This window comes from Streptomyces sp. NPDC021012, assembly GCF_044333355.1.
Taxonomy (GTDB): Bacteria; Actinomycetota; Actinomycetes; order Streptomycetales; family Streptomycetaceae; genus Streptomyces.
In genome coordinates, this window is sequence record NZ_JBIRQU010000019.1 from 1 (window position 1) to 55,484 (window position 55,484).

The following is a 55,484-nucleotide window of genomic DNA, read 5'->3' on the forward strand; positions in this document are numbered from 1 at the left end:
CGGGCCCTTCCGGCGGTTCCGACTCTATCAGATCCTTTCGGCGTCTGATTCCCAGTCAGGGGGGTTTGTCTTTCCGGCTGTTGGGCCGTTCCGACTGGTGAGACTTTAGCGGATTCCCTGCCCCCGAAGCGAATCGGGCGGCTGCCCTCAGAGCTTCGAACGCGAATTCCTCATTTCGCAAAAACGCACGGAAAGCATGACGGCACGACAAAGCGTCGTCAGCTTCTGTGGATCTTGCGGAATGGCTGTCCGGGGCCGACCGGGGTCGGTGCTCACGTCGGACAACTCGGAGAACACTACGGACGGGGAGGGGGCGTGTCAACCCTGGTCCGCGGACGTTCCTCTGCTCGGGTGACGGAAGGCGTGGCGGTAGTCGCGGGGGCTGGTGCCCAGGTGGGAGGCGAAGTGCTGGCGCATCGTGACCTCGCTGCCGAAGCCGGCGCGGCGGGCGACCTCGGGGAGGGGGTGGTCGGTTCGTTCGAGGAGCTTCTGGGCTGCGGCGACGCGCTGGGTGATGAGCCAGTGGAGGGGGGTGGTGCCCGTGGTGGCCTGGAAGTGGCGGGCGAAGGAGCGGGGGGACATGCCGGCGACCGCGGCCAGGCTCGCGACGGTGTGGGGTTCGTCGAGGTGGGCCAGGGCGTGGGCGCGTACGGCGGCGAGGGCGTCGGCGTCGCGGTCGGCGCGGGGGGTGGGGTGCTCGATGAACTGGGCCTGGGTCCCCGTACGGAAGGGGGCGGTGACCATCGAGCGGGCGACGGTGGCTGCCGCCTCCGCTCCGTGGGCGGTGCGGACCAGGTGGAGGCAGAGGTCGATGCCGGCGGCGGTGCCGGCCGAGGTCCAGATGCCGGTGTCCTCGACGAAGAGGGCGTCCGGCTCGACCTGGACGGCCGGATGGAGGGCGGCCAGGGTGCTCGCGAGGTGCCAGTGGGTGACGGCGCGGCGGCCGTCGAGGAGGCCCGCGCGGGCGAGGACGAAGGCGCCCGCGCAGAGCGAGGCGACCGGGATGCCGGCGGTGTGGGCGCGGCGGAGGGCGTCGAGGACGGCGGCCGGGAGGTCGGCGTAGGGGTCTTCGATGCCGGGGACGACGACGAGGTCGGTGGGGGTGAGGTCGTCGAGCCAGGTGAGGGGGCGGTCAGGGGTGAGGGTGAGGCCGCCGCGCAGGGGGATGGGGGAGCCGGGGTCGGTGGCGGTGCGGCGGAGTTCGAAGGGCGGGACGCCGCGGAGGGTGCGGTCGCTGTCCCAGACCTCGGTGATGACGGAGACGTCGAAGGCGCGGACGCCGGGGAAGGCGACGAGCGCGATGCGCTGGGGGCGGGGTGCGGGTGTCGGGAGCACGTCTGGCAGTAAAGCATCGATCGCTGGCATTCGTACCCCTGGGAGGCGGAGGCCGTCGGCGGGAGGATCGTGGTCATGGAGATCAACGAGAACGCGGCGCTGGTGGTCATCGACGTGCAGAAGGGCTTCGAGCAGGAGTTCTGGGGGCGGCGGAACAACCCGGAGGCCGAGGAGAACATCGCGGCCCTGATCGATGCCTGGCAGGAGACGGGGCGGCCGGTCGTCTTCGTGCGGCACGACTCGCCGCGGGCGGGGTCGCCGCTGGAGCCGGGGACGGAGGGGAACGCCTTCAAGGACTTCGTCGAGGAGCGGCGGGGGAAGGGGGCCGGGCCCGAGCTGTTCGTGACGAAGTCCGTGAACTCCGCCTTCTACGGGGAGCCGGACCTGGACGCCTGGCTGAAGGGGGCCGGGGTCGAGCAGTTCGTGGTCGTGGGGATCCAGACGAACATGTGCAACGAGACGACCGCGCGGATGGGCGGGAACCTCGGGTACGACGTGCTGTTCGCGCTGGACGCGATGCACACCTTCGACCTGGCGGGGCCGTTCGGCTGGACGCAGACGGCGGAGGAGCTGACCCGGGCGACGGCGGTGTCGCTGCACGGCGGGCGGTTCGCCCGGGTCGTGTCCACGGAGGACGTGCTGAAGGGTGCGGCCGCGAAGTAGGGGCTCAGCTGTTGCCGGAGGCCAGTTCGCGGCTGCGGTCGCGGGCCGCTTCGAGGGCGGCGATCAGGGCGGCCCGTACGCCGTGGTTCTCCAGCTCGCGGATGGCGCTGATGGTGGTGCCGGCCGGGGAGGTGACGGCCTCGCGGAGCTTGACCGGGTGCTCGCCGCTGTCGCGGAGCATCACGGCGGCGCCGATGGCGGCCTGGACGATGAGGTCGTGGGCCTGGGCGCGGGGCAGGCCGAGGAGGATGCCGGCGTCGGTCATGGCCTCGACGAGGAAGTAGAAGTACGCCGGTCCCGAGCCGGAGAGGGCGGTGGCGGCGTCCTGCTGGGACTCGGGGACGCGGAGGGTCTTGCCGACGCCGCCGAAGATCTCCTCCGTGTGGGCGAGGTGGTCGGGGGTGGCGTGGCTGCCGGCCGAGATGACGGACATGCCCTCGTCGACGAGGACGGGGGTGTTCGGCATGACGCGGACGACGGGGGTGCCTGCGGTGAGGCGGTCCTCGATGAAGGACGTGGGGATGCCGGCGGCCGCGCTGATGACCAGGCGGTCGGTGGTGACGTGCGGGCCGAGCTCGTCGAGGAGGCGGCCCATGTCCTGCGGCTTGACGGCCAGGATGAGGGTGTCGGCGCGCTTGGCGGCCTCGGCGTTGGTGACGGTCTCGACGCCGTAGCGGGTGCGGAGCTCCTCGGCGCGTTCGGCGCGGCGGGTGGTGACCAGGAGGTTCGCGGGGCGCCAGCCGGCGCGGATCATGCCGCTGAGGAGCGCTTCACCGATCTTGCCGGTGCCGAGGACTGCGACGGTCTGGGTCATGGGTCTTTCACCTCGCCGGAAGGGGGCTCCACGTGCAGGGCCATCCTTGCACCGGTGGGGGCCGGGGTGCGTGGGGTGTCCGAGGGGCGGTCAGGGCCGGGGCGGGAGCGGTCAGGCGGTGCGGCGGCGGAGGGTGGCCGCGCCGAGGCCGAGGACCAGGACGGCGCAGCCGGCGACGACGAGGACGTCGCGGACGAAGGCCGTGGTCATGGCGGGGTGGCGGAGGACCTCGTTCATGCCGTCGACGGCGTACGACATGGGCAGGACGTCGGAGACCGCTTCGAGGGCGGGGGCCATGCGGTCGCGCGGGGTGAACAGGCCGCAGAGCAGGATCTGCGGGAAGATCACGGCCGGCATGAACTGGACGGCCTGGAACTCGGACGCGGCGAACGCGGAGACGAAGAGGCCCAGGGCGGTGCCGAGGAGGGCGTCGAGGAGGGCCACCAGGAGGAGCAGCCAGGGGGAGCCGATGACGTCGAGGCCGAGGAACCAGACGGCGAGGCCGGTGGCCAGGACGGACTGGAGGACGGCGACGAGCCCGAAGGCGAGGGCGTAGCCGGCGATGAGGTCGGCCTTGCCGAGGGGCATGGCGAGGAGGCGTTCCAGGGTGCCGGAGGTGCGTTCCCTGAGGGTGGCGATGGAGGTCACCAGGAACATCGTGATGAGCGGGAAGATGCCGAGGAGCGAGGCGCCGATGTCGTCGAAGGTGGCCGGGCTTCCGTCGAAGACGTAGCGGAGCAGGAAGAGCATCAGGCAGGGGACGAGGAGCATCAGGGCGATCGAGCGCGGGTCGTGGCGCAGCTGGCGCAGGACGCGGGCGGTGGTGGCGAGGGTGCGGTTCGCGTTCACGGTCGCTCCTGGTCGGCGGCTCGGGCTGCGGCGTGGGTCGCGCGGGTGTTCGCCGCGTCCACGAGGTGGAGGAAGGCCTCTTCGACGGTGGCGGTGCCGCCCAGGCGGCGGAGGGCCTCGGGGGTGTCCTCGGCGAGGATCTCGCCCTCGCGCATGAGGAGGAGCCGGTGGCAGCGCTCGGCCTCGTCCATCACGTGGGAGGAGACGAGGAGGGTGGTGCCCCGGTCGGCGGCGATGCGGTGGAAGAGGTTCCAGAGGTCGCGGCGGAGGACGGGGTCGAGGCCGACGGTGGGTTCGTCGAGGACGAGGAGCTCCGGGGTGCCGAGGAGGGCGACGGCGAGGGAGACCCGGCTGCGCTGGCCGCCGGAGAGCCGGCCCGCGAGGGAGTCGGCGTGGCCGGCGAGGTCGACGTCCTCGATGGCCCGGTCGACGGCGGTGCGGCGGTCGTGGCGGTGGGCGCGGCCGGGGAGCAGGACGGCGGCGAAGTAGTCGAGGTTCTGCCGGACGGTGAGGTCGTCGTAGACGGACGGGTCCTGGGTGACGTAGCCGATGCGGGTACGGAGGGCGGGGTCGCCGGCGGGGCGGCCGAGGACCTGGAGGGTGCCGGTGACCTTGGCCTGGGTGCCGACGATCGCGCGCATCAGAGTGGTCTTGCCGCAGCCGGAGGGGCCGAGGAGGCCGGTGATGCGGGCGGTGGGGATGGTGAAGTCGAGGCCTCGGAGGACGGTGCGGTCGCCTCGGACGGCGGTGAGGCCGTGGGCGGTGACGGCTGCGTCTCCGGGCCCGCCCGCCGGGTTATTCATCATGTGATGAATAGTGGGGCTGGGGGTGCCGGGCGTCAAGGATCCGGACGGGCCGGGGTGGGTGGGCGGTGCGGTGCGGTGCGGTGAGTGGGCGCGTGAGGGCCGGTGGGCCTACTTGCGCTTGCGCTTCTTGTTGGCGCGGCGCTTCTCGTACTGGGCGACGGCCTTCTCGTACTCCGTGCGGTGGAGCCCCTCGCCGGGGGCCTCGACGAAGCAGCGGGCCGCGTAGGCGAGGAGGGAGCCGATGAAGCCGATCGCCTTCAGGCTGCGGAGCGACTCCTCGCGGGCCGGGTCGGCCGGGCGGCGGACGAAGCCCTCCCAGGTCTTGGCGAAGGCGATGGCGCTGCAGACGCCGAACATGATGACGACCAGCGTGTTGACGAGGCCGCCGACGTCGGCGATCTGCAGGCCCTCGTAGGCGAAGCGCAGCACGAAACAGGCCGCCACGGCGGCGGCGAGCGCGCCGGCGGCCAGGCCGACGCGGCGCAGCCCGTAGTTGCCGCTGTGGTCGACCCACGTCGTACCGAAGAAGCGGATCTCCTCCGGCTGCGGCCCGGAGGAGTCGCCGGTCTTGCTGGGGGTCTGCTCTTCGTCGCTCACAGGGTCGATTATCCCTGGAGCGTCGTCTTCCCCGCCCTTGTCAGCTGCCGCAGCGGGGGGCGACGTAGCCGTCGCTGCCCGTGTGCACGTACGCGTCCGAGACGAACTCGTCGCTCGCGATGTTGTCCCAGAGGTTCGTGGTGCCGTAGGGACCGGTGATGGTCTCGCCCGGCATCTGGCAGTAGATCGGCACGCTCGCACCCAGCGGGAGCAGGCGCACGCTCTCGTACTTCGTGCCCGGGCCGGAGCGCACGTTGACGCGGTAGCCGGGTGCGATCGGGTAACGCGCGACGCCGAGCGCAGCCGCCGGAGCCGTACGGTAGGCCGCGAGCTCGGCCGCCGAGGAACCGCCTGCGGTGACGAGCACCAGGCCCAGGGCGGCGGCCGCGCCGCCGATGGTGGTGAGCGTTCTTCTGCGAAGCATCGTCTTCTTCCCCCGTCAGCCGCAGTGGCGGGCGACGTAGCCGTCGCTGCCCGTGTGCACGTAGGCGTCCGAGACGAACTCGTCGCTCGCGATGTTGTCCCAGAGGTTCGTCGTGCCGTACGGACCGGTGATGGTCTCGCCGGCTGTCTGGCAGTAGATCGGCACGCTCACGCCGGCCAACAGTGTCCGCACGATCGGGTACTTGGTGCCCGGGCCGGAGCGCACGTTGACGCGGCAGTTGGGTGCGATCGGGTAACGCGCTACGCCCATGGTGACCACCTCATCCAGTTCCGCCGCTGCGCTCGTCTCTTCGACAGTCATGACGGCCTCCCCCGTTGGGAGCGAGATCGCTCCGCTGGAATTCACTCTCTGCGACGCGCAGGCTAGCAAGCCGCTCCGACATCCGGTGCGCCATGGACTAGGCTCCGTCCGTCGCGCACGCGCGCGCGAAATCAACGGGGAATCACACGGGGGTGGGCGATGCCGCCGTTGCGCAGTGCCGGTTCCGACCGGGAAGCAGAAGGACCTGAATACGCGGGCGAGTACCGCCTTCAGGCCTGTCTCGGCGCGGGCGGCATGGGGGTGGTCCATCTGGCCACCTCCCCCTCCGGACTGCGCCTCGCCGTCAAGGTCGTGCACGGGCAGTACGCGGAGGACCCGGAGTTCAGGGCCCGGTTCCGCCAGGAGGTCGCGGCCGCGCGCCGGGTGAGCGGTGCCTTCACCGCGCCCGTCGTGGACGCCGACCCCGACGCCGTACGCCCCTGGATGGCGACGCTGTACGTCCCCGGCCCCACCCTCTCCGACCAGGTGAAGCGGAACGGGCCCCTCTCCCCCGCCGAACTGCGCCGACTGACGGCGGGGCTCGCGGAGGCCCTGCGCGACATCCACCGGGCCGGTGTCGTCCACCGGGACCTCAAGCCGAGCAACGTCCTGCTCACCGACACCGGCCCCAAGGTCATCGACTTCGGCATCTCCCGGCCGGTGGACAGCGATCTGCACACGGAGACGGGCAAGTTGATCGGCTCGCCGCCCTTCATGGCGCCCGAGCAGTTCCAGCGCCCGCGTGAGGTCGGACCGGCGGCGGACGTGTTCGCCCTCGGGTCCGTCCTCGTGCACGCCGCGACCGGGCACGGCCCGTTCGACTCCGAGAGCCCCTACATCGTCGCGTACCAAGTCGTGCACGACGAGCCCGATCTGACGGGCGTTCCGGCCGACCTCGCCCCGCTCGTCGCACGCTGCCTCGCCAAGGAACCGGCGGAACGTCCGACTCCGGGCGAGATCATGACCGCGCTGCTGCCGCCCTCGTACGAGGCGGCGGCCTTCATACCGGCACAGCGGCGGTCCTCTCCCCTGCCCGCCCCCGAGCCCCGGTCACCGGCCTCCTGGGACGCGGACACTCCCGTACGGGTACCGGTCGAGCGTCCCCGGCGGCGGCTGCCCCGCTGGCCCGTCACGGCCACCGCGCTCCTCGTCCTGGCCGGGGTCGTGACCTTCGCGGCCGTCACGTTCGGCGGCGGGGGGAGTCCCGCGAAGGACGCGCGCAAAGCCCCGGTCGCCGAGGCGTTCACCGGGTGGCAGACCCCGCTGCAGAAGGACGGCGACTCCGTCGCGCCCGCCTGCGCCTATGCCGCTGACGCGCTCTTCTGCTCGGGCCGGGGCATCGGCATCGCGCGGATCGACCCCGCGACCGGCCAGGCAATGTGGTCACACCTGGTCGCCGGCAGCGAGAACTTCTCCGCGCCCGCGCCGATGTCCGGCGGCCTCGTCGGCGTCAGCTCCGCCGACAGCGGGATACGGACGTACGAAGCCGATGGCACTCCTGGCTGGTACATGAACGACTCCGACGTGCGGTTCGCCGACGAAACCGTCCTGTTCGCCGGAAGGTCGGGAAGGCCGAAGGCAGTCGCGGCCGCTACGGGGAAGCAGCGTTGGAGCCACGGTCTGCGGGGGCACTCGGAGCCGCACTTCGGTCCGTACGACCCCGTCTCCGGTCTGTTGCCGGTCTTCGAGGCGTCTGCCGGAGCGACCGGTCGAGCACACACCCTGCTCAGCGCTCTCCGGCCGAAGAGCGGCGAGATCGCCTGGCAGAAGCGTCTGGACGGTGATCTCGTCCCGGTCGGCACAGGAGCCGACGGTGTACTCGTCCTGCAGTCCGTGAACCTCGACTCGCGCACCGACGCCGTCGTCCTCTACGACCCCGCCAAGGGGGCCGCCCGCCGGATCCCCGTGCCCTCTCTGATGGACGAACCCAAGTTCGCCGTCCAGGGCACGACCGTTTATCTGCTGACCCCGACGGGGCAGCTCATCGCCCTGGACGCCAACGCACCCGGCGATCACGTCCTCTGGGAGCTGGAGACCGCCGCCAGCAACGCGTCCGTCCCCGTCGTCGGTGCCGGTGACCGGCTCTACCTCTCCGCCTCCGACGGACGGCTTCTCGCCGTCGACACCGCGCGCGGTGCACTCCTCGGGCAGACGGGGCCCCGGCTGCGGGACGGGCGGCTCGGGTACGCGACGAGCATTCCCGCGCCCGTCGTCGCCGGGAACCGGGTGTTCGGGACGGCGCCGGACGGGTCCGTCTTCGCGGTGGACGCGGGTGATCCGGCGGCCTGGTGACAGCCGTCTGACACGTACGCACGAAGAAAGGGGAGCGGGCCTGAAGAGCCCGCTCCCCTCACTCGTACGTCTCCTACCGGGCTCAGCCCAACTTCGTCACGTCCCGGACCGCGCCCTTGTCGGCGCTCGTCGCCATCGCGGCGTAGGCGCGGAGGGCGGCCGAGACCTTGCGCTGGCGGTTCTTCGGGGCGTAGACGCCGCCGAGGGCCTCGCGGCGGGCGGCGAGGGTGGCCTCGTCGACGAGGAGTTCGATCGAGCGGTTGGGGATGTCGATGCGGATGCGGTCGCCGTCCTCGACGAGGGCGATGGTGCCGCCCGAGGCGGCCTCCGGGGAGGCGTGGCCGATGGAGAGGCCCGAGGTGCCGCCGGAGAAGCGGCCGTCGGTGACCAGCGCGCACGCCTTGCCCAGGCCGCGGCCCTTCAGGTACGAGGTGGGGTAGAGCATCTCCTGCATACCGGGGCCGCCCTTGGGGCCCTCGTAGCGGATGACGACGACGTCGCCCTCCTTGACCTGCTTGAGGAGGATCTTCTCGACGGCCTCGTCCTGCGACTCGCAGACGACGGCCGGGCCCTCGAAGGTCCAGATGGACTCGTCGACGCCGGCGGTCTTCACGACGCAGCCGTCGACGGCGAGGTTGCCGTGGAGGACGGCGAGGCCGCCGTCCTTCGAGTACGCGTGCGCGGCGTCGCGGATGCAGCCGCCGGCCGCGTCCACGTCGAGGGCCTCCCAGCGCTCGGACTGGGAGAAGGCGGTCGCGGAGCGGACGCAGCCGGGGGCCGCGTGGAACAGCTCGACGGCCTCGTCGGAGGCCGCGCCGCCGCGGACGTCCCAGGTGTCCAGCCACTCCTTGATGGAGGGCGAGTGGACGGAGTGGACGTCCTCGTTGAGCAGGCCCGCGCGGTACAGCTCGCCGAGGATGGCGGGGATGCCGCCGGCCCGGTGCACGTCCTCCATGTAGTACGTGCGGTCCTTGGCGACGTTCGGGGCGACCTTGGCCAGGCAGGGGACCCGGCGGGAGACCTCGTCCATGTCCGGCAGACCGTAGTCGACCTCGGCCTCCTGGGCGGCGGCGAGCAGGTGCAGGATCGTGTTGGTGGAGCCGCCCATGGCGATGTCGAGGGCCATGGCGTTCTCGAAGGCCCCGCGGGTGGCGATCGAGCGCGGCAGGACGGAGGCGTCGTCCTCGTCGTAGTAGCGACGGGTGAGGTCGACGACCGTGCGGGCCGCGTTCTCGTACAGCTCCTTGCGGGCGGTGTGGGTGGCGAGCAGCGAGCCGTTGCCGGGGAGGGAGAGGCCGATGGCCTCGGTCAGGCAGTTCATCGAGTTGGCGGTGAACATGCCGGAACAGGAGCCGCAGGTCGGGCAGGCGTTCTCCTCGATCCGGAGCATGTCCTCGTCCGAGATCTTGGGGTTCACGGCGTCGGACATCGCGTCGACCAGGTCGAGCGTGCGGACCGTGCCGTCCACCAGGACCGCGCGGCCGGCCTCCATCGGGCCGCCGGAGACGAAGACCGTCGGGATGTTGAGGCGCAGGGCGGCCATCAGCATGCCGGGGGTGATCTTGTCGCAGTTGGAGATGCAGATCAGGGCGTCGGCGCAGTGCGCCTCGACCATGTACTCCACGCTGTCCGCGATCAGGTCGCGGGAGGGCAGGGAGTAGAGCATGCCGCCGTGGCCCATGGCGATGCCGTCGTCGACGGCGATCGTGTTGAACTCGCGGGCGATGCCGCCGGCGGCCGTGATGGCCTCGGAGACGATCCGGCCGACCGGCTGGAGGTGGGTGTGGCCGGGGACGAACTCGGTGAAGGAGTTGGCGACGGCGATGATCGGCTTCCGGCCGATGTCCGCGCCGGGTACACCGGAGGCGCGCATAAGGGCGCGTGCGCCCGCCATGTTGCGGCCGTGGGTGACAGTGCGGGACCTCAGCTCGGGCATCGTCGCTCGCTCCTCGTGATGGGTGTGCTTGTCTACGAGCGTACGCCGACGCTCCAAGATCTGGACATGGTGTCCGCAATGCGGGACGGCTGTTCAGCTTTCGGTCAGGTAGCGCTGGAGCGTCGGGGCCACCTCTTCGACGATCCGCTCCGGGTCCGCCGAGGCCAGCGGCTCGACCTGGATCACGTACCGCATGATCACGATCCCGATCATGTGGGAGGCGGCCAGCTCCGCGCGGAAGCCCGGGTCCGGGACGTCGAGCTCGGCCGCGATCCGCTCCAGGAGCCGGCGCAGCACGAAGGTCCGCAGCACCTTGGCCGCCGCCTCGTGGGTGAGGGCGGAGCGGACGATGGCGAGGAGGGGGGCGCGGGAGGCCGGGTTCTCCCAGACGCCGATGAAGAAGCGGACGAGCCGTTCGCCGATGGCCTCGCGGGGGCCGCCGAGGATCGCCGGGAGGACGGCGGCGGGCTCGAAGGAGACCTCGATCGCGGCGGCGAAGACCTCGTCCTTCGTGCCGAAGTAGTGGTGCACGAGCGCCGGGTCCACCCCGGCGGCCTTGGCGATGCCGCGGATCGAGGCCTTGTCGTAGCCGCGCTCGGCGAACTGGGCGCGGGCCGCCTCCAGGATGCGTGTCCGCGCGCCCGGTCCGCTCTCCTCCTCGGTACGGGACGGGCGGCCGCGCCGGCGCGGGGCCGGGTCGGTCATGGCGCGGGCGCCTCTGCGGTCGGGCGCGGGGGCTGGTCCGTCACGGGCGCGGGTGCCTCTGCGGTCGGACGGGGGGCCTGGTCCGTCACGGGCGCGGGGCCCGTTCCGCGGGGCGGGGGACGGGGGAGGCGAGGTGGAGGCGGGTGAAGGCGAGGGCCTCCGCGAGGTCGGCCTCGCGTTCGGCGGTGGACATCGCGCGGCGGGTGTTGACCTCGATGACGACGTGCCCGTCGAAGCCGGTGAGCGCGAGCCGCTCCAGGAGCTCGGCGCAGGGCTGCGTGCCGCGTCCGGGGACGAGGTGCTCGTCCTTCGCGGAGCCCTTGCCGTCGGCGAGGTGGACGTGGCCGAGGCGGTCGCCCATGCGGTCGATCATCGCGAGGGCGTCGGTGCGGGCGGTCGCGGTGTGCGAGAGGTCGACGGTGAAGTGCCGGTAGTCGTCCTTGGTGACGTCCCACTCGGGGGCGTACGCGAGCATCTCGCGGTCCTTGTACCGCCAGGGGTACATGTTCTCGACCGCGAACCGGACGTCCGTCTCGTCCGCCATCCGCCAGATGCCGGTCACGAAGTCCTTGGCGTACTGGCGCTGCCAGCGGAACGGCGGGTGCACGACGACCGTCGACGCGCCGAGCCGCTCGGCCGCCGCCTGCGCGCGCTGGAGCTTGACCCACGGGTCGGTGGACCAGACGCGCTGGGTGATCAGGAGGCAGGGGGCGTGCACGGCCAGGATCGGGACCTGGTGGTAGTCGGAGAGCCGGCGCAGCGCCTCGATGTCCTGGCTGACCGGGTCGGTCCACACCATGACCTCGACGCCGTCGTACCCGAGGCGCGCGGCGATCTCGAAGGCCGTCGCCGTCGACTCCGGATAGACCGAGGCCGTCGACAGGGCGACCTTCGCATCCGGGATGCGCACCACTGGTTCTGCCACGGAGACAGGGTACGGGGCGGGGCGGGGCGCCGGGGGGTGGTTCCGGTCACGCCCGGCCCGTGCGCGTGGGGCCCGGAAGTCACGTCCAGGCCCGTGCGCCACGCGCTCCTCCGTACGCCGGTCAGTGCCCCGGCAGGTGGTCCAGGCGGCGCAGGATGACGCCCTCGCGGAGGGCCCAGGGGCAGATCTCCAGCTCTTCGACGCCGAGGAGGTCCATGGCGCCCTCGGCGACGAGTGCGCCCGCGAGGACCTGGGCGGCGCGGCCCTCCGAGACGCCGGGGAGGGCGGCGCGCTCGGGGACGGTCATCGCGGCGAGGCGCGGGACCCACTCCTCCAGGGACTTGCGGGACAGGATCCGCTGGACGTAGAGGCCCTCGCTCGAACCGGGGGCGCCCGCGATCCTGGCGAGCTGCTTGAAGGTCTTGGAGGTGGCGACGACGTGGTCGGGCTTGCCGAAGCGGCTGAATTCGCCGACCGTACGGGCGATCTGCGCGCGGACGTGGCGGCGCAGCGCCTTCACGTCGGCGGTGTCGGCCGGGTCGCCGGGCAGCCAGCCCGCCGTGAGGCGGCCGGCGCCGAGGGGCAGGGAGACCGCCGTGTCCGGGTCCTCGTCGATGCCGTACGCGACTTCGAGGGAGCCGCCGCCGATGTCGAGGAGGAGGAGTTTGCCGGCGGACCAGCCGAACCAGCGGCGGGCGGCGAGGAAGGTGAGCCGGGCCTCCTCCTCGCCGGTGAGGACCTGGAGGTCGACCCCGGTCTCGTCCTTCACGCGCGCGAGGACCGCGTCGGCGTTGCTGGCCTCGCGCACGGCGGAGGTCGCGAAGGGCAGGACCTCCTCGCAGCCCTTGTCCTCGGCGGCCGCGAGCGCGTCCCGCACGGTCGCGATGAGCCGCTCGACGCCGCCGGGCGCGATCGCGCCCCGCTCGTCGAGCAGTTCGGCGAGCCGCAGCTCCGCCTTGTGCGAGTGGGCGGGCAGCGGCCGGGCGCCGGGGTGGGCGTCCACCACCAGGAGGTGCACTGTGTTCGAACCGACGTCGAGGACTCCGAGTCTCATGGGCGGAACGCTACTGCTCCCTGCGGCATACGCTTGGTGTTGTGCCAAAGACGAAAAAGGCGAAGCCGGGCAAAGAGAGCGACGGCGCGCGCGTGAAGGACGCCAGGACCGCGCACGCGGCGAAGGCCGTGAAGGCGGTCAAGGTCGGGAAGCAGAAGCGGGGCAAGGCCGAGGAGCCGGACGAGAAGGGCCTCGACTTCGCGCGCGCGTGGGTCGAGTTTCCCGATCCGACGGACGAGGAGCAGGTCTTCCGCTGCGACCTGACCTGGCTGACCTCCCGCTGGACCTGCATCTTCGGCAACGGCTGCCAGGGCATCCAGGAGGGGCGCCCCGACGACGGCTGCTGCACGCTGGGGGCGCACTTCTCCGACGAGGACGACGAGAAGCGGGTGGCGGAGCACGTGGCCCGGCTGACGCCGGAGCTGTGGCAGTTCCACGAGGTCGGCACGGAGTCGGGCTGGGTGCAGCTCGACGAGGACGGCGACCGGCAGACCCGCCGCTGGGAGGGCTCCTGCATCTTCCAGAACCGGCCCGGTTTCGAGGGCGGCGCGGGGTGCTCGCTGCACATCCTGGCGATGAAGGAGGGCCGGGAGCCGCTGGAGACGAAGCCGGACGTCTGCTGGCAGCTGCCGGTGCGGCGGACGTACGACTGGGTCGACCGCCCCGACGACAGCCGGGTGCTCCAGGTGTCGATCGGCGAGTACGACCGGCGTGGCTGGGGGCCGGGCGGGCACGACCTGCACTGGTACTGCACGACGGCCTCGTCGGCGCACGTCGGTGCCGAGCCGGTGTACGTCTCGTACCGGCCGGAGCTCGTCGAGATGATGGGCCAGGAGGCCTACGAGGTGCTGGTCGGGCTGTGTGAGGCGCGGCTCGCCTCGCAGCTGCCGCTGGTGGCCCCGCACCCGGCGGATCCCGCTCCCTAGGAGGGTGACTGCTCCGCGGGCGGCGGGGACGTGCCCGGGTCCGCGGTCGTGGGCGGGGGTTCCTCGGTCGTCGGCGGCGGGGTGGTCGGTTCGGTCGTCGGCGGGGAGGTGGGCGGGGTCGTGGGCTCGGTCGTCGGCGGCGTCGTCGGTGTCGGTTCCGTCGTGGGCGGGGAGGTCGGCGGGGACGTGGGCGGTGTGGTCGGTTCCGTCGTCGGCGGGGACGTGGGCGGGGTCGTCGGTTTCGTCGTCGTGACCGGCGGGGGTGTGATGGCCCGGTCGTCCGTCGGCCGGCGGTAGCCGTCGATCCTGACCACCGCGCCCGAGGGGTTCACGCCCACACGGGCGCTCCAGGAGCCGACGGGGGCGCGCGCGTGGTCGACGCGGACGGCGACCGCGGTCTGCTCGCCGGGGCGGAGCGTGCCGGAGGCGCGGCTCACGTACAGCCAGGGGGCGTCCGTCCACAGCGACCAGGCGACGGGTGAGCCGCCGGAGGCGGTGAGCGTGAGCAGGGTGACGTCGCCGCGGCCGGTGGCGGTGACCGTGATCCAGCCGACGGCGGGCTCGCCGGGCCGGGCGGGTTCGGTGGGGCCGCCGGGGCTGACGACCTCGACGGAGACGTCGGGGGCGCGGCCGCCCTGGGTGAAGCCGGGCCCCGGGGAGGTGTCGGCGTTGCCCGCGTTCTCGTAGCGGTCGTAGGGGCGGCCGTCCGGGGCCACCGGTTCGTCCGCCTCGCGCGCGCTGATCCCGGGTCCGTCGTGTCCCGCGGTGTCCGCGGTGGGAGTGCCGCGGTAGGAGGTCCACAGGGCGAGGACGGGGGCGGCGACCACGGCGGCGACGACGGTGGTGGTCACCGCGCGGGCCCGCATCCGGTCGCGGCGGGCCACGTGGTCCTTCGGGTCCACGGGGAAGCCGGTCGGCGCGAAGCGCGGGGCGCCGGCACGCGCGCGCGGGACGTGCAGCATCGCCATGTACGCGGCGGCCCGGGGCGCCTCGACGAGCGGCAGCCGGTCCGGCGGGAGGGCCGCGGCGCCGGGCCAGGGGCCGCCGGCGCCGACGCGCTCGGCGGCGCGGCGGCAGCGGGGGCAGTCGTCGACGTGGCGGACGAGTTCGGCGCGCAGGGCTGCCGAGAGGAGCACCTGGCGGTCGCCGGTGAGCCGGGCGACGGTGGGGCAGCTGCCGGTCTCGACGACGGCGAGGGCGGCGCGGGTGCGTTCGACCTCGCAGCCGGCGGTGGCGAGGAGTTCGCGGGCGGCGAGCGGGTCGAGGGAGAGCACGGCGGCGACCTGGCGGTGGCTGAGGCCGTGCCGCACGGCGAGTTCCAGGGCCTCGCGCTGCTCGGGCGTGGTGCCGGCGGCCTCGGGCCAGGCGAGCAGGGCGAGCTCGGCGCGGCGGCGCTCGGCGGTCTCCTCGGAGACGCGGGGCGGCTCGGGGGCGGTGACGGCGGGGCGGCCGGTGTGGGCGCCCTGGCGCTTGCGGCGCTGCTCGCCGAGGCTGCGCAGGCAGGCCCAGCGGGCGAGGGCGTAGAGCCAGGCGGTGCGTCCGTCCTCGTCGGAGGGGCAGCGGCCGTGGTGGCGCTCGGCGACGGCGAGGACGTCGCCGAGGACGGCGGTGGCCGTGTCGTGGTCGCAGAGCACGGAGAGGCAGTACGTGAAGAGGCCGTCGAGGGCGGCCTCGTAGCGGGCGGGGGGACGGCGGCCGAGCGTGCGCGGTCCCTGCTGCGTGGCGCGGTGCGCCCGGTGTGCGCCGGTGGTGCGTGCGGGGGGATCCAGCCTGCTGCTCGTCACTGGGCGACCGTAGGCAGGGCGGGGGGCACTCTTCGTACCGGTCGCACCATTCTCATTCTTACGGGTGAAGCTATCGCTCGAAAGAGGACACGAAGCGGGTGTTCCGGTGCCGTGGGGCTCCCCCTGTGGATGACGGAGGCCCGTTGTCGGTGGGGGCGGATACGGTGGCACTCATGGCTGCCCGTACGAAAACCGCCAAGGACCGGCCGTCCTACCGCTGCACCGAGTGCGGCTGGCAGACGGCCAAGTGGCTCGGCCGCTGCCCCGAATGCCAGGCCTGGGGGACGGTCGAGGAGTACGGCGCGCCCGCCGTCCGGACCACCGCGGCGGGGCGCGTCTCCACCGCCGCGCTGCCCATCGCCCAGGTCGACGGCCGGCAGGCGACCGCCCGCTCGACCGGCGTCGACGAGCTGGACCGGGTCCTCGGCGGGGGCCTGGTGCCCGGCGCCGTGGTGCTGCTGGCGGGCGAGCCGGGCGTCGGCAAGTCCACGCTCCTGCTCGACGTGGCGGCCAAGGCGGCGAGCGACGAGCACCGCACGCTGTACGTCACGGGCGAGGAGTCCGCGAGCCAGGTCCGGCTGCGCGCCGACCGGATCGGCGCGCTCAGCGACCATCTGTACCTGGCGGCCGAGACCGATCTGTCGGCCGTCCTCGGGCACCTCGACGCGGTGAAGCCCTCCCTGCTGATCATGGACTCGGTGCAGACCGTCGCCTCCCCCGAGATCGACGGCGCGCCCGGCGGCATGGCCCAGGTCCGCGAGGTCGCCGGAGCCCTCATCCGGGCCTCCAAGGAGCGCGGCATGTCGACGCTCCTCGTCGGCCACGTCACCAAGGACGGGGCCATCGCGGGGCCCCGGCTCCTGGAGCACCTGGTCGACGTCGTCCTGAGCTTCGAGGGCGACCGGCATGCGCGCCTGCGGCTGGTCCGGGGCGTGAAGAACCGGTACGGGGCGACCGACGAGGTCGGCTGCTTCGAGCTGCACGACGAGGGCATCACGGGGCTCGCCGACCCCTCCGGGCTCTTCCTGACCCGGCGTGACGTGGCCGTGCCCGGCACCTGTCTGACGGTCACCCTGGAGGGCCGCCGTCCGCTCGTCGCCGAGGTCCAGTCGCTGACGGTGGACTCCCAGATCCCCTCCCCGCGCCGGACGGTCTCCGGTCTGGAGACCTCCCGGGTCTCGATGATGCTGGCGGTCCTGGAGCAGCGGGGCCGGATCAGCGCGCTGGGCAAGCGGGACATCTACAGCGCGACCGTCGGCGGCGTGAAGCTCACCGAGCCGGCCGCCGACCTGGCGATCGCGCTGGCGCTGGCCTCCGCGGCGAGCGACGTCCCGCTGCCGAAGAACCTGGTCGCGATCGGCGAGGTCGGGCTCGCGGGCGAGGTGCGGCGGGTGACGGGCGTGCAGCGGCGGCTCGCCGAGGCGCACCGGCTGGGCTTCACGCATGCGCTGGTCCCCTCGGACCCGGGGAAGGTGCCGGTGGGGATGAAGGTGACGGAGGTGGCGGACGTGGGGGACGCGCTGCGGGTGCTTCCCCGGAGTCGGCGGGGGAAGGCCGCTCAGGACGACGCGCCGGACCTCTGAGCGGAGACGGTCCTCGGGGGCGCCGTACAGGCAGCGGAGCCGTCTCCGCGGGGCCCGCCCTTCCCCGGACTCCGTCCGGGGGGACCCCCGCGCCCTGCGGAACGTGTGCCCGCACAGGGTCGGCGAAGCGGATGCCCACGATCCCGCCGGGGTGGTGTCGCTAGACTTTGCCCTGGTCTCGCCCATCCGTACGAGCCGGAGGAGTGCAGTGGCAGCCAAGGACGGCAACGAAGCGCTGATGCGCGCCGCCCTGAGCGCGGTCGCGCCGGGCACCGCGCTGCGCGACGGCCTGGAGCGGATCCTCCGGGGGAACACCGGTGGTCTCATCGTGCTCGGCCTGGACAAGACGGTCGATTCGATGTGCACCGGCGGTTTCGAGCTGAACGTCGAGTTCACCGCGACGCGCCTGCGTGAGCTGTGCAAGCTCGACGGCGCGCTCGTCCTCGACAAGGACATCACCAAGATCCACCGCGCGGGTGTGCAGCTGGTCCCGGACGCCTCCATCCCCACCGAGGAGACCGGCACCCGCCACCGCACCGCGGACCGGGTGTCCAAGCAGTGCAAGTTCCCGGTCGTCTCCGTCTCGCAGTCGATGCGTCTGATCGCGCTGTACGTGGACGGTGAGCGCCGGGTCCTGGAGGAGTCGGCCGCGATCCTGTCCCGCGCCAACCAGGCGCTCGCGACGCTGGAGCGGTACAAGCTGCGGCTCGACGAGGTGGCCGGCACGCTGTCGGCGCTGGAGATCGAAGACCTGGTCACGGTCCGGGACGTCACCGCGGTCGCGCAGCGCCTGGAGATGGTCCGCCGGATCGCCACCGAGATCGCCGAGTACGTGGTCGAGCTCGGCACCGACGGGCGGCTCCTGTCGCTCCAGCTCGACGAGCTGATCGCGGGCGTGGAGCCGGAGCGCGAGCTGGTGGTCCGGGACTACGTGCCGGAGCCGACGGCGAAGCGTTCGCGGACGGTCGCCGAGGCGCTCACCGAGCTGGACGCGCTCACCCACACCGAGCTGCTCGAACTCCCGGTCGTGGCGCGCGCCCTCGGCTACAGCGGCTCGCCCGAGACCCTCGACTCGGCGGTCTCGCCGCGCGGCTACCGGCTCCTGGCGAAGGTGCCGCGGCTGCCCGGCGCGATCATCGAGCGCCTGGTGGAGCACTTCGGCGGGCTGCAGAAGCTGCTCGCGGCGAGCGTGGACGACCTCCAGACCGTCGACGGCGTCGGCGAGGCCCGCGCCCGCAGCGTCCGCGAGGGCCTGTCGCGGCTCGCGGAGTCCTCGATCCTGGAGCGGTACGTCTGAGACCCGGGAGGGTCCTCAGTCCTTGGCGAGCGTGTCTGAGACCCGGGAGGGTCCTCAGTCCTTGGCGAGCGTGAACGAGGCCGGGGACACCTTCGCGCCCGGCACCCGTGCCTCCACCAGGTAGGTCCCGGGACCGGCCGGGCCCGCCGGGGCGCTGGCGCACTGCGGGGCGCTGTGACCTCGGTCCCATTCCACGGTGTGGGTGATGGTGGCGTGCGCGGGGACGCGCAGCAGGACCGGGGCGCCGGGGCGCGGGCAGTCGGCGGAGGACCAGATCTCGTCGTCGCGGTTGTCACTGATCGTCAGAACCGCGCTGCGGGGCCCGAAGTCGGCCTTGCAGGTGGTGTTCGAGGTATTCCTGGCGACGAGCTGGAAGCGGGGCTTCTCGCCCGCCTCGTAAGTGACCTTGGTGGAGCGGAGGCTCAACTGCAGCGCTCCGGCGGGGCAGTTGGGGAGCGGGGAGTCGGCCGGGACCTGCTGGCCCGCGCCGGTGCCCGCGCCTCCGTCGGCGCCCGCCCCGTCGGTGTCGCCGTTCTTGCCGGGGCCCGCGGTGCCGGAGTCGGCACCCGATTCCGTACCGGCACCCGAGTCCGCACCGGCGCCCGTACCCGCGTCGGTGCCCTCGTCCGTACCGGAGCCCGTGGAGCCGCCGTTGTCACCGGAGTCGCCCGACTCGTCGCGGCCGCCGGGCTGTTGGCTGATCGCCGGACCGCTGCCGGAGGGTCCGGGGGTGATCGAGGGCGGGGCCGGCGAGGCGCCGTTGGCCCCGTCGTTCGTCTTCTTCCCGCCGCCGTCGCCCGAGGTGAGGGCCCAGATGCCGAGGAGTGCGAGGAGCACCGCCAGGCACGCCGCCACCGCCCTCCGTCGCCAGTAGATGGTGGAGGGAAGCGGCCCGACCGGATTGCGCAAAGATCCCACGACCGAACCTTACGAGAGATCCGGCCCAACTCCCGCCCCACCCGCCGCCCGAGAGCTCAAGTTTTGCCGATGATCACATCCGTGGGTTCCGGGAACTTTTCCGGGAACCCCGCCCGAAACCATGGGGAACCAGCGCGAATCGCGGCCCCCCACTTTCGTCGGGGGTCGTTCTGGCCGTTGGCCCGGGGCGGGGCACTCCGGATTCCGGTTAGCGTCATGCACCATGAACACCCTTCTCGACCTCTCCGACCGTCTGTATCTCGACGTCGCCGATTTCGCCCATTCCACCCCCCACTGGTTCCAGTGGATCGCCGAGGTGTGGACGGAGCTCGGGCTGCTGCTCTTCGGCGTGCTGTTCCTCGCCGGCTGGTGGCGCTCCCGGGAGGGTTCGAGCCGGGCGATGGCGCTCGCGCTGCTGGCCCCGGTCGCGACCGGTTTCGGTTACGTGGTGAGCGAGGCGGCGAAGTCGCTGGTCGACGAGGAACGTCCCTGCCGGGCGGTCGCCGGCGCGCCCGTCTCGCTGGTCGCCTGCCCGCCGCACGGCGACTGGTCCTTCCCGAGCAACCACTCGGCGATCGCGGGCGCGGCCGCCATCGCGCTCGCCCTGTCCTGGCGCGGGATCGTCTGGCTGACCGTGCCGATGGCGCTGCTCATGGCCTTCTCGCGGGTCTTCGTCGGCGTGCACTACCCGCACGACGTGACCGTCGGCCTGCTGGTCGGCGCCCTGGTCGCGTTCCTCGTGATGCGGCTCGCGGAGCGGCCCGTGCGGTCGCTGGTGGAGACGGCCCGGTCGAGCCGGAGCTCGGCCGTGCTGTGGTGCGCGGGGCGCGGGCCGAGTGCGCACGCCTCCGCGTACGCCCCCGCGCACTCCGAGCGGCCCAGGCGCGCACGCCACGGCGCGTACTGATCCCGCCGGGGACGTGCCAGGATCGGAGGTGCCATGACTTCCATCGATGACCCCACCCCCGCCCCGGCCTCCGTCGCCCCCGAGGTGCCCGTCCCGCCCGCCGAGCTGCACGGGCCCGTCCTCGCCTGGTTCGACCGGCACGCCCGCGACCTGCCCTGGCGCCGCCCCGAGGCCGGCGCCTGGGGCGTCATGGTCAGCGAGTTCATGCTCCAGCAGACCCCGGTGGTCCGGGTCCTCCCGGTGTACGAGCAGTGGCTCGCGCGCTGGCCGCGCCCGGCCGACCTGGCCGCCGAGGCCCCCGGCGAGGCGGTCCGCGCCTGGGGCCGGCTGGGCTATCCGCGCCGGGCGCTGCGGCTGCACGCGGCGGCCGTGGCCATAACGGAACGGCACCACGGCGACGTGCCCCGCGACCACGCCCAGCTGCTCGCGCTGCCCGGCATCGGCGAGTACACGGCGGCGGCGGTGGCCTCCTTCGCGTACGGGCAGCGGCACGCGGTCCTGGACACGAACGTGCGCCGGGTCTTCGCTCGGGCGGCGACCGGCGTCCAGTACCCGCCGAACGCGACCACGGCGGCCGAGCGGCGGCTCGCCCGCGCGCTGCTGCCGGAGGACGAGGCGAGGGCGTCCCGCTGGGCGGCCGCCTCCATGGAGCTGGGCGCCCTGGTGTGCACGGCGAAGAACGAGGACTGCGGGCGCTGCCCGATCGCCGGGCGGTGCGCCTGGCGGCTCGCGGGGAAGCCGGCGCACGACGGTCCGCCGCGGCGGGGCCAGACGTACGCCGGGACCGACCGGCAGGTCCGCGGCCGGCTCCTCGCCGTGCTGCGGGATTCGGCGGACCCGGTGCCGCAGGCGGCCCTGGACGCGGTCTGGGACGAGCCGGTGCAGCGGGCCAGGGCCCTGGACGGCCTGGTCGCGGACGGTCTCGTCGAGCCGCTGGACGGCGGCCGGTACCGGCTGCCGCTGTCCTGAAGCCGTCCCGCCGCTGCCCGAGCCGTCCCGCCGCTCTCCCGGCGCCCGGGCGCCGAAACCCCCGCCGAGCCCGCTGTTACACAACCGATGGGTAGCCGTGCGTCCACCGACGGCTGCCCCGCACAGCCCCGTGACAACCGCTCCGTAGCGTCGTCGACGACACGAGGAACGAAGGTCACGGGGATTCGGAGGCGGTTCGGATGAGGCACGGCGAGGTGCTCGACTTCGAGGAGTACGTACGCACGCGGCAGGACGCGCTGCTGCGCAGCGCCCGCCGTCTCGTCGCCGACCCCGTCGACGCCCAGGACCTCCTGCAGACGGCCCTGGCCCGTACGTACGGCCGCTGGGACGGCATCGCCGACAAGTCCCTCGCCGACGCCTACCTCCGCCGGGTCATGATCAACACCCGGACCGAGTGGTGGCGCTCCCGCAGGCTCGAAGAGGTGCCGACCGAGCAGCTGCCCGACGGCAGCGTCGACGACCCGACCGAGCAGCATGCCGACCGCGCGCTCCTCATGGACGTCCTGAAGGTGCTCGCGCCCAAGCAGCGCAGCGTCGTCGTCCTGCGGCACTGGGAGCAGATGAGCACGGAGGAGACGGCGGCGGCGCTCGGCATGTCGACGGGTACGGTGAAGTCGACGCTCCACCGCGCGCTCGCCCGGCTCCGCCAGGAGCTGGAGAGCCGTGACCTCGACGCCCGCGCCCTGGGGCGGACCGGGGAGCGGACGACCGTACGAGGTGACGAAGGAGGGCGGGAGCGGTGCGCGGCCTAGACGGCGAACCCGACGGCAGACCGCACGGAGGCCACCACGGCGTGCGCGGCGGCGGCGACCGGTACGAGACCGGACGCCGCCGCCCCCGCCGTACCGTCAAGGCGGCGAGCGTCACGGCGACGGCCGGGCTCGTCGCCGTCGGCCTTTCCCTGGCCGGCTGCTCCACCGGCGGCACCGGCTCCCGCGACGAGGGCGCGGCCCGCACCGACGAGGTCGCCGCCGCGGCGCCCACCCCCTCCGTCGCGGCCGACTCCGGCCCGCAGCCGGCCGAGCGGGTGGACCCGATCGCGCTCCTGAAGGGCGATCCGAAGATCGGCGCGCGGTTCAAGGGCGACCTGAAGGCCTGCGTCGCCGACGCGTACCCGGTGGACGCCTCGTACGGCAACCTCACGAACTCCGACGCCCCCGACGTGGTCGTCAACGTGATGACCTGCGGTGACGCCGTCGGCATCGGCACGTACGTCTACCGCAAGCAGAGCGACCGGTACGAGAACGTGTTCATGGCCGAGGACGCGGCGGTCTACGCGACGATCGACCGGGGCGACCTCGTCGTCACCAAGCAGGTGTACGCGAAGGGCGACCCGGTCGCGTACCCCTCGGGCGAGGACGTGATCACCTACCGCTGGTCGGGGAACAAGTTCACCCAGCACGACTGGGTGCACAACGACTACAGCCGGGCCGTCGGCGACGGCATCGAGCCCGCTCCGAGCGCGTCCCCCGCCGGCTGAGCCGCAGACCGCAGCACCCGTACACCGAAGGACACGCACGATGGCCGAGACCCATGTCCTGTTCGTCGAGGACGACGACGTCATCCGTGAGGCCACCCAGCTCGCCCTGGAGCGGGACGGCTTCCGGGTGACCGCCATGCCCGACGGGCTCTCCGGCCTGGACGCCTTCCGGGCGCGGCGGCCGGACATCGCCCTCCTCGACGTGATGCTGCCGGGCATGGACGGGGTCAGCCTCTGCCGCCGCATCCGCGACGAGTCGACGGTGCCCGTCATCATGCTGTCGGCGCGCGCCGACTCGATCGACGTCGTGCTCGGCCTGGAGGCCGGGGCCGACGACTACGTCACCAAGCCCTTCGACGGCTCCGTCCTGATGGCCCGCATCCGGGCCGTGCTGCGCCGCTTCGGCCACGCGGGCGGGGCCGGCGCCGGCGAGCACGAGGAGCCCTCCGACGGCGGCGGGCTCCTCGTCTTCGGCGAAGGCGACCTGGAGGTCGACACGGAGGGCATGGAGGTCCGCAAGGGCGGGACGCCGGTGGCGCTGACCCCGACCGAGATGCGGCTGCTCCTGGAGTTCTCCTCGGCGCCGGGCACCGTGCTGTCGCGGGACAAGCTCCTGGAGCGGGTCTGGGACTACGGCTGGGGCGGTGACACCCGGGTCGTGGACGTCCATGTGCAGCGGCTGCGCGCCAAGATCGGCCAGGACCGGATCGAGACCGTGCGCGGCTTCGGCTACAAGCTCAAGAGCTAGGTCCCGTGTCCGTGCCCGTGAAGCTGCTTCCCCTCCGTACCGGGGTCCGCTGGAAGATCGCCGTCGCCATCGCGGCGGTCGGCGCCCTCATCGCGATCACCCTGAGCGTCGTCGTGCACAACGCCGCCCGCATCTCGATGCTCGACAACGCGCGCGAGGTGCAGATGGAGCGGCTGCTCTTCGCCCAGCGGATGTACGAGACCTCGAAGCCGAAGGAGCCCCGCTTCGGCACGAAGATCAACGACCCGGCGCTGCCGTCCCAGCTGCACCAGCTGATGCGGGACAAGCGGCGCGGGACGTACGTGCAGGAGCACCGGCACGGCGGGCCGCCGGACGTGTGGGCGGCCGTGCCGCTCGCCAACGGCGACGTCCTCTCGCTGCACATCCCCTTCGCCGACCGCAGCGCGACGATCATGAACGATCTGGACCGGGCCCTCGTCATCGGCTCGGTGTCGGTGGTCTTCGGCGGCTGCGCGCTCGGCGTCCTCATCGGCGGGCAGCTGTCGCGGCGGCTGCGGAAGGCCGCCGTCGCGGCCGGGCGGGTGGCCCAGGGCAACACGGACGTACGGGTGCGGGACGCCGTCGGCGGAGTCGTACGGGACGAGACCGACGACCTGGCGTGGGCGGTGGACGCCCTGACCGACGCCCTGAACGAGCGGATCGAGGCCGAGCGGCGGGTCACCGCCGACATCGCGCACGAGCTGCGCACCCCCGTCACCGGGCTGCTCACGGCGGCCGAGCTGCTGCCGCCGGGGCGTCCGACCGAGCTCGTGCGGGACCGGGCGCAGGCCATGCGGACGCTGGTCGAGGACGTCCTGGAGGTGGCCCGGCTCGACAGCGCCTCGGAGCGGGCCGAGCTCCAGGAGATCGCGCTCGGCGAGTTCGTGGAGCGGCGGGTGCGGGCCCTGGACCCGGAGGTCGTCGTCCGGGTCGTCCACGAGTCCTGGGTGAACACCGATCCGCGCCGCCTGGAGCGGGTCCTGGGCAATCTCCTCGCCAACGCGGCCAAGCACGGCAAGCCGCCGGTCGAGGTCACCGTCGAGGGCCGGGTGGTCCGCGTCCGCGACCACGGGCCGGGCTTCCCGGAGGCGCTGCTCAAGGAGGGCCCGAGCCGCTTCCGTACGGGGACGAGCGACCGCGCGGGCCAGGGCCACGGCCTGGGCCTGACGATCGCGGCGGGCCAGGCGCGGGTCCTCGGCGCCCGGCTGACCTTCCGGAACGTGGCCTCGGAGGGGGCCCCGGAGGGGGTGGGCGGCGCCATCGCGGTGCTGTGGCTGCCGGACCACGCGCCGACGAACACGGGCAGCTTCCCGATCCTGCGGCTGCCGGACTGACGGGGTACGGGGAAGGGGCCGGGTCCATGAACAGGACCCGGCCCCTTTCGCGTACGTACTGCTGGTGTCAGACCGTCTCGGCGACCTTCGGCGCGTCGTCGCCGGACTCCGCCTTCGGGGCCGCGGCCGGTCCGGCGCCGCGGAGCAGCACCTCCTTGACGAAGAAGGCGAGGAGGAAGCCGAGGACGGCGACGGCCGAGGCGAGCAGGAAGGCGCTGTGCGTGCCGGAGGCCACCGCGTGCTGGTAGGCCTCGCGGAGCGCGGCCGGCAGCTTGGCGAGGCTCGCCGCGTCGAGCTGGGCGGTGCGCTCGGTGAGCCCGCCCCCGCCGCGGGAGGCCATCTCGTCCTGGACGCGGCCGGTGAAGAGCGCGCCCATGATCGCGACGCCGAAGGAGGAGCCGAGCGTCCGGAAGAGGGTGGTGGAGGAGGAGGCGACGCCCATGTCCTTCATCTCCACGCTGTTCTGGGCGACCAGCATGGTGATCTGCATGAGGAATCCCATGCCGGCGCCGAGGACGGCCATCCAGACGCCGGAGACGAGGCGCGAGGTGCCGGTGTCCATCGTGGAGAGCAGGAAGAGGCCGGCGACCATGAGCGCGCCGCCCGCGATCGGGAAGATCTTGTACTTGCCGGTGTTGGTGGTGACGCGGCCGACGAGCAGCGAGACGACCATCATCGACATCAGCATCGGCAGGAGCAGCAGGCCGGAGTTGGTGGCCGAGGCGCCCTGGACGGACTGCTGGAAGATCGGCAGGTAGAGGACCGCGCCGAACATCACGAAGCCGGTGATGAAGCCGATCAGGGACATCAGGGTGAAGTTGCGGCTGCGGAAGATGTGCAGCGGCATGATCGGGTCGCTCGCCCGGGACTCCACGAGGACGAAGGCGGCGAGCGCGGCGACGCCGCCGACGATGAGGCCGACGATGGTGGCCGAGCCCCAGGCGTACTCCGTGCCGCCCCAGGTGGTGACGAGGACGATCGCGGTGATGCCGGCGGTCAGCAGCGCGGCGCCGAGGAAGTCGATCCGGGTGCCCGTGGCGCGCTGCTTCTTCGGCAGGTGCAGGACGGTGGTGAGCATGGCGAGGGCGACGATGCCGAGCGGCAGGTTGATGTAGAAGGACCAGCGCCAGCCCCAGTGGTCGGTGATGGTGCCGCCGACGAGGGGGCCGCCGATCATGGCGAGGGCCATGATTCCGGCCATCATGCCCTGGTACTTGCCGCGCTCTCGGGGCGGGATCAGGTCGCCGATGATCGCCATGACGCCGACCATGAGGCCGCCGGCGCCGAGGCCCTGGATGGAGCGGAAGCCGATGAGCTGGCCCATGTCCTGGGCCATGCCGCTGAGCGCCGAGCCGATCAGGAAGATCACGATCGAGGTGAGGAAGACGCCCTTGCGGCCGAACATGTCGCCGAGCTTGCCCCAGAGGGGGGTGGAGGCGGCGGTGGCCAGGGTGTAGGCGGTGACGACCCAGGAGAGGTGTTCGAGGCCGCCGAGCTCGCCGACGATCGTCGGCATCGCGGTGCCGATGATCATGTTGTCGAGCATCGCGAGCAGCATCGCGATCATGAGGGCGAGGAGGACGACGCGTACGCTGCGCGGCTGCGGGTCCGAGGCCTCCCCTTCTGCTGCTTGAACGTTCTGTTTCGTCGCCATGTCGTTCCCTTACTTGCCGCCCGGCTAGTTACTACACTGGGACGGTAGGCCCGTAACTAGCCGGGCGTCAAGTAAGTTTTCTGGAAAGCGAGACCCGTCATGGCCCGAGGCAACACACGCCAGCGCATCCAGGACGTGGCTCTCGAACTCTTCGCCGAGCAGGGCTACGAGAAGACCTCGCTGCGCGAGATCGCGGAACGGCTGGACGTCACGAAGGCGGCGCTCTACTACCACTTCAAGACCAAGGAAGACATCATCATCGGGATCTTCCAGGACCTGGCACGCCCGATCGACGAGCTGGTCGCCTGGGCGGGCGAGCAGCCGCGCACCCTGGAGACCAAGCGGGAGATCCTGCGCCGCTACCAGAAGGCCCTGCTCGCCGCGGCCCCGCTGTTCCGCTTCATGCACGAGAACCAGGCGACCGTGCGGGACCTGAGCATCGGGCTCACCTTCAAGGAGCGCTTCCTCGCGCTCAACAAGTTCGTCCAGGAGCCCGACGCCCCGGTGAAGGACAAGGTCCGCGCCGTGAGCGCGGTGTTCGCGCTGCACGCCGGGACCTTCTTCATGGAAAACATCGAGGGCGACACCGAGGAGAAGCAGGAAGCCGTCCTCGAGGTCGCCCTCGATCTGATCGAGCAGGCCGAGCAGGCCTGAGCTACGGGGTGGGTCAGACGCCGACGCCGTGGGCCCGCAGGAAGACCATCGGGTTGACGGCGGAGCCGTAGTTCGGGGTCGTACGGATCTCGAAGTGCAGGTGCGGGCCGGAGGAGTTGCCGGTGTTGCCCGAGAGGGCGATCTGCTGGCCGGCGCCGACCGTCTGGCCGATGTGGACCTGGATCAGCGACAGGTGGGCGTACTGGGAGTACGTGCCGTTGGCGTGCTTGATGACGATCGCGTTGCCGTACGCGGGGCCGTCGCCGCCGCCGTTCGGGCCGGCCTTCACGACGGTGCCGGCGGCCGCGGCGTGGACCGGGGTGCCGACCGGGACGGCGAAGTCCTGGCCGGAGTGCTTGTGGGCCCACATGGCGCCGCCCTGGTTGAAGCTGGCGCTGAGGGCGTACACGGTGACCGGCTTGACCCAGGCCGGGGTCGCCTTCTTGACGGCCTTCACCGGGGCGGCCTTCACGGCGGAGGCCTTGGCGACGGCGGCCTTCACCTGAGCGGCGAGGTGGGCCTGGGCGTCGGCCTGGGCGGCGACGGCGGCGGACGCGGTGAGCGCGGCCGGGGCGGTGGCCACCTTGCCCTCGGCGGCGAAGGCGGACCCTGCTCCGGCCACCAGCGACGCACCCAGACCCGCGGCGGCGAGAGCGACGGCGGTGATGCGGGCGGCGGGGTTCATGACGCGCTTCGACATACGGGGGAAGACCTCCGGGAAGTACGGGACCCGACGCGGACGGTGCTCTGCGCCGGGCTTGCTCATCCTTGGTAACCCGACCCCCAGCCCATCCCAAAACACCCCATCTACGACATTGCGTCGTAGCGATCTCCAGGGAAGTTCACCTCTTGACGCCCCCGGAGGGACCTCGCGAAATCGGACATACCGACACAAGAGAATCGGTTTACGCGCACGTCGCCGGGGCCCGGAACCGCCCGAAACGCCGCCCGACGCCCGGTTCGGGACCCCCTGGGACCAAGGTCCCGGTAGTTGACACCGAAACGTCCCTAATTGGGGTTAAAGGTCGCCACTATTCCAGTTAGTACCCCCCGAAACGCCTGTGCGCCTTGTCACCAGCGCCCGCCCCCGAATGGGACCTGGGTCACGCAACCGAGCCGCCCCGAACACCGTCCCGCACTACGCTGACCACTTCGGGAATCCGGGGAATCCAGGGGGGACCACACATGGAACCGGCACTCATCGGCATGCGCCTCGCCTCGTCCGCGATCGGCCCCATGCTGAAGAAACTGCTGGTCAGCGACGGACCAGGCGCCGGCCTCCCCGGCCCGTCGGGCGCGATCCGACTCTCCTCCCTGGTCTCCTTCCGCGGCGAGAAGCGCACGCTCACGGAGAAGGACGTCCGCAAGCTGGCGAAGACCCTCGTCGAGCGGTCCTCGGGCGGGAACGGCGAGCCCCCCTTCCCCGCCGACGAGACCGAGGCCGTCACCGACGCCCTCGCCCGCACCCTCCTCGCCCTCGGCGATCTCGACATGGACGACGCCCAGGCCGTCCGCCTCGGCCACCGCGACCTCGCCCGCCGCCTGCGCACCGCCGCCCCGGCCCCGGACGGCCTCTCCACGGACTCGGGCCTCTACCTGGAGTCCCTGACCGAATGGGCCTGCCTCCACATCCTGGAGTTCTTCACCCAGCGCTCGACGTTCGTGGCGCGCAGCCTGGTGGAACAGACCCGGGGACAGGCGGAGCTCCTCGCGAAGATGGACGAGGTCATCCGCCGGACACCACGGGGGGACTCGCGTGACGCGGACTTCGAGCGCCGCTACCTGGAGCACCTGGCGAAGAAACACGGCCGCCTCACCATCTACGGCATCGACCTCCACCACTCCCCGGACCGGTGGCCGCTCGACCTCGCCTACCTGTCCCTGGAGGCGACGGGCTCGGGCGAAACACCCGTGCCGGACGAGACGGGACCCTTGCGGGAACAGTCCCTCCGCGCCGACCTCGCCCTCTCCCGCCACGACAAGGTCCTGCTCCGCGGCCTCGCGGGCTCCGGCAAGACGACGCTCGTCCAGTGGCTGACGGTCTCGGCGGCGACGGAGGGGGGCGTGGCTACCGGGGCGCGCGCGAACGCTGTGGCTACCGGGGCGCGCGCGAACGCTGTGGCTACCGGGGCGCGCGCGAACGCTGTGGCTGCCGGGGCGCGCGCGAACGCTGTGGCTGCCGGGGCGCGCACGGACGCTGTGGCTGCCGGGGCGCGCACGGACGGCATGGCGTACCTCCGGGGCCGCATCCCCTTCGTCCTCCCCCTCCGCGCCCTCACCCGCCACGGCGAGCGGCTCCCCGCCCCCGACCGGTTCCTCCCCGCCGCCGGCTGCCCGCTCACCCCGCCGGAGGGATGGGTCGACCGCGTCCTGTCCGCCGGCCGGGGCCTCGTCCTCGTCGACGGCATCGACGAGATCCCCGAGGTCGAGCGGGGCAGGGCCCGCGAGTGGCTCCGAAGCCTCCTGGACTCGTACGAGGGCAACCGCTGGCTCGTCACCTCGCGCCCCACCGCCGTACGCGACGACTGGCTGGCCGGGGACGGCTTCACCGAGCTGACCCTCTCCCCCATGACCCGCACCGAGGTCGCCACCTTCGTACGCCGCTGGCACCGGGCCGCCGGGCCCGAGGCCGAGCCGTACGAGCAGCCGCTCCTCGACGCGCTCCGCACCGCCGAGCACGTCGCCCAGCTCGCCACCAACCCCCTCATGTGCGGGCTCATCTGCGCCCTGCACCGCGACCGGCGCGGCTTCCTCCCGCGCGGCCGCAGGGCCCTCTACGAGGCCGCCCTCTCCATGCTCCTCGCGCGCCGCGACCGCGAGCGGGACATGGGCGCCCCGTCCGGCATCGCCCTCGACGAGGCCCCCCAGATCCAGCTGGTCCAGCGCCTCGCGTACTGGCTGACGCTCAACGGCCGCACCCAGCTGGACCGGTCCCACGCGGAGTCGCTCGTACGGGAGGCGGTCCCGGCGGTCCAGGAGGCCGCGCAGTATCCGCCGGAGAAGGTCTTCACCCACCTCCTCCACCGCAGCGGCCTCCTCCGCGAGCCGACCGAGGACACCGTCGACTTCGTCCACCGCACCTTCCAGGACTACCTGGCCGCCAAGGCCCTGGTGGACCGCTGGGACATCGGCGTCCTGGTCGGCCACGCCGCCGACGACCAGTGGGAGGACGTCATCCGCATGGCGGTGGGGCACGCCAGGCCGCGCGAGTGCGCGGAGATCCTGGAAGAGCTGCTGAAGGCGGCGGACGCGGCCGTGAACCGCCGGGCCCAGCTGCGCATCCTGCTCCTGGCGGCGACGGCCCTCGATCACGCGACGGAGGTGTCACCGGAGGTACGGGAGCGGGTCCTGGCCCGCACGGCGGAGGTGATCCCGCCCCGCACACCGGCGGAGGCCCGCGAGCTGGCGGGGGTGGGCCGGCTGGTGCTCGACCTGCTGCCGGGCCCGGAGGGGCTGAGCGACGAGGAGGCCCAGATGGTGGTGACGGCGGCCACCCACGTCGCCTCCGACGCGGCAATCCCCTACCTGGCCCGCTTCGCCGGCCCCTCCGCCCTCCAGGCGCGGTCCCAGCTGATGTGGGGATGGTCCCGCTTCGACACGGAGCAGTACGCCGAGGAGATCATCGCGAGACTCGACCCGGACGAGCTCTACTACACCGTCACGGACGACGAGCAAGCCGCCGCACTGGTGCGGCTCGGTCTGCGGCCCGAGACCCTGGACATCAGGGCGGGGGTCACCGAGCGCGGCTTCGCCTGCCTCGGCCCTCTGCTGCCCGCCCTGCGAGGGCTCAGGCTGCTCGGCGACCATGACGGTCACCCGACGCTCCACGCCCTGGCAGCTCTGCGGTTGCCGCGGATGGAGGACCTCATGCTGGAGGTCGGACCCGACGGTCCTCCCTTCCGTCTGATCGCCGCCGCCTTCCCCCACCTGCGCGGCCTCTCGCTCCTCCTCTACACGGATGCCGACGCCCCGTGGGACGTGACCTCCCTCGCGCCCCTTCGCGAACTGGAAGAACTGTTCGTCACGGCGGGAAACGTCGAGCTCACCGGCGTCGAGCACCTCCCGCCGGACATCACCATCATCGCGTGACGCGAAAGGGGCGGTCCCGGAACCCTTCAGGTTCCGGGACCGCCCCTTACCGCTCAGCGCTCAGCGCGTGGGTCACGCTTCCTTCGAGAGGTTCGGGCCCGTGCCGCCCGTGGCCTCGATCGGCGGGGCGTCCGGGAGGGACGTCTTCTCCTCGCCGCGGAAGGTGAACTTGCGCTCCTCGCCCTCGCCCTCGGTGTCCACGACCACGATGTGACCGGGGCGCAGCTCGCCGAAGAGGATCTTCTCGGAGAGGGTGTCCTCGATCTCGCGCTGGATCGTCCGGCGCAGCGGCCGGGCGCCCATCACGGGGTCGTAGCCCTTCTTCGCGAGGAGTTCCTTCGCGGACTGGGAGAGCTCGATGCCCATGTCCCGGTCCTTGAGGCGCTCGTCGACGCGGCTGATCATCAGGTCGACGATCTGGAGGATGTCGTCCTGGGTCAGCTGCGGGAAGACGATGATGTCGTCCACACGGTTGAGGAACTCCGGGCGGAAGTGCTGCTTCAGCTCGTCGCTGACCTTCGCCTTCATCCGCTCGTAGTTGGACTTCGTGTCGCCCTGGGCGGCGAAGCCCAGGTTGAAGCCCTTCGAGATGTCCCTGGTCCCGAGGTTGGTGGTCATGATGATGACCGTGTTCTTGAAGTCCACGACCCGGCCCTGGGAGTCGGTCAGGCGACCGTCCTCCAGGATCTGGAGAAGGGAATTGAAGATATCGGGGTGGGCCTTCTCGACCTCGTCGAAGAGGACGACGGAGAACGGCTTGCGGCGCACCTTCTCGGTGAGCTGGCCGCCCTCTTCGTAGCCGACGTATCCGGGCGGCGAACCGAAGAGACGGGAAACCGTGTGCTTCTCGCTGAACTCCGACATGTCGAGGGAGATCATCGCGTCCTCGTCGCCGAAGAGGAATTCGGCGAGCGCCTTCGAAAGCTCGGTCTTACCGACGCCGGACGGACCGGCGAAGATGAACGAGCCACCGGGGCGCTTCGGGTCCTTCAGACCCGCACGGGTGCGGCGGATGGCCCGCGAGAGGCCGATGACGGCGTCCTTCTGGCCGATGACGCGCTTGTGGAGCTCGTCCTCCATGCGGAGCAGACGCGAGGACTCCTCCTCGGTCAGCTTGAAGACCGGGATGCCGGTGGCGGTCGCGAGGACCTCGGCGATCAGCTCGCCGTCGACCTCGGCGACGACGTCCATGTCGCCGGCCTTCCACTCCTTCTCCCGCTTGGCCTTCGCGGCGAGGAGCTGCTTCTCCTTGTCGCGCAGGGACGCGGCCTTCTCGAAGTCCTGCGAGTCGATCGCGGACTCCTTGTCGCGGCGGACGCCGGCGATCTTCTCGTCGAACTCGCGGAGGTCCGGCGGCGCGGTCATCCGGCGGATGCGCATCCGGGAGCCGGCCTCGTCGATCAGGTCGATCGCCTTGTCCGGGAGGAAGCGGTCCGAGATGTACCGGTCGGCCAGGGTCGCGGCCTGGACGAGGGCCTCGTCGGTGATGGAGACCCGGTGGTGGGCCTCGTACCGGTCGCGCAGACCCTTGAGGATCTCGATCGTGTGCGGCAGCGACGGCTCGGCGACCTGGATGGGCTGGAAGCGGCGCTCCAGGGCCGCGTCCTTCTCCAGGTACTTGCGGTACTCGTCGAGCGTGGTGGCACCGATGGTCTGGAGCTCACCGCGGGCCAGCATCGGCTTGAGGATGCTGGCGGCGTCGATCGCGCCCTCGGCGGCGCCCGCACCCACGAGGGTGTGGAGCTCGTCGATGAACAGGATGATGTCGCCGCGGGTGCGGATCTCCTTGAGGACCTTCTTCAGGCGCTCCTCGAAGTCACCGCGGTAGCGGGAGCCGGCGACCAGCGCGCCGAGGTCCAGGGTGTAGAGGTGCTTGTCCTTGAGGGTCTCGGGCACCTCGCCCTTGACGATGGCCTGCGCCAGGCCCTCGACGACGGCGGTCTTGCCGACGCCGGGCTCGCCGATGAGGACCGGGTTGTTCTTCGTGCGGCGGGACAGCACCTGCATGACCCGCTCGATCTCCTTCTCGCGCCCGATGACCGGGTCGAGCTTGGATTCGCGGGCCGCCTGGGTGAGGTTGCGGCCGAACTGGTCGAGGACCAGGGACGTCGAGGGGGTGCCCTCGGCAGGGCCGCCGGCCGTGGCGGCTTCCTTGCCCTGGTAGCCGGAGAGCAGCTGGATGACCTGCTGCCGCACCCGGTTGAGGTCGGCGCCCAGCTTCACGAGGACCTGGGCGGCGACGCCCTCGCCCTCGCGGATCAGGCCGAGCAGGATGTGCTCGGTGCCGATGTAGTTGTGGCCGAGCTGGAGGGCCTCACGGAGCGAGAGCTCCAGGACCTTCTTGGCACGCGGGGTGAAGGGGATGTGCCCGGACGGGGCCTGCTGCCCCTGCCCGATGATCTCCTCAACCTGCTGGCGGACCGCCTCGAGCGAAATCCCGAGGCTCTCCAGGGCCTTAGCGGCGACACCCTCACCCTCGTGGATAAGGCCCAGAAGGATGTGCTCGGTGCCGATGTAGTTGTGGTTGAGCATCCGGGCTTCTTCCTGAGCCAGGACGACAACCCGCCGCGCGCGGTCGGTGAACCTCTCGAACATCGTTAATCGCTCCTCAGAGCGGTCAGTCAGTTAGGGGTCGATCCCCTCCCTGTCCTTCCGCAGCTTAGTCCCGCAAGCGGGGACCGCTCATTCCAACTGCCGACATCCGTCCGGATCACCCCCCTTCTCAGTGGGGAGACCTGCTGCCGAACAGCCGACAAATGCTCCAACCCGATGGTGCGAGACGATGTTCCCGCAGGCCAAGTAGTTACCCGCGCCTTGAGTACGCCGATGGCGAACGTGAGACGCCGAAGCCCGCGAGTCGCCCCTCTCCACTAGGAATGTCTTACCCGTAAGCACTGACACTCCATGCGGCGCACCCCGGTTCCCTCCGCTACCAGCGAACACCCTCGCGCTGCCGAATGCACGCGTACGCCTCATCACGGACACCTTGCGCGCTCGTCGGGGGACTCCGTGTCACCGCGGGCGTAACCAACGCGCCCTCTCGGGAGTTCCCCCGGTATGGCCGTCACCGTCCCGCTGCCCCGCACGCCGCCCGAGGGCGGGATCGCGCGGTGGTACGAGGACGAGCTCGGCTGGGCCACGGTGGCGGGTCCGCCGGTGGGCCTGGTGACCGGGCTGCGGTTCGACGTCCTGGAGCTGCCCGCGGCGGCCGGCCCGGGCGTGCTGCGCCGGATGGGCGCGGCGACGGGTCCGGTGGCCCTGTTCGGACACCGGGTGGGGCTGCTCGTGGCCGCGGGGAGCGCGGAGGAGCTGCCGGGGCTGCTCGACTGGCTGGAGTGGGGCGGGATCTCGCTGGATCTCACGGCCCTCGGTGCCGACGGCCGGATGCCCGCGCCCCTTCCCCCGGGACGGGGTGGATCCGGCGCGCCGGGCGCCGCGGTGTGGCTGCGGGCGCCCGCGCCGGGTCGCGAGGTCGAGTCCTCGCTGCCGGCGTTGCGGTCCGCGCCGTGGGGCGTTGCGGATGCCCCGTGTCTGGTGCGTCTCGTGGCCGCCGCCGCCGCGGAGTGCCATCGGGTGCGGCTGCTGAGTGCCCGGGTCGGCGGGGCCTCTCAGCAGCTGTCGCCTCAGCGGTTCGCGTCCTCGTAGGCGGCCTTGATGTCGGCGGGAACGCGACCGCGGTCGTTGACGTTGAGGCCGTTCTCCTTGGCCCACGCGCGGATCTTCGCGGTGTCCTGGCTGCCCGTCGCCACGGCGCGGCCCTTGCCGCGGCCGCCGGTGGTGCGGCCGCCGGTGCGGCGGCCACTCGTGGTGTACGGCTCGAGCAGGCCACGGAGCTTTTCCGCGTTGGCGGTGGTGAGGTCGATCTCGTAGGTCTTGCCGTCCAGCGCGAACGTCACGGTCTCGTCCGCCTCGACGCCGTCGAGGTCGTCGACAAGAAGGACCTGAACCTTCTGTGCCACCGGATTTCCTTTCATCGAAAATGCAGTACGCGGAAAGGAAACCGCTTTTCCCGGAAAAACACAAACCCCTGGGAGAGGTTCAGAACCCGGGGAACGCGGGAAACGTGCGCGATTCGGACATAGGGTTCCGCGAGAGGCTCCCCGGGCTTCCCCGTCACAGGTGCAGAAGCATCCGGCTGTTGCCCAAGGTGTTCGGCTTCACTCGTTCGAGACCGAGGAACTCGGCGACTCCCTCGTCATAGGAACGGAGGAGCTCGCTGTAGACATCTCCGTCGACCGGGGTCTCGCCGATCTCGACGAAGCCGTGCTTCGCGAAGAAGTCGACTTCGAAGGTCAGGCAGAATACCCGCCGCACCCCGAGCCATCGGGCGGTGTGCAACAACTTGTCCAGCACCTGATGTCCGACGCCGGCGCCCTTGAAGTCGGGATCGACGGCGAGAGTGCGGACTTCGGCGAGGTCTTCCCACATGACGTGGAGTGCGCCGCAGCCGACGACGACGGCGTCCTCGTCGCGTTCCGCGACCCAGAACTCCTGGATGGACTCGTAAAGGGTCACGGTCGCCTTGTCGAGCAGGATGCCGCGCTGCACGAAAGGATCGACGAGACGACGGATCGCGGCCACATCGGTGGTGCGGGCCCTGCGTACGGTGACGGCTTTGGCGGAGGTCGACATGGGGGGACGCTATCGCTACGGGCGGGGCGTCCCTTCCTCACCCTCGTTCTCCCGCGGGGCGGCCGGGAGAGGGGTGTCGCGCTGGACGATCCGGATGGCGTCGTTCAGCGACTCGCGCTGTTCCGGCGACATCATCCCGAAGAAGGCGACGAGGGCCGCGGCGGGGTTGTCGCTCTGCGCCCAGGCCTCGTTCATCAGCGCGGCGGAGTAGGCGGCGCGGGTGGAGACCGCCGTATATCGATAGGCGCGGCCTTCGACCTCCCTGCGGACCCAGCCCTTCTGGTGGAGATTGTCCATGACGGTCATGACGGTGGTGTAGGCGATGGACCGTTCCTGCTGAAGGTCCTCCAGGACTTCCCGGACGGTGACCGGGCGGTTCCATTGCCAGACGCGCGTCATCACCGCGTCTTCGAGTTCTCCCAGGGGGCGGGGCACAATGCCACCTTAGTGCGGGAAGCGGTGATAAACGGCTATTTACGCTCGGAGAACGACAAAAGGGTGCACGACCGGAAGCGGTCGCGCACCCTCGGTGCTGCGGTACGGGGCGGGCCGGGACCCTCGTCAGGAACCGTCCGCCTGGCGGGCCGCCTCGGCGCGGGCGAGGGCGGCGTCCACGACCGCGTCCTCCTTGGCCTTGTTCGGGCCGCCCTGGCTCTTGACGATCGTGACGACGAGGCCGATGAAGAAGACGGCCATCACGACGGGGGGCAGGAGCGCGGATACGTATTCCATGCCGTCCAGAGTAGCTATCCGGCGACCCGCTCCTCGGGCGGGGGCGGCGGAACGGGCCTTCGGCGCGGCGGGAAGACCTCGGAGGGCTTGGGCACCGGGCGCTCGGCCGGGGCGGGCGGCTTCGGCCGGGGCTCGTCGGCCGCCGCGCGCCCGCCGGGCAGCGCGAGCAGCCGGGCCCGGGAGGGGGAGGGCGCGGTCGGGGCGGTGGCCTGGGAGACCCGGGCCAGGCGCGCGCGCACGGAGCGCTCGGCGAGGACCTGGCAGCGGGCGAGCAGCTCGGCGGCGGCCGGGTTGTGGCGCAGCGCGCGCAGGGCGGCGAGGTCGTCGGCGCCGGGGTCGTAGCCGGCGGCCAGCGCGTCCTTGAGGAGCTCCAGGTAGCCGCCGAGGGAACCGGGCAGCGCCTCGCGGTAGCGGGCCAGGTCGTCGAGGAGGAAGGCGCGCAGCCGGCCGGCCTCGCGTACCGCCTCGTCCACGGAGTCGGCCAGGCGCAGGCAGTCCTGGACGTCCTCGTCCTGGAGGCGGGCAGGGTGGAGGGCGATGGCGAGGGCACGGCGGAGCACACGCAGCTCGTCCGCGCTGAACGCCATGCCGCCGCGGGGTCCGTATGGCGTGGGCATGGGCCGACGATACGCGCTAATCGGACAATTTCCGCTTAGCGATCATTCCGGCGCGCCGGAATGATCGCCCCCGCTCACGGGGCGCGCCTACATGCGGGCGACGTTCCGCTCGTAGACCAGGCGCAGGCCGATCAGGGTCAGCCAGGGCTCGTGCTCGTCGATCTCCTTCGAGTCGCCGAGGACCATCGGCGCCAGGCCGCCGGTCGCGATCACGGTGACGTCGGAGGGGTCGCCCTTCGGGCCGACCAGTTCCCGCTTCATCCGGGCCACCACGCCGTCGACCTGGCCCGCGTACCCGAAGACGATGCCCGACTGCATGGCCTCGACCGTGTTCTTGCCGATCACGCTGCGCGGGCGGGCCAGCTCGATCTTGCGGAGCATCGCGCCCTTGACGCCCAGCGCCTCCACCGAGATCTCGATGCCCGGCGCGATCGCCCCGCCCGCGTACTCGCCGCGCACGGTGATCGCGTCGTACGTCGTCGCCGTGCCGAAGTCCACGACGATCGCCGGACCGCCGTACAGCTCGACGGCCGCGACCGCGTTGATGATGCGGTCGGCGCCGACCTCCTTGGGGTTGTCCGTGAGGATCGGCACCCCCGTCCTGACGCCCGGCTCCACGAGGACCGCCGGCACGTCCCCGTAGTACCGGCGGGTCACCTCGCGCAGCTCGTGCAGCACCGAGGGGACCGTCGCGCAGATGGCGATCCCCTCGATGCCGTCGCTCAGCTCGACGCCGAGCAGCGGGTGCATGCCCATGAGGCCCTGGAGCAGGACCGCCATCTCGTCGGCGGTGCGGCTCGGGTCCGTGGAGATCCGCCAGTGCTCGACGATCTCCTCGCCGTCGAAGAGACCGAGCACCGTGTGCGTGTTGCCGACGTCGATGGTGAGCAGCATCAGGCCCGCACCTCGCGCAGGTCGAGGCCGATGTCGAGGATCGGGGAGGAGTGGGTGAGGCCGCCGACCGCCAGGTAGTCGACGCCGGTCGACGCGTACGCCGCGGCGTTCTCCAGGGTCAGCCGGCCCGAGGACTCCAGGACGGCGCGGCCCGCGACCAGCGCGACGGCCTCCTCGGTCTCCATCGGGGTGAAGTTGTCGAGCAGGATCAGGTCGGCGCCCGCGTCAAGGACCTCGCGGACCTGGTGCATCGTGTCGACCTCGACCTCGATCGGCACCTCCGGGAACAGCTCGCGGACGGCCTTGAAGGCCTCGGCGACGCCGCCGGCGGCCACCACGTGGTTGTCCTTGACCAGGGCGGCGTCGGAGAGCGACATGCGGTGGTTGACGCCGCCGCCGCAGCGGACCGCGTACTTCTCCAGGGCGCGCAGGCCCGGCGTCGTCTTGCGGGTGTCGCGGACCTTCGCGTTCGTGCCCTCCAGGGCGTCCGCCCACGCGCGCGTGGCGGTGGCGATGCCGGAGAGGCGGCACAGGATGTTGAGCGCGCTGCGCTCGCCGGTGAGCAGGTCGCGGGTGCGGGAGGTGACGCTGAGGAGCACCTGCCCGGCCTCGACGCGCTCGCCGTCCTCGACGTGCCGCTCGACCTCGAACTCGTCCGTGCAGACGATCGACAGGACGGCCTCGGCGATCCGCAGACCGGCCACGACACCGGCCTCGCGGGCGGTGAAGTCGGCGGTGGCGACGGCGTCCTCGGGGACGGTCGCCACGGTCGTCACGTCGACCCCGCCGTCGAGGTCCTCGGCGATCGCGAGGTGGGCGATGTCCTCGACCTGGATCGGGTCGAGACCGGCGTCGGCGAGCAGCTGCGCGAGGGCGGGGTCGAGACCGCACTCGAACTCCTCGCCGCCGCCGCAGCCGCAGCCGTCGCCGCAGCCGCCGGGCTCCTCCTCGGAGGAGACCGCGTTGATCTGGATGAGAGGGACGTCCACGGGCTCGGGACGGGCTTCCTCGGGCGTGCTCACTTACGGCTCCCTGGGTGCGTCGAGGGTGGGGGGGAAGTCGGCGGTGTCGGTGGTGCGGACGTCGAGCGTCCGCTCCGGGGTGAGGCGGACGACCAGGTGCCTGCGCCAGTGCGCGTCGTCCCGGTCGGGGCGGTCCTCGCGCCAGTGGCAGCCGCGGGTCTCCTCGCGGCGGCGGGCCGCCGCGACCAGGACCCGGGCGACGCACAGCAGGTTCGTGGTCTCCCAGGAGTCCACGCCGGGCTCGCCCGCCTTGCTGTCGTCGTCGCCGCCCGCCACGGCGTCGCCGTGCAGGGCTTCGAGGGCCTCGGCGGCCTCCCGCAGGCTGGCCTCCGAGCGGAGCACGCCCGCGCCGGCCGTCATGATCCGCTGGATACGGGCCCGGGCACCGGCCACGGGCAGCGGCAGGGTCACCGGGGCCGGGTGCGCCACCGGGGCGCCCGGCACGCGCGGGGCCGCGGCCGTGATGTCCTCGGCGATCCGCTCGGCGAAGACCAGGCCCTCCAGGAGCGAGTTCGAGGCGAGCCGGTTGGCGCCGTGGACGCCCGTGCAGGCGACCTCCCCGCATGCGTACAGGCCCGGCACGGTGGTCCGGCCGGACAGGTCGGTGCGGACGCCGCCGGAGGCGTAGTGGGCGGCGGGGGCGACCGGGATCGGCTCCGTCACCGGGTCGATGCCGTGGGAACGGCAGGCCGCCAGGATCGTCGGGAAGCGCTCCGCCCACATCTCGGCGCCGAAGTGACGGCCGTCGAGGTACATGTGGTCGGTGCCGTTCTCCTGCATCCGGCGGGTGATCGCCTTGGCGACGATGTCCCGGGGCGCGAGCTCGGCCAGCTCGTGCTGCCCCAGCATGAAGCGGACCCCGTCGGCGTCGACCAGGTGGGCGCCCTCGCCCCGTACCGCCTCGGAGACCAGCGGCTGCTGGCCCTCGGAGCCGGCCCCGAGGAAGAGCACCGTGGGGTGGAACTGGACGAACTCCAGGTCGGAGACCTCGGCCCCGGCGCGCAGCGCCAGCGCGACGCCGTCGCCGGTGGAGACGCCCGGGTTGGTGGTGGCGGAGAAGACCTGGCCCATGCCGCCGGTGGCGAGGACCACCGCGGGCGCGTGGACGGCGCCGACGCCGTCGTGCTGCCCCTCGCCCATGACGTGCAGGGTCACGCCCGCCGTACGGCCCTCGGCGTCGTGGAGGAGGTCCAGGACGAGGGCGTGCTCGATGAAGCGCACGCCCCGGTCCCGTATCGCCTCGACCAGGGCGCGGGAGATCTCGGCGCCGGTCGCGTCCCCGCCCGCGTGGGCGATCCGGCGGCGGTGGTGGCCGCCCTCCCGGGTCAGCGCGATCTCGCCGTCGGAGGTCTTGTCGAAGTCGGCGCCGGTCGAGATCAGGCGGCGGACGGCGTCCGGGCCCTCCGTGACCAGGGCCCGCACGGCGCTCTCGTCGCACAGCCCGGCACCGGCGACGAGGGTGTCGTCGAGGTGCTGCTCGGGGGTGTCGCCCTCGCCGAGCGCGGCCGCGATGCCGCCCTGCGCCCAGCGGGTGGAGCCGTCGTCGAGGTTGGCCTTGGTGACCACGACCGTACGGAGTCCGGCGGCGGTGCAGCGCAGGGCGGCGGTGAGGCCCGCGACCCCGGAGCCGACCACGACGACGTCGGCGTCGATGGCCCAGCCCGGTGCGGGCGCGTGCAGCCGTATTCCGGTCACTTGGCGGCTCCGAAGGTCAGGGGGATGTTGTCGATGAGCCGCGTGCTCCCCACGCGCGCGGCGACGGCGAGGATCGCCTCCCCGTCGTGGCCGTCGGCGACCTCGGTGAAGTCGGCCGGGTCCACGAGGGCCAGGTAGTCCAGGGTGAGCGGCGGCTCGGCCTTGGCCGCCTCGTCGAGGACGGCGCGGGCGGCGGCCCGTACGGCATCGGCGCAGCCGCCCTCGGCGGCCTGCGCGAGCGCGTGGGCGTCGGCGGCGGCCCGGGCCTCGCCGATCCGGGAGAGCGCCTCGGCGCGGTCCTGGGTGCCGGGCAGGGCCTCGGCCCGCGCGCGCAGCGCCTCCTGGGCGGCGAGCCGCTCGCGGGCCGCGAACAGCGCGCGGGACAGCGCGAGGGCCGTCCGGCGCTCCCCCGCCGACAGGTAGCGGTTGCGGCTGGAGAGGGCCAGGCCGTCGGTCTCGCGGACGGTCTCCACGCCGACGATCTCGACGGGGAAGTTCAGGTCCTCGACCATGCGGCGGATCAGGGCCAGCTGCTGGGCGTCCTTCTGGCCGAAGAAGGCCAGGTCGGGCGCGGTGAGGTGGAGCAGCTTGGCGACGACGGTCAGCACGCCGTCGAAGTGGCCGGGCCGTGAGGCGCCTTCGAGCCGCTCGCCCATGGGGCCGGCGGTGATCCGGACCTGCGGCTCGCCGCCCGGGTAGACCTCGTCGACGGAGGGCGCGAAGACGACGCTCGCGCCCGCGTCGAGGGCCAGCTCCAGGTCGGCGTCGAGGGTGCGGGGGTAGCGGTCGAGGTCCTCGCCGGCGCCGAACTGCAGCGGGTTGACGAAGACGGTGACGACGACGAAGCCCTTGTCGCCCACGCGCTCGCGTGCGGCCCGGATCAGGGTGGCGTGCCCCTCGTGGAGGGCGCCCATGGTCATGACGACGGCGGTGTGGCCGGGCACGCTCCCGTGGGCGACCGCGTCCGCGAGGTCCTCGGCCGTGGGGACCAGCTCCGCCGGCTCGTGGCGCACGGGGCCGCCTTCGGCGCGCTTGCTGGCGAACGGGCTCATCGGTCATCTCCTTGCGGTCCGTCGGCGGGGCCGGCGGGGTGGGCGGCTCCGCTCGCCGTCTCGGCGAGCACGCCCAGCAGGTCCTCGGCCAGCTCGGGCTTGAGCAGGCCGTGCGCGAGCGCCCGGTCGGCGGTCGTGCGGGCCATCGCCAGATAGCCGGCGACGGTGCCGGGCGCGTGCTTGCGCAGCTCGGCGACGTGGGCGGCGACCGTGCCGGCGTCACCGCGCGCGACGGGGCCGGTGAGGGCCGCGTCCCCGGACCGCAGGGCGTTGTCCAGGGCGGCGCCCAGGAGCGGGCCCAGCATGCGGTCGGGGGCGGCGACACCGGCCTTGTGGAGCAGCTCCATCGACTGGGCCACCAGGGTGACCAGGTGGTTCGCGCCGAGGGCCAGGGCCGCGTGGTAGAGCGGCCGGGCCTCCTCCGCGATCCACTCGGGCTCGCCGCCCATCTCGATCACCAGCGCCTCGGCGGCGAGCCGCAGCTCCTCGGGCGCGGTCACCCCGAAGGAGCAGCCGGCGAGCCGCTGGACGTCGACGGCGGTGCCGGTGAAGGTCATGGCGGGGTGCAGGGCGAGCGGCAGGGCGCCGGCCCGGCGGGCGGGGTCGAGGACCCTGGCCCCGTACCGCCCGGAGGTGTGCACGAGCAGCTGCCCCGGCCGTACGGCCCCGGTGTCGGCGAGGCCCTCGACCAGGCCCGGCAGCGCGTCGTCCGGCACGGTCAGCAGGACCAGGTCGGCGAGGGCGAGGACGCGGGCGGGCTCGACGACGGGGACGTCGGGCAGGAGCTCGGCGGCGCGGCGCCGGGAGGCGTCGGAGACCGCCGAGACGGCGACGGGGCGGTGTCCGGCGAGCCGGAGCGAGGCGGCGAGGGCGGGTCCCACCCGGCCTGCGCCGACGACTCCGACGGTGAGCCGGGCGGGTCGGTCCTCGGCCCGGGGCTCCGATGCTCTGGGCTCTGGCGCTGCTGGTGCGTTCACGGTGGGGACGGCCTTCCGTTCCAGTCCTCGGCGGGTACCGGACGATTTCTGGTCATGCTACGCCAGCGTTTCGCGGCGCCCCGCGGGCTGTCCACAGGGTGTGGGCGGTGGTGTGATGATCGGCCCATGAATCCTGAGACTCCTGTGGACACCCCGGTGGACACCCCCGTCGAGACTCCTGCGGAGACTCCTGTGGACGAGGAAGCGGTCCGGCTCCACCGGGCCAGGGTGTGGGGCGCCGCCGAACGCCGGCTGTGGCACACCTCCGTGGACGGCACCGTCGGGTCGCGCCTGCGCGAACTGGCCGCCTGGGCGGAGGCCGCCGGCCACGCGGACGCCATGCCCGACACGTACGGGAACGGGCTCGTGGAGGAGCTGGAGCGGCGCGTCGCCGAGGAGCTCGGGCTCCCCGCCGCCGTCTTCTTCCCGACCGGCACCATGGCCCAGCAGGTGGCGCTGCGCTGCTGGGCCGGGCGCACCGGCAGCCCCGTCGTCGCCCTCCACCCGCTCGCCCACCCCGAGGTCCACGAGGGCGGGGCGTTCGGGGTCGTCTCCCGGCTCCGTACGGTCCACCCGACCGGCGCGCCCCGGCTGCCGACCGCCGAGGAGGTGCGGGACCACCCGGAGCCCTTCGGGACGCTGATGCTGGAGCTGCCCCTGCGGGACGCCGGCTTCGTGCTGCCCTCCTGGGAGGAGCTGACGGAGATGGTGGAGGCGGCCCGGGAGCGGGACGCGGTGGTCCACTTCGACGGGGCCCGGCTGTGGGAGACCACCACGCACTTCGGCCGCGGGCTCCCGGAGATCACGGGGCTCGCCGACAGCGTGTACGTCTCGTTCTACAAGTCCCTCGGCGGCCTGTCCGGGGCCGCGCTCGCCGGCCCCGAGGACGTCATGGAGGAGGCCAGGGTCTGGCGCCACCGGTACGGCGGAATGGTCTTCCAGCAGTACCCGGCGGCGCTCTCCGCGCTCCGGGGCCTGGACGTCGAACTGCCCCGGCTGCCCTCGTACGTGGCGCATGCGCGCGTGGTGGCCGCCGCGATCCGGGAGGCCTTCGCGGAGGCGGGCACCGGCTGGTCCCGGGTCCACCCGGAGACCCCGCACACCCACCAGTTCCAGGTCTGGCTGCCGTACGACCCCGAGACCCTGACGGCAGCGGCCTTCGCCCAGACGGAGGACACCGGCGCGGCCTTCTTCCGCCGCTGGTTCCCCCCGGCCGCGGGCGGCCCGCCGGGGGTGGCGATGACGGAGGTGACGGTGACGGAACCGGGCCTGGAGTGGACGGCGAAGGACGTGAAGGAGGCCGTACGGGACTTCCTGGCGCGCGTCGAGGGGTGACGGGCCGGGCCTCGGCCGGCAGGCGCGCGCTCTGCCGGGCCTCAGCGCGCGGGGCGCAGCCATCGGAGCAGGGTCGCGCGGACGGCGCCGCGCGCCGGGCGGCCCGCCACCACCCGTGCGAAGCGGCGGCGGTCGCGGAGGGCCCGCAGCAGGGCGAGCTCGTGGGTGCCGGGCTCCGGCGGCATCGGTTCGCCGAGCCGGGCGGCGCGGTGGGCGTCGAAGACGTACTGGTGCAGTGCGTTCATGTCCTCACCGTGCGCCGCTCCGCCGCGGTCCGGCCCGCGGTTTGACGGGGGTCGTCAATCCGGGGCCCGCCGATTGACGACCCCCGTCAAACGGGGAGACGGCTCCCCCGTCCGACCCCTCACCATGGGCGGGTGAGCGTGACCATCGACATCACCGGACTGCCGCACGAGCGGATCACCTTCTGCCCCTCTCCGCTGGCCGAGCTGGGCAACGCCCTGCACGCCCTCGCCGAGCCCGGCCACCACGCGCGGCTGCACGCCTGGACGACCGCCACCTCCGCCGCGCTGAAGCCGGAGCTGGCGGACCGGCTGCACGAGGCCGACTTCATGTGGCGGTCCACCCGCTCCGACTTCCTGCTGCCCGCCCAGCCGCGCGAGACCCTCGCCGAGGAACTGGACGACCTCGACCGCATGGACGACGAGTCGTTCGTCGGCGCGGCCCTGGAGATCTCGTGCAGCAGCCGCTACTCCGAGGGCATCCCGTCCCCGCTGGTCGACGCCGACAGCCGCCGCCGCGCCCTCGACCTGGCCGCCGCGCGCGGACCGCGCCAGTCCGCGTTCGTGGAGCGGATGCTGGCCGATCCCGTCGGCACCCGTGCCTGGATCCGCCGGCTCCTGGAGGACTGCGACGAGGCCTTCTTCGCCGACACCTGGCGCCGCGTCCGGGTCCAGCTCGCCGCCGACGCCCGCCACAAGACGGAGCTGCTGCGCCGCAAGGGCCTGGCCGAGGCGCTCACGGCCGCCTCCCCCGCGCTGAGCCTGGAGGAGGACGGGCGCGGCTCCCGGATCGTCGTCGACAAGCTCGTCCACGGCCGGACGGAGGCCCACGGCTCGGCCGTGACGCTCGTGCCGACCGCGTTCGGCTGGCCGCACCTCTTCGCCATCAGCGCGCCCGGCTGGCAGCCGGTCATCCAGTACCCGGCCGCGGCCCGCGAGGTCGGCGGCACCGAGTCCGTCGAGGCGGTCAAGCTGCGCCTGGAGGCCCTCGCCCACCCGATGCGGATGCGGCTGTGCCGCAACCTGGCGCGCGGCCCGTACTCGACGAGCGAGCTGGCCGACGCGTACGGCATCACCGCCCCCGAGGTCTCCCGGCACCTCGCGGTCCTCAAGAAGGCCGGGCTGACCACCACCCAGCGCCGCGGCCGGTACGTGCTCCACCAGCTCGACTTCTCCGTCGTCGCCCGGCTCGGCAGCGACTTCTTGGAGTCGGTGCTCCGGTAGGGGGCGGGTCAGACCGCTGGGGGGCGGGTCGGACCGCTGGGGGCGGGTCAGACCGCGCCGCCGCCCGCCCGGACCAGGCCCGTCTCGTACGCCAGGACCACGACCTGGACCCGGTCGCGCAGACCCAGCTTGGTGAGGATGCGGCCCACGTGCGTCTTCACCGTCGCCTCGGAGAGGACCAGCCGGGCGGCGATCTCGCCGTTCGACAGGCCCTGCGCGACCAGCATCATCACCTCGCGCTCCCGGTCCGTCAGCCGCCCCAGCTCCTTGTGCTCGGGCTCCTTGCCCGAGGACGGCAGCATCGGCGAGAAGCGGTCCAGGAGCCGGCGCGTGGTCGAGGGCGCCACCACCGCGTCGCCGCTGTGGACCGAGCGGATCGCGCCGAGGAGCTCCGCCGGCGGCACGTCCTTGAGCATGAAGCCGCTCGCGCCCGCCTTCAGTCCCGAGAACGCGTACTCGTCGAGGTCGAAGGTCGTCAGGATCAGCACCTTCGGGGCCCCCGGCTCCGAGCAGATCCGCCGGGTCGTCTCCACCCCGTCCAGCTTCGGCATGCGCACGTCCATCAGGACGACGTCGACCGCCGTGGAGCGCAGCACCTCCAGGGCCTCGACCCCGTCGCCCGCCTCCGCCACGACCTCCATGTCCGGCTGGGCGGCGAGCACCATGCGGAAACCGGTCCGCAGCAGCACCTGGTCGTCGACGAGCATCACGCGGATGGACATCAGGTCAGTTCCTTAGGGGTCGTCAGTGGGCGGGCTTGAGGGGGAGCAGGGCGCTGATCCGGAAGCCGCCGCCTGGACGCGGGCCCGCGTCCAGGGTGCCGCCGACCATGCCGACCCGCTCGCGCATGCCGATCAGACCATGGCCGCGCCCGTCGGCGCCGCCGTCCTCGTACATCTCCTGCGGGGCGCCCCGGCCGTCGTCCTCGACGAGCAGGCCCAGACCGTCGTCGAAGTAGACGAGCCGCACGCTGGCGCCGACGTCCGGACCGCCGTGCTTGCGCGTGTTGGTCAGGGCCTCCTGCACGATCCGGTACGCGGTGAGCTCGACGCCGCTGGGCAGCGGGCGGGGGCTCCCCTCGATCGCGAAGTCGACGGTGAGGCCGGCGCCCCGGACCTGCTCGACGAGGTCCTCGATCTGCCGCACGTCGGGCTGCGGCACGTACTCCCCGGCCTCCTGGTGCTCGCCGGTCCGCAGGATCCCGAGGAGTCTGCGCATCTCGGCGAGGGCCTGCCGGCCCGTCGTGGAGATCGTCTCCAGGGCCTGCTTGGCGGTCTCCGGGGAGGAGTCCATGACGTAGGCGGCGCCGTCGGCCTGGACCACCATCACCGACACGTTGTGCGCGACGACGTCGTGCAGCTCGCGGGCGATCCGGGCCCGCTCGGCGGCGACCGCGACCTTCGCCTGCGCCTCGCGCTCCTGCTCCAGGCGGGAGGCCCGCTCCTCCAGCTGCGCGAAGTAGGCGCGGCGGGTGCGGAGCGAGTCGCCGAGGACCCAGGCGAGGGCGAACGGCACGGTCATGATGATCGTGAAGAAGATCTTGGCCGCGTCCGATCCCGGGGCCTCCATGGGCCATCTGATCTGGGAGAGCGTGGAGGCGCCGAGTCCGCCGACGAGCGCGAGCCGGGAGGCCCAGCGGGGGCCGTCGTGCGCGGCGACGGTGAAGATGATCACGAGCATGGCGAAGTCCGCCATGAACGGCACCAGGCCGAGCGCCAGCTGGACGAGGCCCAGCGCGACCGCGAGCAGCAGCATCTTCTCCGGGGCACGCCGGCGCAGGGCCACGACCAGGGAGAACAGCGCGGCGACCAGACCGTACGCGACGGGCTGGTCCACCGTCGGGTGGGTCGTCCCCACCCACAGCAGGGAGAACCCGAGGAGGACGACGGCCCAGAAGACGTCGACGCCCGTCGGGTGTCTGCGGATGAAGTCGTAGAGGCGCTGCACGTCACCCAGAGTAGGGAAGGGCGACGGGTGCCCGGATCAACCGTGGGGTCGATCCTTGGCGCGGGACCCGTACTCCCCGAGGTGGAGACTGGGGCACGTGACGGATGAGACGTGTCAGTGGCAGGGGTGGCGGGAGGCCACGGAGCGGGCGCTGTACGGCCCGGGGGGCTTCTATCTGCGCCCCGAGGGCCCCGCGGGGCACTTCCGCACCTCGGTGCACGCCTCCCCGCTCTTCGCGGCGGCCGTGGCCCGGCTGCTCGGCGAGGTCGCGGAGGAGCTGGGGACGGCCGAGGTCGACCTGGTGGACGTGGGCGCGGGGCGCGGCGAGCTGCTCACCGGTGTGCTCGCGGCCGTCGGGTCCTCGCTCTCCGTGCGGGCGTACGCCGTCGAGCGCGCCGCCCGCCCGGACGGGCTCGACCCGCGGGTGGAGTGGACGGACCGGGTGCCGCGGGGCGTGCGCGGGCTGCTCTTCGCGAACGAGTGGCTCGACAACGTGCCGGTGGACGTCGCCGAGGCGGACGCGGCGGGCACCGTCCGGTACGTGGAGGTCGCCCCGGACGGCACCGAACGGCTCGGCGCCCCCGTCACCGGCCCGGACGCCGACTGGCTGGCCCGCTGGTGGCCGCTGCGGGAGCCGGGCGCGCGGGCCGAGATCGGGCGGCCCCGCGACGAGGCCTGGGCGGCGGCGGTCGGCTCCCTCGCGGCGGGCCGCGCGGTGGCCGTGGACTACGCGCACCTCCGGGACTCCCGGCCCCCCTTCGGCACCCTCACCGGCTTCCGCGCGGGCCGCGAGGTCCCCCCGGTCCCGGACGGCGACCGCGACCTGACGTCCCACGTGGCGATGGACGCGTGCGCGGGCCTCCCGGCGGATCTCCCGGCGGGGGACGGGGACGGTACGGACGACCACGCGGGCGCGTACGGAAGCGGAAGCCCGGGCCTCACGGGTGGCGGCCCGGGTCCGGACAGCCACCCGGACGCGGGCCGTACGGGCGGCGGCCCCTTCGGCGGGCTTCCCGTGGCCGAGATCGTCACGCAGCGGGAGGCCCTGCGACGGCTCGGGGTGAGCGGGGAGCGGCCGGCGCTCTCGCTCGCCTCCGCCGACCCCGCCGGTTACGTCCGGGCGCTCGCCTCCGCCGGAGAGGCGGCGGAGCTCACCGCGCGCGGTGGTCTCGGCGACTTCCTGTGGCTGATCCACCGGGTCCCGGGGGCCCGGGGCGGCAGGGGATACTGACCGCATGACGGAGACGACGGTCGGAATCGGCGGCGCGGCGGAGAGCACCGACATGGTGCTGAACATCGGGCCGCAGCACCCCTCGACCCACGGCGTGCTCCGGCTCCGGCTCGTGCTCGACGGCGAGGTCGTCCGGCATGCCGAGCCGGTGATCGGCTACATGCACCGGGGCGCCGAGAAGCTCTTCGAGGCGCGGGACTACCGGCAGATCATCATGCTGGCCAACCGCCACGACTGGCTGTCCGCCTTCTCCAACGAGCTCGGCGTGGTCATGGCCGTCGAGCGGATGCTCGGCATGGAGGTCCCGGAGCGGGCAGTGTGGACGCGGACGCTCCTCGCCGAGCTGAACCGGGTCCTCAACCACCTGATGTTCCTCGGCTCGTACCCGCTCGAACTGGGTGGCATCACCCCCGTCTTCCACGCCTTCCGGGAGCGCGAGGAGCTCCAGGCGGTGATGGAGGAGGTCTCCGGCGGCCGGATGCACTACATGTTCAACCGGGTCGGCGGCCTCAAGGAGGACCTGCCGGCCGGCTGGCTGGGGCGGGCGCGGCAGGCCGTCGCGGACGTGCGGTCGCGGATGGACGTCTACGACCGGCTGGTCCTCGGCAACGAGATCTTCCGGGGCCGTACGCGCGGGGTCGGCGTCCTCGCCCCGGAGGCCGTCCACGCGTACGGGGTGTCCGGGCCCATCGCCCGCGCCTCGGGCGTCGACTTCGACCTGCGCCGCGACGAGCCGTACCTCGCGTACGGGGAGCTCCAGGACACCCTGAAGGTCGCCGTCCGGCAGGAGGGCGACTGCCTCGCCCGCTTCGAGTGCCTGCTCGACCAGACGCACAACTCCCTGGACCTGGCGGACGCCTGCCTGGACCGGATGGCCGAGCTGCCGCCCGGCCCGATCAACCAGCGGCTGCCGAAGGTCCTCAAGGCGCCGGAGGGCCACACGTACGCCTGGACCGAGAACCCGCTCGGCGTCAACGGCTACTACCTCGTGTCCAAGGGCGAGAAGACCCCGTACCGGCTCAAGCTGCGCTCGGCCTCGTTCAACAACATCCAGGCGCTGGTGGAACTGCTGCCGGGGACGCTGGTCGCCGACATGGTGGCGATCCTGGGCTCGCTGTTCTTCGTCGTCGGCGACATCGACAAGTGACCCCGCCCCGCGCCCGCGCGGGTGCGGGGCCCGGCGTCACGAGCTGACCGCGCCGCGGAGTTCCGCCACGTCCAGCTGCTCCGTCTCGTCGTGGGCCGTGAGGTCGATGACCTGGCCGATCGCGCGGGACGGCAGCGGCGTGAGCGGCTCGGAGGACAGGACCTCCTCGCCCACGACGTCGGCGAGGTCGGTGTTCTGGACGGCCTCGATGGCGGCGGCCGCCTTCTGCGTGTTCTGCGTGCCGAAGAAGTCGAAGTTGCCCTCGGGGCGCGGGGCGGGCCTGCGGGCCGCGTACGGCACGATCGCGGCCGCGACGGGAACGGCCGACAGGGCGGTGGAGGCGGCCGTACGGGTGTGCTGCTCGGTTCCGGCGGCCGCCGCGTGCTTCCCCTGCGGCTCCTCCGTCTCCCGGGCGCGCTCGGCGAGGTCGCGGGCGCGGGCCGCCTCGGCGGTCCGGCGGGCCTGCTGGGCGGCGGCGTTGCGCGGGAGGTCGCGCAGGGCCTGGGCGGCGCGGCGGAAGGCCTCCGGGGTGGGCGCGGAGCCCGCGGCCGGCAGCGCCTTGGCCCCGGCGGTGCCGGTCTCCAGGGCGAGGACGCGGCGGCCCTCCAGGGCGCTGGCGCGCTCGGTCTCGGCGGTGGCGTACCGGCGGAGCAGGTCGGCGTGCTCGCCGCGCAGTCCGGCGAGCTCCACGCGCTTGGCGCGGAGCTTGGCGTCGAGCCGGGAGCGCAGCGCGCGGGCCTCCTCCAGGTCGGCCTCCAGCTCGGCGGTCCGCTCCTCGGCCTTCCACACCTCGGCGGCGCGCGCCCGGTCGAGCTCGGCGACCTTCAGACCGGCGCTCCGGTCCCAACTGCGCATGAGGACGGCGCCGGTGACGGCGGCAGCGGCCGCCGCGGCCGCGAGCAGCCGCGCGATCACCGGGTCGCCGGGCAGCCAGGCCGCCGCGGCGCAGACGACCGCGGCGCCGGCGACCGCGGAGGGCGGCAGCAGTTTGTGCAGAGGCGGGGAATGGCGGTGGCGTCCACGTGGCATGGCCTGAAATTTACCGTGCGTAGGCGCCATGTGGGGCGTCGGCCCGGCAATCTCTTGGCCACTTCTCGCCAGCGGAAGTGGGGAGGAATGGTTCCGGTTCCGTTTCGGGCCGACTCCCCTCCCCCGCCGCCTACTTCTTGAGCAGCCCCTTCGTCTCCAGATACTCCTTGGCGACGTCCGCCGGCTTCGCCCGCTCGGCGTCCACCTTGCGGTTGAGTTCGGCGAGATCCGCCGTGGTCAGCACCTTGGTGATCTTGTCGAGGGCGGCGGCTATCTCCGGAGAGCCGGCGTCCTTGGCGTTCACCACGGGCAGCACGTTGTCCGCGTTCTGCAGGTGCTTGTCATCGGTGAGGAAGACGAGGCCGTAACCGTCGATCGTGGCGTCCGTGGTGGTCGTCAGGACCAGCTGGTCGACGCCGTCCTTCACCGCCTGCTTGGCCTGCGGCGTACCGACGCCCTTGGGGTCGATCCCGGTCACGTCGATCCCGTACGTCTTCTTCAGACCGGGCGCGCAGAAGGGGCGCACGGCGCATTCGTCCCCGGCCGCGATCTTCACCTTCAGCTTGGCGCCGCCGAGATCGGAAAGGGTCGTCAGCTTGTTCTTCGCGGCGAATTCCTTCGTCACCGCGAAGGCGTTCTGATCGACGGCCTCTCCGGCCGCGAGGACCTTCAGACCGCGCGGTTCGGCGAGCTTCCGCAGCGCGTCGACCGTGGCCGTCACGTCGCCCGTGGCGACCGGCTTGTCCTCGGGCGCCTTCGGGCCGTTCACCTTCGCGTTGAGGAATTCCGCGATCGTCGCCGCGTATTCCGGGACGACGTCGATCTCGCCCTTCTCCAGCGAGGGTTCGTACAGTTCGCGATTCTTCACGGTGGTGATGGACACCGAGTATCCGGCGGCCCGCAGCGACTGCGCGTACAGCTCGGCGAGGACCTTGGCCTCGGTGAAGGCGGCCGCGCCGACCACCAGCGAGCCCTTCTCCCCGCCGCCGGAGCTCCCGGACTCCTTCTTCTTGCCTTCCTCCAGGCTGTCGCCGCCGCACGCGGCGAGGGCGGCGGTCAGCGCCGCCGTACCCAGCAGCGCGCCCGCGATGCGCGAGACCCTGTTCACGAGATCACCCATTCCAGTCAGCGTTCAACAAGTCTTCTGCGTCGGTCGGAAGGCCGTCGACCGAAAGGCCGTCGACCGAAAGGCCGTCAGTCGAAAGGCCGCCGGCCGACGAGCCGGTCCGCGGCCACCAGGACGCCCTCCACCAGCAGGGCGAGCAGCGCCACGAGCACGGCGCCCGCGACCACCTGCGCGGTGTCGTACGTGGCGAAACCAGCCGTGATGATCCGGCCCAGGCCGCCCTGCCCGACCATCGCGGCGACCGTCGCCGTGGCGACCACCTGCACCGCGGCCGAGCGGATCCCGGTCATCACCACCGGCCGGGCCAGCGGGAGTTCGACCCTCAGGAAGAGCTGGCCGCCCGTCATCCCCATGCCGCGCGCGGCCCGCACCGCGGCCCGGTCCACCTCCCGCACCCCCACGTACGCGTTGGTGAGGAGCGGGGGGATCGCGAACAGCACCAGGGCCACCACGGTGGGCACATAGCCGGCGTTCCGCAGGGGCGACACCATGAACAGGGCGAGCACCGCGAAGACGGGGATCGCCCGCCCCACGTTCGACACGTTCACCGCGAGCGCCCCGCCCCGGCCGAGGTGGCCGAGCCACAGGCCGAGGGGAAGCGCGAGCGCCGAGGCGATCAGGAGCGCCGCCCCGCTCACGTACACGTGCTCGGCGAGCCGCTGCCCGATGCCGTCCTCGCCCGTCCAGTGCGCGCCGGTGGCGAGCCAGCCCCAGGCGTCCGTCACGATGCCCATCTCACCTGCCTCCCGGCGCGGTCCGTATCCGGGTCCACGGCGTGAGGAGCCGCTGGAGTCCCAGGAGCAGCAGGTCGGCGGTGACGGCCAGCAGCACGCACAGCACCGAGGCCGCGAGCATCTGCGCCTTGAAGAAGGTCGGCAGCGCGTCCTCGATGAGGTTGCCCAGGCCCCCGCGGCCGACGACCGAACCGACCGTCGTCAGCGCGATCGTGGAGACCGTCGCCATCCGCACACCCGCCATCAGGACCGGCAGCGCCAGCGGGAGTTCGACCTGCCAGAGCAGCCGCAGCGAGCCGTACCCCATGCCCCGGGCGGCCTCCCGCGTCTCGGCCGGCACGGCGGCGAGCCCCGCCAGGGTGTTCCGCACGAGGATCGTCAGCGCGTACAGCACGAGGCCGGTCACGACGAGCGCCGCCGAGAGCCCGAAGAGGGGCAGCAGCAGCGAGAACATCGCGAGCGACGGCACCGTGTAGAGCAGGGTGGTCAGGCCGAGGACCGGTCCGGCGAACCGGGGCCTCGCGCGGACGAGCAGCGCGAGGGGCACCGCGACGGCCAGCGCGATCAGCACCGACACGACGGTGATTCCCACATGCTGGAGCAGCGCGTCCGTCAACTCCCCGCCGCGCGTGCGCAGGTACTCACCGCAGATCCAGTCGTTCGTGACCAGACAGTTCGGCGCGGTCATCGTCCCTCCCCCCGGTCGTCCACCCTCCCGAACGCTTGTGTGACGACCCTAACCCCCGCCACCGACAATCGCCGGGACCCGCCACAATGCGGCAACACGCCCTTCACACGCCCCCGGTGTCCAGGGGACAGAATGGGGAACCATGATCCGGTTCGAGCACGTGACCAAGCGGTACGACGACGGCACCACGGCCGTCGACGACCTCTCCTTCGAGGTCGCCGAGGGCGAACTCGTGACCCTGGTCGGCCCGTCCGGCTGCGGCAAGACGACCACGATGATGATGGTGAACCGGCTCGTCGAGCCGACCTCGGGCCGCGTCCTCGTCGACGGGCAGGACATCGCGGGCGCCGACCCGGTCGCCCTGCGCCGCAAGATCGGATACGTCATCCAGCAGGTCGGGCTCTTCCCCCACCGCACGGTCCTCGACAACACCGCGACCGTCCCCGCCCTCCTCGGCTGGAAGAAGGCCGCCGCACGCGCGCGTGCCGCCGAACTCCTCGACCTCGTCGGCCTCGACCCGGCCGTGTACGGCCCCCGCTACCCCGCCCAGCTCTCCGGCGGCCAGCGCCAGCGCGTCGGCGTCGCCCGCGCGCTGGCCGCCGACCCGCCCGTCCTCCTCATGGACGAGCCCTTCGGCGCCGTCGACCCGGTCGTCCGCGAGCGCCTCCAGAACGAGTTCCTCGCGCTCCAGGCCACCGTCCGCAAGACCGTCCTCCTCGTCACCCACGACATCGAGGAGGCCGTCCGCATGGGCGACCGCATGGCCGTCTACGGACAGGGCCGCATCGAACAGTTCGACACGCCCGCCACCGTCCTCGGCTCCCCCGCCACCCCGTACGTCGCGGACTTCGTCGGCAGCGACCGGGGCCTCAAGCGGCTCGCGGTCACCCCCGTCACCGAGGCCGACCTCGACCCCCTGCCCGGTCCCCACGAAGGCGCGGACGGCGCCCCTGCCCATGTCCCCGTCGGGACCTCCCTCAAGGAGGCCCTCGCCGTGCTCCTCCAGCACGACACCGGCCGCCTCGCCGTCACCGGCGAGGACGGCCGGCCGCTCGGCGTCCTCACCCCGGCCGGCGTCCACCGCGCCCTGCGCCGCGCCTCGGCCGACTGAGGTCAGCTCGCGCTGAGCCGCTCACCCATCCAGACCAGACCCGGCGCGATCTCCCGGTTCCACGTGTTGAAGTTGTGGCCGCCGCTGTCGAGGACGATCGACGAGACCTGCGCCGGGCTCTTCACCTTCCGGATGAACTCCCGCGTCGACTTCAGGTTGCCCTCGCCCTTCTTCGACGTCGTCACCAGGAACGACGTGCTTCCCACCGGCCCGTGGTCCAGGCTCCACAGCAGGTCGCCCCGCCTGCGCAGGGCCTCGTCCCCGTGGAACAGGTCCCCGGTCGTGACGTCCTCCGCCGCCTTGTAGTACGCGGAGAGGCCCACCCCCGCCGCGAACCGGTCCGGATGGTGGAGGGCGATCTTCAGCGCGCAGTAACCGCCCGTCGAGTTCCCCATGAACCCCCAGTTCCGCGCCCTCGTCCCCACCCGGTACAGCCCCGAGACCGCCTTCGGCAGGTCCTCGGCGAAGAAGGTCTCCGTCTTCGGGCCCCCCGGGACGTCCACGCACTCGGTGTCCCGCGGCGGCGCCACCGTCGGACGCATCATCACCAGGATCATCGGCTGCATCCGCCCCGCCTTCGCCTGGGCGTACGCCTTCCTCGGGTAGTCCAGCGCCTTGAGCAGGTTCTCGGCCGTGCCCGGATACCCCGTGAGCACCACCGCGGCCGGGAACTTCCGCTTCGCGTACTGCGCCTGGAAGTACTCCGGCGGCAGATACACATAGGCCTGCGAGGCGATCTTCGACCGCTCCCCCTCCACCAGGACCTTCTGGACCTGCCCCCCGACCGACGGACGGCCGCCGCCCGGCACGTCGAGCGCCTGCGTCCCCAGCACCCGCACGTCCTTCGAACCGGCACCGTGGTCGACGACCACCCCCAGCTCCTGCTCCTGCCCGAACAGGTCCGCCCAGGAGCCGTAGAAGAGGAACGACCGGTTCGCCCCCAGGCCCACCGCCGCGAACAGCG

53 protein-coding genes (1 of these 53 running past the window's edge) are annotated in these 55,484 nt (G+C 72.7%); 19 read left to right on the forward strand and 34 right to left on the reverse strand.

Features of this window, described 5'->3' with window-relative positions; genetic code table 11:
* Window positions 1-318: 318 nt before the first annotated feature.
* Window positions 319-1,365 (reverse strand): GlxA family transcriptional regulator, encoded by a 1,047-nt coding sequence (locus ACH4TP_RS36555; RefSeq protein ID WP_398190977.1) that lies wholly within the window; start codon window positions 1,363-1,365, stop codon window positions 319-321.
* Window positions 1,366-1,410: 45 nt separating this feature from the next.
* On the opposite strand from ACH4TP_RS36555, the gene ACH4TP_RS36560 reads away from it, so the two are divergent.
* A complete protein-coding gene (locus ACH4TP_RS36560) occupies window positions 1,411-1,998 on the forward strand; it encodes a cysteine hydrolase family protein (RefSeq protein ID WP_398190980.1) in 588 nt (195 codons plus the stop codon).
* Window positions 1,999-2,002: 4 nt separating this feature from the next.
* Here the strand turns inward: ACH4TP_RS36560 and proC are convergent, their stop codons facing one another.
* The 6 genes from proC to ACH4TP_RS36590 all read right to left on the reverse strand — a co-directional run bounded on the left by proC (window position 2,003) and on the right by ACH4TP_RS36590 (window position 5,809).
* Window positions 2,003-2,812 (reverse strand): pyrroline-5-carboxylate reductase, encoded by an 810-nt coding sequence (gene proC, locus ACH4TP_RS36565; protein ID WP_389237661.1) that lies wholly within the window; start codon window positions 2,810-2,812, stop codon window positions 2,003-2,005.
* Between the two features lie 111 nt (window positions 2,813-2,923).
* Window positions 2,924-3,661 (reverse strand): ABC transporter permease, encoded by a 738-nt coding sequence (locus tag ACH4TP_RS36570; protein WP_398440297.1) that lies wholly within the window; start codon window positions 3,659-3,661, stop codon window positions 2,924-2,926.
* Window positions 3,658-4,467: an ABC transporter ATP-binding protein gene (locus ACH4TP_RS36575; protein ID WP_398190984.1), complete on the reverse strand. Its 810-nt coding sequence runs from the start codon at window positions 4,465-4,467 to the stop codon at window positions 3,658-3,660. The genes ACH4TP_RS36570 and ACH4TP_RS36575 overlap by 4 nt, the downstream gene beginning before the upstream one ends.
* Window positions 4,468-4,575: 108 nt before the next feature.
* The gene (locus ACH4TP_RS36580; protein ID WP_398440298.1) at window positions 4,576-5,064 is read right to left on the reverse strand and encodes a hypothetical protein; all 489 of its coding nucleotides are present in this window, start codon (window positions 5,062-5,064) and stop codon (window positions 4,576-4,578) included.
* Window positions 5,065-5,104: 40 nt separating this feature from the next.
* Window positions 5,105-5,488, reverse strand: a complete 384-nt coding sequence (locus ACH4TP_RS36585) for an SH3 domain-containing protein (RefSeq protein WP_398440299.1) — start codon at window positions 5,486-5,488, stop codon at window positions 5,105-5,107.
* A 15-nt stretch (window positions 5,489-5,503) separates the two neighbouring features.
* A complete protein-coding gene (locus ACH4TP_RS36590) occupies window positions 5,504-5,809 on the reverse strand; it encodes an SH3 domain-containing protein (protein WP_398440300.1) in 306 nt (101 codons plus the stop codon).
* A 159-nt stretch (window positions 5,810-5,968) separates the two neighbouring features.
* On the opposite strand from ACH4TP_RS36590, the gene ACH4TP_RS36595 reads away from it, so the two are divergent.
* Window positions 5,969-8,101, forward strand: a complete 2,133-nt coding sequence (locus tag ACH4TP_RS36595) for a protein kinase (RefSeq protein ID WP_398440301.1) — start codon at window positions 5,969-5,971, stop codon at window positions 8,099-8,101.
* An 82-nt stretch (window positions 8,102-8,183) separates the two neighbouring features.
* On the opposite strand, the gene ilvD is transcribed toward ACH4TP_RS36595, so the two are convergent.
* From ilvD to ACH4TP_RS36615, 4 genes are all read right to left on the reverse strand, one after another.
* On the reverse strand, window positions 8,184-10,037 hold the full coding sequence (ilvD, locus tag ACH4TP_RS36600; RefSeq protein WP_389237647.1) for a dihydroxy-acid dehydratase: 1,854 nt from the start codon (window positions 10,035-10,037) through the stop codon (window positions 8,184-8,186).
* Between the two features lie 93 nt (window positions 10,038-10,130).
* Window positions 10,131-10,742, reverse strand: a complete 612-nt coding sequence (locus tag ACH4TP_RS36605; protein WP_389237645.1) for a TetR family transcriptional regulator — start codon at window positions 10,740-10,742, stop codon at window positions 10,131-10,133.
* An 85-nt stretch (window positions 10,743-10,827) separates the two neighbouring features.
* Window positions 10,828-11,667 (reverse strand): sugar phosphate isomerase/epimerase family protein, encoded by an 840-nt coding sequence (locus ACH4TP_RS36610; protein WP_389237643.1) that lies wholly within the window; start codon window positions 11,665-11,667, stop codon window positions 10,828-10,830.
* 121 nt (window positions 11,668-11,788) lie between these two features.
* Window positions 11,789-12,721: a Ppx/GppA family phosphatase gene (locus tag ACH4TP_RS36615; RefSeq protein WP_398440302.1), complete on the reverse strand. Its 933-nt coding sequence runs from the start codon at window positions 12,719-12,721 to the stop codon at window positions 11,789-11,791.
* 128 nt (window positions 12,722-12,849) lie between these two features.
* Between ACH4TP_RS36615 and ACH4TP_RS36620 the strand changes: the two genes are divergently transcribed.
* A complete protein-coding gene (locus ACH4TP_RS36620) occupies window positions 12,850-13,647 on the forward strand; it encodes a hypothetical protein (RefSeq protein ID WP_389237680.1) in 798 nt (265 codons plus the stop codon).
* On the opposite strand, the gene ACH4TP_RS36625 is transcribed toward ACH4TP_RS36620, so the two are convergent.
* Complete coding sequence (locus tag ACH4TP_RS36625; protein ID WP_398440303.1) at window positions 13,644-15,431, reverse strand: hypothetical protein; 1,788 nt, start codon at window positions 15,429-15,431, stop codon at window positions 13,644-13,646. The genes ACH4TP_RS36620 and ACH4TP_RS36625 overlap by 4 nt on opposite strands.
* A gap of 173 nt (window positions 15,432-15,604) precedes the next feature.
* On the opposite strand from ACH4TP_RS36625, the gene radA reads away from it, so the two are divergent.
* Complete coding sequence (gene radA / locus ACH4TP_RS36630; RefSeq protein WP_398191007.1) at window positions 15,605-17,014, forward strand: DNA repair protein RadA; 1,410 nt, start codon at window positions 15,605-15,607, stop codon at window positions 17,012-17,014.
* Between the two features lie 238 nt (window positions 17,015-17,252).
* On the forward strand, window positions 17,253-18,311 hold the full coding sequence (disA, locus tag ACH4TP_RS36635) for a DNA integrity scanning diadenylate cyclase DisA (RefSeq protein WP_389237678.1): 1,059 nt from the start codon (window positions 17,253-17,255) through the stop codon (window positions 18,309-18,311).
* Between the two features lie 54 nt (window positions 18,312-18,365).
* Here disA and ACH4TP_RS36640 read toward each other — a convergent pair whose 3' ends face one another.
* Window positions 18,366-19,229: a hypothetical protein gene (locus ACH4TP_RS36640; protein WP_398191010.1), complete on the reverse strand. Its 864-nt coding sequence runs from the start codon at window positions 19,227-19,229 to the stop codon at window positions 18,366-18,368.
* Between the two features lie 223 nt (window positions 19,230-19,452).
* On the opposite strand from ACH4TP_RS36640, the gene ACH4TP_RS36645 reads away from it, so the two are divergent.
* From ACH4TP_RS36645 to cseC, 6 genes are all read left to right on the forward strand, one after another.
* Window positions 19,453-20,136, forward strand: a complete 684-nt coding sequence (locus tag ACH4TP_RS36645; RefSeq protein WP_389237633.1) for a phosphatase PAP2 family protein — start codon at window positions 19,453-19,455, stop codon at window positions 20,134-20,136.
* Between the two features lie 33 nt (window positions 20,137-20,169).
* Window positions 20,170-21,105 carry an A/G-specific adenine glycosylase gene (locus ACH4TP_RS36650; RefSeq protein ID WP_389237631.1) on the forward strand — a complete coding sequence of 312 codons (936 nt, stop codon included), beginning with the start codon at window positions 20,170-20,172 and terminating at the stop codon, window positions 21,103-21,105.
* A 200-nt stretch (window positions 21,106-21,305) separates the two neighbouring features.
* Complete coding sequence (locus ACH4TP_RS36655) at window positions 21,306-21,878, forward strand: SigE family RNA polymerase sigma factor (RefSeq protein ID WP_398191013.1); 573 nt, start codon at window positions 21,306-21,308, stop codon at window positions 21,876-21,878.
* A complete protein-coding gene (locus ACH4TP_RS36660; RefSeq protein WP_398191016.1) occupies window positions 21,866-22,606 on the forward strand; it encodes a hypothetical protein in 741 nt (246 codons plus the stop codon). Before ACH4TP_RS36655 ends, ACH4TP_RS36660 begins: the two co-directional genes overlap by 13 nt.
* A gap of 40 nt (window positions 22,607-22,646) precedes the next feature.
* Complete coding sequence (gene cseB / locus ACH4TP_RS36665; protein ID WP_389237625.1) at window positions 22,647-23,354, forward strand: two-component system response regulator CseB; 708 nt, start codon at window positions 22,647-22,649, stop codon at window positions 23,352-23,354.
* A gap of 17 nt (window positions 23,355-23,371) precedes the next feature.
* Window positions 23,372-24,688, forward strand: a complete 1,317-nt coding sequence (gene cseC / locus ACH4TP_RS36670; RefSeq protein ID WP_389237623.1) for a two-component system sensor histidine kinase CseC — start codon at window positions 23,372-23,374, stop codon at window positions 24,686-24,688.
* Window positions 24,689-24,755: 67 nt separating this feature from the next.
* Here the strand turns inward: cseC and ACH4TP_RS36675 are convergent, their stop codons facing one another.
* Window positions 24,756-26,342 carry an MDR family MFS transporter gene (locus tag ACH4TP_RS36675; RefSeq protein WP_398440304.1) on the reverse strand — a complete coding sequence of 529 codons (1,587 nt, stop codon included), beginning with the start codon at window positions 26,340-26,342 and terminating at the stop codon, window positions 24,756-24,758.
* Window positions 26,343-26,441: 99 nt separating this feature from the next.
* Between ACH4TP_RS36675 and ACH4TP_RS36680 the strand changes: the two genes are divergently transcribed.
* The gene (locus tag ACH4TP_RS36680) at window positions 26,442-26,996 is read left to right on the forward strand and encodes a TetR/AcrR family transcriptional regulator (protein WP_389237619.1); all 555 of its coding nucleotides are present in this window, start codon (window positions 26,442-26,444) and stop codon (window positions 26,994-26,996) included.
* 13 nt (window positions 26,997-27,009) lie between these two features.
* Here the strand turns inward: ACH4TP_RS36680 and ACH4TP_RS36685 are convergent, their stop codons facing one another.
* Window positions 27,010-27,696 carry a M23 family metallopeptidase gene (locus ACH4TP_RS36685; RefSeq protein WP_398440305.1) on the reverse strand — a complete coding sequence of 229 codons (687 nt, stop codon included), beginning with the start codon at window positions 27,694-27,696 and terminating at the stop codon, window positions 27,010-27,012.
* Between the two features lie 485 nt (window positions 27,697-28,181).
* Between ACH4TP_RS36685 and ACH4TP_RS36690 the strand changes: the two genes are divergently transcribed.
* Window positions 28,182-31,085, forward strand: coding sequence for an NACHT domain-containing protein (locus ACH4TP_RS36690; RefSeq protein ID WP_398440306.1), 2,904 nt, complete (start codon window positions 28,182-28,184; stop codon window positions 31,083-31,085).
* A gap of 72 nt (window positions 31,086-31,157) precedes the next feature.
* Here ACH4TP_RS36690 and ACH4TP_RS36695 read toward each other — a convergent pair whose 3' ends face one another.
* Window positions 31,158-33,680: an ATP-dependent Clp protease ATP-binding subunit gene (locus tag ACH4TP_RS36695; RefSeq protein WP_398191027.1), complete on the reverse strand. Its 2,523-nt coding sequence runs from the start codon at window positions 33,678-33,680 to the stop codon at window positions 31,158-31,160.
* Window positions 33,681-34,142: 462 nt separating this feature from the next.
* Between ACH4TP_RS36695 and ACH4TP_RS36700 the strand changes: the two genes are divergently transcribed.
* Window positions 34,143-34,730 (forward strand): SCO3374 family protein, encoded by a 588-nt coding sequence (locus tag ACH4TP_RS36700; RefSeq protein WP_389237611.1) that lies wholly within the window; start codon window positions 34,143-34,145, stop codon window positions 34,728-34,730.
* Here the strand turns inward: ACH4TP_RS36700 and ACH4TP_RS36705 are convergent.
* The 10 genes from ACH4TP_RS36705 to ACH4TP_RS36750 form a co-directional block, all read right to left on the reverse strand.
* Complete coding sequence (locus tag ACH4TP_RS36705; protein WP_388859161.1) at window positions 34,709-35,044, reverse strand: Lsr2 family protein; 336 nt, start codon at window positions 35,042-35,044, stop codon at window positions 34,709-34,711. The two genes, ACH4TP_RS36700 and ACH4TP_RS36705, sit on opposite strands and share 22 nt — an antisense overlap.
* Window positions 35,045-35,198: 154 nt before the next feature.
* On the reverse strand, window positions 35,199-35,717 hold the full coding sequence (locus ACH4TP_RS36710; protein WP_389237609.1) for an amino-acid N-acetyltransferase: 519 nt from the start codon (window positions 35,715-35,717) through the stop codon (window positions 35,199-35,201).
* Between the two features lie 15 nt (window positions 35,718-35,732).
* The gene (locus tag ACH4TP_RS36715) at window positions 35,733-36,152 is read right to left on the reverse strand and encodes a BlaI/MecI/CopY family transcriptional regulator (RefSeq protein WP_398440307.1); all 420 of its coding nucleotides are present in this window, start codon (window positions 36,150-36,152) and stop codon (window positions 35,733-35,735) included.
* Window positions 36,153-36,278: 126 nt separating this feature from the next.
* Window positions 36,279-36,449: a hypothetical protein gene (locus tag ACH4TP_RS36720; RefSeq protein ID WP_389237605.1), complete on the reverse strand. Its 171-nt coding sequence runs from the start codon at window positions 36,447-36,449 to the stop codon at window positions 36,279-36,281.
* Window positions 36,450-36,463: 14 nt separating this feature from the next.
* Entirely contained in the window at window positions 36,464-37,036 is a 573-nt protein-coding gene (locus ACH4TP_RS36725) for a hypothetical protein (protein ID WP_398440336.1), read from the reverse strand.
* A 117-nt stretch (window positions 37,037-37,153) separates the two neighbouring features.
* Window positions 37,154-37,960 (reverse strand): type III pantothenate kinase, encoded by an 807-nt coding sequence (locus tag ACH4TP_RS36730; RefSeq protein WP_389237603.1) that lies wholly within the window; start codon window positions 37,958-37,960, stop codon window positions 37,154-37,156.
* Window positions 37,960-38,982, reverse strand: coding sequence for a carboxylating nicotinate-nucleotide diphosphorylase (gene nadC / locus ACH4TP_RS36735; protein ID WP_398440308.1), 1,023 nt, complete (start codon window positions 38,980-38,982; stop codon window positions 37,960-37,962). Before nadC ends, ACH4TP_RS36730 begins: the two co-directional genes overlap by 1 nt.
* On the reverse strand, window positions 38,983-40,677 hold the full coding sequence (locus ACH4TP_RS36740) for an L-aspartate oxidase (RefSeq protein ID WP_389237599.1): 1,695 nt from the start codon (window positions 40,675-40,677) through the stop codon (window positions 38,983-38,985).
* Entirely contained in the window at window positions 40,674-41,729 is a 1,056-nt protein-coding gene (panC, locus tag ACH4TP_RS36745; protein ID WP_398191034.1) for a pantoate--beta-alanine ligase, read from the reverse strand. Before panC ends, ACH4TP_RS36740 begins: the two co-directional genes overlap by 4 nt.
* On the reverse strand, window positions 41,726-42,706 hold the full coding sequence (locus ACH4TP_RS36750; protein WP_398191036.1) for a Rossmann-like and DUF2520 domain-containing protein: 981 nt from the start codon (window positions 42,704-42,706) through the stop codon (window positions 41,726-41,728). The genes panC and ACH4TP_RS36750 overlap by 4 nt, the downstream gene beginning before the upstream one ends.
* 126 nt (window positions 42,707-42,832) lie before the next feature.
* Between ACH4TP_RS36750 and ACH4TP_RS36755 the strand changes: the two genes are divergently transcribed.
* On the forward strand, window positions 42,833-44,041 hold the full coding sequence (locus ACH4TP_RS36755) for a threonine aldolase family protein (RefSeq protein WP_398440309.1): 1,209 nt from the start codon (window positions 42,833-42,835) through the stop codon (window positions 44,039-44,041).
* Window positions 44,042-44,082: 41 nt separating this feature from the next.
* Here the strand turns inward: ACH4TP_RS36755 and ACH4TP_RS36760 are convergent, their stop codons facing one another.
* Window positions 44,083-44,286: a hypothetical protein gene (locus ACH4TP_RS36760; protein ID WP_398191042.1), complete on the reverse strand. Its 204-nt coding sequence runs from the start codon at window positions 44,284-44,286 to the stop codon at window positions 44,083-44,085.
* A gap of 132 nt (window positions 44,287-44,418) precedes the next feature.
* Between ACH4TP_RS36760 and ACH4TP_RS36765 the strand changes: the two genes are divergently transcribed.
* Window positions 44,419-45,507 carry a DUF5937 family protein gene (locus ACH4TP_RS36765; protein WP_389237589.1) on the forward strand — a complete coding sequence of 363 codons (1,089 nt, stop codon included), beginning with the start codon at window positions 44,419-44,421 and terminating at the stop codon, window positions 45,505-45,507.
* Between the two features lie 47 nt (window positions 45,508-45,554).
* Here ACH4TP_RS36765 and ACH4TP_RS36770 read toward each other — a convergent pair whose 3' ends face one another.
* A complete protein-coding gene (locus ACH4TP_RS36770; protein WP_389237587.1) occupies window positions 45,555-46,229 on the reverse strand; it encodes a response regulator in 675 nt (224 codons plus the stop codon).
* Window positions 46,230-46,251: 22 nt separating this feature from the next.
* Window positions 46,252-47,454: a sensor histidine kinase gene (locus ACH4TP_RS36775; RefSeq protein ID WP_398191046.1), complete on the reverse strand. Its 1,203-nt coding sequence runs from the start codon at window positions 47,452-47,454 to the stop codon at window positions 46,252-46,254.
* A gap of 97 nt (window positions 47,455-47,551) precedes the next feature.
* Between ACH4TP_RS36775 and ACH4TP_RS36780 the strand changes: the two genes are divergently transcribed.
* Both ACH4TP_RS36780 and ACH4TP_RS36785 read left to right on the forward strand, forming a co-directional pair.
* The gene (locus tag ACH4TP_RS36780; protein ID WP_398440310.1) at window positions 47,552-48,685 is read left to right on the forward strand and encodes an SAM-dependent methyltransferase; all 1,134 of its coding nucleotides are present in this window, start codon (window positions 47,552-47,554) and stop codon (window positions 48,683-48,685) included.
* Between the two features lie 4 nt (window positions 48,686-48,689).
* Window positions 48,690-49,832 carry an NADH-quinone oxidoreductase subunit D gene (locus ACH4TP_RS36785; protein WP_389237581.1) on the forward strand — a complete coding sequence of 381 codons (1,143 nt, stop codon included), beginning with the start codon at window positions 48,690-48,692 and terminating at the stop codon, window positions 49,830-49,832.
* A 36-nt stretch (window positions 49,833-49,868) separates the two neighbouring features.
* On the opposite strand, the gene ACH4TP_RS36790 is transcribed toward ACH4TP_RS36785, so the two are convergent.
* The 4 genes from ACH4TP_RS36790 to ACH4TP_RS36805 form a co-directional block, all read right to left on the reverse strand.
* Window positions 49,869-50,861 (reverse strand): hypothetical protein, encoded by a 993-nt coding sequence (locus ACH4TP_RS36790; protein ID WP_389237579.1) that lies wholly within the window; start codon window positions 50,859-50,861, stop codon window positions 49,869-49,871.
* A gap of 130 nt (window positions 50,862-50,991) precedes the next feature.
* Window positions 50,992-51,981, reverse strand: a complete 990-nt coding sequence (locus ACH4TP_RS36795; protein WP_389237577.1) for an ABC transporter substrate-binding protein — start codon at window positions 51,979-51,981, stop codon at window positions 50,992-50,994.
* Window positions 51,982-52,055: 74 nt separating this feature from the next.
* Window positions 52,056-52,721, reverse strand: a complete 666-nt coding sequence (locus tag ACH4TP_RS36800) for an ABC transporter permease (RefSeq protein WP_398191054.1) — start codon at window positions 52,719-52,721, stop codon at window positions 52,056-52,058.
* 1 nt (window position 52,722) lies between these two features.
* The gene (locus ACH4TP_RS36805) at window positions 52,723-53,409 is read right to left on the reverse strand and encodes an ABC transporter permease (protein WP_398440312.1); all 687 of its coding nucleotides are present in this window, start codon (window positions 53,407-53,409) and stop codon (window positions 52,723-52,725) included.
* 142 nt (window positions 53,410-53,551) lie between these two features.
* On the opposite strand from ACH4TP_RS36805, the gene ACH4TP_RS36810 reads away from it, so the two are divergent.
* On the forward strand, window positions 53,552-54,520 hold the full coding sequence (locus tag ACH4TP_RS36810; protein WP_389237571.1) for an ABC transporter ATP-binding protein: 969 nt from the start codon (window positions 53,552-53,554) through the stop codon (window positions 54,518-54,520).
* A gap of 2 nt (window positions 54,521-54,522) precedes the next feature.
* Here the strand turns inward: ACH4TP_RS36810 and ACH4TP_RS36815 are convergent, their stop codons facing one another.
* A protein-coding gene (locus tag ACH4TP_RS36815; RefSeq protein WP_389237569.1) for an alpha/beta hydrolase crosses the window boundary here: on the reverse strand, window positions 54,523-55,484 show its 3' portion. Its footprint extends 151 nt past the window's final position; 962 of the gene's 1,113 nt are visible here — the last part of the coding sequence; its start codon lies off the right edge, out of view — the gene reads right to left on this strand; the stop codon is at window positions 54,523-54,525.

What these genes read in the sequence shown, in the direction of transcription:
- ACH4TP_RS36675 (WP_398440304.1), bottom strand. Translation starts at nt 26,342, where the DNA reads ATGGCGACGAAACAGAACGTTCAAGCAGCAGAAGGGGAGGCCTCGGAC.
- ACH4TP_RS36655 (WP_398191013.1), top strand. Translation starts at nt 21,306, where the DNA reads ATGAGGCACGGCGAGGTGCTCGACTTCGAGGAGTACGTACGCACGCGG.
- ACH4TP_RS36800 (WP_398191054.1), bottom strand. Translation starts at nt 52,721, where the DNA reads ATGGGCATCGTGACGGACGCCTGGGGCTGGCTCGCCACCGGCGCGCAC.
- ACH4TP_RS36795 (WP_389237577.1), bottom strand. Translation starts at nt 51,981, where the DNA reads ATGGGTGATCTCGTGAACAGGGTCTCGCGCATCGCGGGCGCGCTGCTG.
- ACH4TP_RS36720 (WP_389237605.1), bottom strand. Translation starts at nt 36,449, where the DNA reads ATGGAATACGTATCCGCGCTCCTGCCCCCCGTCGTGATGGCCGTCTTC.
- ACH4TP_RS36680 (WP_389237619.1), top strand. Translation starts at nt 26,442, where the DNA reads ATGGCCCGAGGCAACACACGCCAGCGCATCCAGGACGTGGCTCTCGAA.
- radA (WP_398191007.1), top strand. Translation starts at nt 15,605, where the DNA reads ATGGCTGCCCGTACGAAAACCGCCAAGGACCGGCCGTCCTACCGCTGC.
- ACH4TP_RS36605 (WP_389237645.1), bottom strand. Translation starts at nt 10,742, where the DNA reads ATGACCGACCCGGCCCCGCGCCGGCGCGGCCGCCCGTCCCGTACCGAG.
- panC (WP_398191034.1), bottom strand. Translation starts at nt 41,729, where the DNA reads ATGAGCCCGTTCGCCAGCAAGCGCGCCGAAGGCGGCCCCGTGCGCCAC.
- ACH4TP_RS36685 (WP_398440305.1), bottom strand. Translation starts at nt 27,696, where the DNA reads ATGTCGAAGCGCGTCATGAACCCCGCCGCCCGCATCACCGCCGTCGCT.
- ACH4TP_RS36770 (WP_389237587.1), bottom strand. Translation starts at nt 46,229, where the DNA reads ATGTCCATCCGCGTGATGCTCGTCGACGACCAGGTGCTGCTGCGGACC.
- ACH4TP_RS36575 (WP_398190984.1), bottom strand. Translation starts at nt 4,467, where the DNA reads ATGATGAATAACCCGGCGGGCGGGCCCGGAGACGCAGCCGTCACCGCC.
- ACH4TP_RS36700 (WP_389237611.1), top strand. Translation starts at nt 34,143, where the DNA reads ATGGCCGTCACCGTCCCGCTGCCCCGCACGCCGCCCGAGGGCGGGATC.
- ACH4TP_RS36695 (WP_398191027.1), bottom strand. Translation starts at nt 33,680, where the DNA reads ATGTTCGAGAGGTTCACCGACCGCGCGCGGCGGGTTGTCGTCCTGGCT.
- ACH4TP_RS36785 (WP_389237581.1), top strand. Translation starts at nt 48,690, where the DNA reads ATGACGGAGACGACGGTCGGAATCGGCGGCGCGGCGGAGAGCACCGAC.
- ACH4TP_RS36650 (WP_389237631.1), top strand. Translation starts at nt 20,170, where the DNA reads ATGACTTCCATCGATGACCCCACCCCCGCCCCGGCCTCCGTCGCCCCC.
- ACH4TP_RS36590 (WP_398440300.1), bottom strand. Translation starts at nt 5,809, where the DNA reads ATGACTGTCGAAGAGACGAGCGCAGCGGCGGAACTGGATGAGGTGGTC.
- proC (WP_389237661.1), bottom strand. Translation starts at nt 2,812, where the DNA reads ATGACCCAGACCGTCGCAGTCCTCGGCACCGGCAAGATCGGTGAAGCG.
- ACH4TP_RS36645 (WP_389237633.1), top strand. Translation starts at nt 19,453, where the DNA reads ATGAACACCCTTCTCGACCTCTCCGACCGTCTGTATCTCGACGTCGCC.
- ACH4TP_RS36560 (WP_398190980.1), top strand. Translation starts at nt 1,411, where the DNA reads ATGGAGATCAACGAGAACGCGGCGCTGGTGGTCATCGACGTGCAGAAG.
- ACH4TP_RS36805 (WP_398440312.1), bottom strand. Translation starts at nt 53,409, where the DNA reads ATGACCGCGCCGAACTGTCTGGTCACGAACGACTGGATCTGCGGTGAG.
- ACH4TP_RS36725 (WP_398440336.1), bottom strand. Translation starts at nt 37,036, where the DNA reads ATGGCGTTCAGCGCGGACGAGCTGCGTGTGCTCCGCCGTGCCCTCGCC.
- ACH4TP_RS36595 (WP_398440301.1), top strand. Translation starts at nt 5,969, where the DNA reads ATGCCGCCGTTGCGCAGTGCCGGTTCCGACCGGGAAGCAGAAGGACCT.
- ACH4TP_RS36615 (WP_398440302.1), bottom strand. Translation starts at nt 12,721, where the DNA reads ATGAGACTCGGAGTCCTCGACGTCGGTTCGAACACAGTGCACCTCCTG.
- disA (WP_389237678.1), top strand. Translation starts at nt 17,253, where the DNA reads ATGCGCGCCGCCCTGAGCGCGGTCGCGCCGGGCACCGCGCTGCGCGAC.
- ACH4TP_RS36585 (WP_398440299.1), bottom strand. Translation starts at nt 5,488, where the DNA reads ATGCTTCGCAGAAGAACGCTCACCACCATCGGCGGCGCGGCCGCCGCC.
- ACH4TP_RS36555 (WP_398190977.1), bottom strand. Translation starts at nt 1,365, where the DNA reads ATGCCAGCGATCGATGCTTTACTGCCAGACGTGCTCCCGACACCCGCA.
- ACH4TP_RS36710 (WP_389237609.1), bottom strand. Translation starts at nt 35,717, where the DNA reads ATGTCGACCTCCGCCAAAGCCGTCACCGTACGCAGGGCCCGCACCACC.
- ilvD (WP_389237647.1), bottom strand. Translation starts at nt 10,037, where the DNA reads ATGCCCGAGCTGAGGTCCCGCACTGTCACCCACGGCCGCAACATGGCG.
- ACH4TP_RS36760 (WP_398191042.1), bottom strand. Translation starts at nt 44,286, where the DNA reads ATGAACGCACTGCACCAGTACGTCTTCGACGCCCACCGCGCCGCCCGG.
- ACH4TP_RS36730 (WP_389237603.1), bottom strand. Translation starts at nt 37,960, where the DNA reads ATGCTGCTCACCATCGACGTCGGCAACACGCACACGGTGCTCGGTCTC.
- cseB (WP_389237625.1), top strand. Translation starts at nt 22,647, where the DNA reads ATGGCCGAGACCCATGTCCTGTTCGTCGAGGACGACGACGTCATCCGT.
- ACH4TP_RS36690 (WP_398440306.1), top strand. Translation starts at nt 28,182, where the DNA reads ATGGAACCGGCACTCATCGGCATGCGCCTCGCCTCGTCCGCGATCGGC.
- ACH4TP_RS36810 (WP_389237571.1), top strand. Translation starts at nt 53,552, where the DNA reads ATGATCCGGTTCGAGCACGTGACCAAGCGGTACGACGACGGCACCACG.
- ACH4TP_RS36790 (WP_389237579.1), bottom strand. Translation starts at nt 50,861, where the DNA reads ATGCCACGTGGACGCCACCGCCATTCCCCGCCTCTGCACAAACTGCTG.
- ACH4TP_RS36755 (WP_398440309.1), top strand. Translation starts at nt 42,833, where the DNA reads ATGAATCCTGAGACTCCTGTGGACACCCCGGTGGACACCCCCGTCGAG.